The sequence below is a fragment of the Shewanella sp. BF02_Schw genome, from assembly GCF_014596695.2.
GTDB lineage: Bacteria > Pseudomonadota > Gammaproteobacteria > Enterobacterales > Shewanellaceae > Shewanella.
The window spans coordinates 403,699-461,369 of record NZ_JABKAW020000004.1 but is presented as its reverse complement, the minus strand read 5'-3'; the positions used below and the strand labels follow the sequence as shown (position 1 = coordinate 461,369).

Annotated in this window: 51 protein-coding genes (1 of these 51 running past the window's edge); 24 read left to right on the top strand and 27 right to left on the bottom strand. The window is 42.0% G+C overall.

The genetic code is table 11. From position 1 onward, the window contains the following. On the top strand, positions 1–172 hold the 3' portion of the coding sequence (locus tag HNW13_RS17350; RefSeq protein ID WP_192114169.1) for a LysR family transcriptional regulator. It extends 707 nt beyond the left edge of the window; 172 of the gene's 879 nt are visible here — the last part of the coding sequence; its start codon lies beyond the left edge, outside the window; its stop codon occupies positions 170–172. A gap of 197 nt (positions 173–369) precedes the next feature. On the opposite strand, the gene HNW13_RS17345 is transcribed toward HNW13_RS17350, so the two are convergent. From HNW13_RS17345 to HNW13_RS17335, 3 genes are all read right to left on the bottom strand, one after another. Further along, a complete protein-coding gene (locus HNW13_RS17345) occupies positions 370–1,305 on the bottom strand; it encodes a stomatin-like protein (RefSeq protein ID WP_162024400.1) in 936 nt (311 codons plus the stop codon). A gap of 2 nt (positions 1,306–1,307) precedes the next feature. Then, positions 1,308–2,237: a slipin family protein gene (locus HNW13_RS17340; protein ID WP_101085166.1), complete on the bottom strand. Its 930-nt coding sequence runs from the start codon at positions 2,235–2,237 to the stop codon at positions 1,308–1,310. Positions 2,238–2,482: 245 nt separating this feature from the next. After that, entirely contained in the window at positions 2,483–2,944 is a 462-nt protein-coding gene (locus HNW13_RS17335) for an NfeD family protein (protein WP_101085165.1), read from the bottom strand. 509 nt (positions 2,945–3,453) lie between these two features. On the opposite strand from HNW13_RS17335, the gene HNW13_RS17330 reads away from it, so the two are divergent. Then, positions 3,454–4,206, top strand: coding sequence for an outer membrane protein OmpK (locus HNW13_RS17330; RefSeq protein WP_192114168.1), 753 nt, complete (start codon positions 3,454–3,456; stop codon positions 4,204–4,206). Positions 4,207–4,392: 186 nt separating this feature from the next. On the opposite strand, the gene udp is transcribed toward HNW13_RS17330, so the two are convergent. After that, positions 4,393–5,151 carry a uridine phosphorylase gene (gene udp / locus HNW13_RS17325; protein ID WP_011638840.1) on the bottom strand — a complete coding sequence of 253 codons (759 nt, stop codon included), beginning with the start codon at positions 5,149–5,151 and terminating at the stop codon, positions 4,393–4,395. 439 nt (positions 5,152–5,590) lie between these two features. On the opposite strand from udp, the gene HNW13_RS17320 reads away from it, so the two are divergent. After that, positions 5,591–5,812, top strand: coding sequence for a DUF465 domain-containing protein (locus tag HNW13_RS17320; RefSeq protein WP_192114167.1), 222 nt, complete (start codon positions 5,591–5,593; stop codon positions 5,810–5,812). A 62-nt stretch (positions 5,813–5,874) separates the two neighbouring features. Here HNW13_RS17320 and HNW13_RS17315 read toward each other — a convergent pair whose 3' ends face one another. Next, on the bottom strand, positions 5,875–7,050 hold the full coding sequence (locus HNW13_RS17315; RefSeq protein ID WP_011638842.1) for a type III PLP-dependent enzyme: 1,176 nt from the start codon (positions 7,048–7,050) through the stop codon (positions 5,875–5,877). Between the two features lie 358 nt (positions 7,051–7,408). On the opposite strand from HNW13_RS17315, the gene HNW13_RS17310 reads away from it, so the two are divergent. Continuing rightward, positions 7,409–8,242: a mechanosensitive ion channel family protein gene (locus HNW13_RS17310; RefSeq protein ID WP_101085162.1), complete on the top strand. Its 834-nt coding sequence runs from the start codon at positions 7,409–7,411 to the stop codon at positions 8,240–8,242. Positions 8,243–8,855: 613 nt separating this feature from the next. Continuing rightward, entirely contained in the window at positions 8,856–10,073 is a 1,218-nt protein-coding gene (gene rbsK, locus HNW13_RS17305; protein WP_192114166.1) for a ribokinase, read from the top strand. Positions 10,074–10,201: 128 nt separating this feature from the next. Here rbsK and HNW13_RS17300 read toward each other — a convergent pair whose 3' ends face one another. Then, a complete protein-coding gene (locus HNW13_RS17300; protein ID WP_192114165.1) occupies positions 10,202–11,176 on the bottom strand; it encodes a nucleoside hydrolase in 975 nt (324 codons plus the stop codon). Positions 11,177–11,639: 463 nt separating this feature from the next. On the opposite strand from HNW13_RS17300, the gene HNW13_RS17295 reads away from it, so the two are divergent. Next, a complete protein-coding gene (locus tag HNW13_RS17295) occupies positions 11,640–12,056 on the top strand; it encodes a hypothetical protein (RefSeq protein WP_101085159.1) in 417 nt (138 codons plus the stop codon). After that, positions 12,053–12,247, top strand: a complete 195-nt coding sequence (locus HNW13_RS17290; protein ID WP_162023905.1) for a helix-turn-helix transcriptional regulator — start codon at positions 12,053–12,055, stop codon at positions 12,245–12,247. The genes HNW13_RS17295 and HNW13_RS17290 overlap by 4 nt, the downstream gene beginning before the upstream one ends. A gap of 142 nt (positions 12,248–12,389) precedes the next feature. On the opposite strand, the gene nhaC is transcribed toward HNW13_RS17290, so the two are convergent. Further along, complete coding sequence (gene nhaC, locus HNW13_RS17285; RefSeq protein WP_192114164.1) at positions 12,390–13,802, bottom strand: Na+/H+ antiporter NhaC; 1,413 nt, start codon at positions 13,800–13,802, stop codon at positions 12,390–12,392. A gap of 506 nt (positions 13,803–14,308) precedes the next feature. Between nhaC and HNW13_RS17280 the strand changes: the two genes are divergently transcribed. Further along, positions 14,309–15,442, top strand: coding sequence for an ADP-ribosylglycohydrolase family protein (locus HNW13_RS17280; protein WP_192114187.1), 1,134 nt, complete (start codon positions 14,309–14,311; stop codon positions 15,440–15,442). Here HNW13_RS17280 and ovoA read toward each other — a convergent pair. From ovoA to HNW13_RS17260, 4 genes are all read right to left on the bottom strand, one after another. Then, positions 15,414–17,576: a 5-histidylcysteine sulfoxide synthase gene (gene ovoA / locus HNW13_RS17275; RefSeq protein ID WP_192114163.1), complete on the bottom strand. Its 2,163-nt coding sequence runs from the start codon at positions 17,574–17,576 to the stop codon at positions 15,414–15,416. The two genes, HNW13_RS17280 and ovoA, sit on opposite strands and share 29 nt — an antisense overlap. Before the next feature lie 114 nt (positions 17,577–17,690). Then, positions 17,691–18,824, bottom strand: coding sequence for a PatB family C-S lyase (locus HNW13_RS17270; RefSeq protein WP_192114162.1), 1,134 nt, complete (start codon positions 18,822–18,824; stop codon positions 17,691–17,693). 101 nt (positions 18,825–18,925) lie between these two features. Further along, entirely contained in the window at positions 18,926–19,585 is a 660-nt protein-coding gene (locus tag HNW13_RS17265; protein WP_162023909.1) for a thiopurine S-methyltransferase, read from the bottom strand. Between the two features lie 98 nt (positions 19,586–19,683). Continuing rightward, entirely contained in the window at positions 19,684–20,031 is a 348-nt protein-coding gene (locus HNW13_RS17260; protein ID WP_101085154.1) for a hypothetical protein, read from the bottom strand. Between the two features lie 292 nt (positions 20,032–20,323). Between HNW13_RS17260 and HNW13_RS17255 the strand changes: the two genes are divergently transcribed. Beyond that, the gene (locus HNW13_RS17255) at positions 20,324–22,156 is read left to right on the top strand and encodes a protein kinase (protein WP_192114161.1); all 1,833 of its coding nucleotides are present in this window, start codon (positions 20,324–20,326) and stop codon (positions 22,154–22,156) included. 137 nt (positions 22,157–22,293) lie between these two features. Here HNW13_RS17255 and HNW13_RS17250 read toward each other — a convergent pair whose 3' ends face one another. The 3 genes from HNW13_RS17250 to HNW13_RS17240 all read right to left on the bottom strand — a co-directional run bounded on the left by HNW13_RS17250 (position 22,294) and on the right by HNW13_RS17240 (position 30,117). Next, entirely contained in the window at positions 22,294–24,690 is a 2,397-nt protein-coding gene (locus tag HNW13_RS17250; protein WP_192114160.1) for a zinc-dependent metalloprotease, read from the bottom strand. Between the two features lie 40 nt (positions 24,691–24,730). After that, positions 24,731–28,441 (bottom strand): response regulator, encoded by a 3,711-nt coding sequence (locus tag HNW13_RS17245; RefSeq protein ID WP_192114159.1) that lies wholly within the window; start codon positions 28,439–28,441, stop codon positions 24,731–24,733. 281 nt (positions 28,442–28,722) lie between these two features. Beyond that, complete coding sequence (locus HNW13_RS17240) at positions 28,723–30,117, bottom strand: PhoH family protein (protein WP_192114158.1); 1,395 nt, start codon at positions 30,115–30,117, stop codon at positions 28,723–28,725. A 331-nt stretch (positions 30,118–30,448) separates the two neighbouring features. Here HNW13_RS17240 and rapA point away from each other — a divergent pair, with 331 nt between their 5' ends. Further along, positions 30,449–33,355, top strand: coding sequence for an RNA polymerase-associated protein RapA (gene rapA / locus HNW13_RS17235; RefSeq protein WP_192114157.1), 2,907 nt, complete (start codon positions 30,449–30,451; stop codon positions 33,353–33,355). Between the two features lie 129 nt (positions 33,356–33,484). After that, entirely contained in the window at positions 33,485–34,360 is an 876-nt protein-coding gene (locus HNW13_RS17230) for an alpha/beta hydrolase family protein (protein WP_243756324.1), read from the top strand. Between the two features lie 51 nt (positions 34,361–34,411). Here HNW13_RS17230 and HNW13_RS17225 read toward each other — a convergent pair whose 3' ends face one another. After that, entirely contained in the window at positions 34,412–35,218 is an 807-nt protein-coding gene (locus tag HNW13_RS17225) for a crotonase/enoyl-CoA hydratase family protein (protein ID WP_182743089.1), read from the bottom strand. A gap of 434 nt (positions 35,219–35,652) precedes the next feature. Here HNW13_RS17225 and HNW13_RS17220 point away from each other — a divergent pair, with 434 nt between their 5' ends. Then, on the top strand, positions 35,653–36,648 hold the full coding sequence (locus HNW13_RS17220) for a response regulator (RefSeq protein ID WP_101085144.1): 996 nt from the start codon (positions 35,653–35,655) through the stop codon (positions 36,646–36,648). Positions 36,649–36,663: 15 nt separating this feature from the next. Next, a complete protein-coding gene (locus tag HNW13_RS17215; protein WP_162023916.1) occupies positions 36,664–37,620 on the top strand; it encodes a sensor domain-containing diguanylate cyclase in 957 nt (318 codons plus the stop codon). Between the two features lie 83 nt (positions 37,621–37,703). On the opposite strand, the gene rraB is transcribed toward HNW13_RS17215, so the two are convergent. The 6 genes from rraB to HNW13_RS17185 form a co-directional block, all read right to left on the bottom strand. Next, positions 37,704–38,129, bottom strand: coding sequence for a ribonuclease E inhibitor RraB (gene rraB / locus HNW13_RS17210; protein WP_162023917.1), 426 nt, complete (start codon positions 38,127–38,129; stop codon positions 37,704–37,706). A gap of 101 nt (positions 38,130–38,230) precedes the next feature. Then, complete coding sequence (locus tag HNW13_RS17205) at positions 38,231–38,965, bottom strand: 1-acylglycerol-3-phosphate O-acyltransferase (RefSeq protein WP_101085141.1); 735 nt, start codon at positions 38,963–38,965, stop codon at positions 38,231–38,233. Positions 38,966–39,127: 162 nt separating this feature from the next. Then, positions 39,128–39,913: a metal ABC transporter permease gene (locus tag HNW13_RS17200; RefSeq protein WP_162023918.1), complete on the bottom strand. Its 786-nt coding sequence runs from the start codon at positions 39,911–39,913 to the stop codon at positions 39,128–39,130. A gap of 4 nt (positions 39,914–39,917) precedes the next feature. Continuing rightward, positions 39,918–40,823 carry a zinc ABC transporter substrate-binding protein gene (locus HNW13_RS17195; RefSeq protein WP_192114156.1) on the bottom strand — a complete coding sequence of 302 codons (906 nt, stop codon included), beginning with the start codon at positions 40,821–40,823 and terminating at the stop codon, positions 39,918–39,920. Next, entirely contained in the window at positions 40,807–42,003 is a 1,197-nt protein-coding gene (locus tag HNW13_RS17190; RefSeq protein WP_182745172.1) for a hypothetical protein, read from the bottom strand. Before HNW13_RS17190 ends, HNW13_RS17195 begins: the two co-directional genes overlap by 17 nt. 87 nt (positions 42,004–42,090) lie before the next feature. Further along, on the bottom strand, positions 42,091–42,381 hold the full coding sequence (locus tag HNW13_RS17185) for an ABC-type zinc uptake system zinc chaperone (RefSeq protein ID WP_101085138.1): 291 nt from the start codon (positions 42,379–42,381) through the stop codon (positions 42,091–42,093). Between the two features lie 253 nt (positions 42,382–42,634). On the opposite strand from HNW13_RS17185, the gene HNW13_RS23660 reads away from it, so the two are divergent. Continuing rightward, positions 42,635–42,760 carry a hypothetical protein gene (locus HNW13_RS23660; RefSeq protein WP_259395501.1) on the top strand — a complete coding sequence of 42 codons (126 nt, stop codon included), beginning with the start codon at positions 42,635–42,637 and terminating at the stop codon, positions 42,758–42,760. 5 nt (positions 42,761–42,765) lie between these two features. On the opposite strand, the gene HNW13_RS17180 is transcribed toward HNW13_RS23660, so the two are convergent. Next, on the bottom strand, positions 42,766–43,095 hold the full coding sequence (locus tag HNW13_RS17180) for a hypothetical protein (protein ID WP_101085137.1): 330 nt from the start codon (positions 43,093–43,095) through the stop codon (positions 42,766–42,768). 123 nt (positions 43,096–43,218) lie between these two features. Here HNW13_RS17180 and HNW13_RS17175 point away from each other — a divergent pair, with 123 nt between their 5' ends. Beyond that, the gene (locus HNW13_RS17175; protein ID WP_192114155.1) at positions 43,219–44,862 is read left to right on the top strand and encodes a mechanosensitive ion channel family protein; all 1,644 of its coding nucleotides are present in this window, start codon (positions 43,219–43,221) and stop codon (positions 44,860–44,862) included. Positions 44,863–44,943: 81 nt separating this feature from the next. Here the strand turns inward: HNW13_RS17175 and HNW13_RS17170 are convergent, their stop codons facing one another. Further along, positions 44,944–45,810, bottom strand: a complete 867-nt coding sequence (locus HNW13_RS17170; RefSeq protein WP_101085361.1) for a MaoC/PaaZ C-terminal domain-containing protein — start codon at positions 45,808–45,810, stop codon at positions 44,944–44,946. Between the two features lie 268 nt (positions 45,811–46,078). On the opposite strand from HNW13_RS17170, the gene HNW13_RS17165 reads away from it, so the two are divergent. Then, positions 46,079–46,852, top strand: coding sequence for a methyltransferase domain-containing protein (locus HNW13_RS17165; protein WP_162023923.1), 774 nt, complete (start codon positions 46,079–46,081; stop codon positions 46,850–46,852). Between the two features lie 91 nt (positions 46,853–46,943). Here HNW13_RS17165 and HNW13_RS17160 read toward each other — a convergent pair whose 3' ends face one another. Beyond that, positions 46,944–47,852, bottom strand: coding sequence for a TraB/GumN family protein (locus tag HNW13_RS17160; protein WP_182745175.1), 909 nt, complete (start codon positions 47,850–47,852; stop codon positions 46,944–46,946). Between the two features lie 52 nt (positions 47,853–47,904). Between HNW13_RS17160 and HNW13_RS17155 the strand changes: the two genes are divergently transcribed. Both HNW13_RS17155 and HNW13_RS17150 read left to right on the top strand, forming a co-directional pair. Further along, entirely contained in the window at positions 47,905–48,213 is a 309-nt protein-coding gene (locus HNW13_RS17155; RefSeq protein WP_101085133.1) for a prephenate dehydrogenase, read from the top strand. A 280-nt stretch (positions 48,214–48,493) separates the two neighbouring features. After that, complete coding sequence (locus HNW13_RS17150; RefSeq protein WP_192114154.1) at positions 48,494–50,239, top strand: GGDEF domain-containing protein; 1,746 nt, start codon at positions 48,494–48,496, stop codon at positions 50,237–50,239. Here HNW13_RS17150 and HNW13_RS17145 read toward each other — a convergent pair. Both HNW13_RS17145 and HNW13_RS17140 read right to left on the bottom strand, forming a co-directional pair. Beyond that, positions 50,234–50,758, bottom strand: a complete 525-nt coding sequence (locus HNW13_RS17145; protein ID WP_192114153.1) for a DUF3016 domain-containing protein — start codon at positions 50,756–50,758, stop codon at positions 50,234–50,236. The genes HNW13_RS17150 and HNW13_RS17145 overlap by 6 nt on opposite strands. 221 nt (positions 50,759–50,979) lie before the next feature. Then, positions 50,980–51,489 (bottom strand): DUF4240 domain-containing protein, encoded by a 510-nt coding sequence (locus HNW13_RS17140; protein ID WP_101085130.1) that lies wholly within the window; start codon positions 51,487–51,489, stop codon positions 50,980–50,982. Between the two features lie 66 nt (positions 51,490–51,555). On the opposite strand from HNW13_RS17140, the gene HNW13_RS17135 reads away from it, so the two are divergent. The 5 genes from HNW13_RS17135 (at position 51,556) to HNW13_RS17115 (ending at position 54,937) form a co-directional block, all read left to right on the top strand. Next, complete coding sequence (locus HNW13_RS17135) at positions 51,556–51,954, top strand: hypothetical protein (protein ID WP_242445080.1); 399 nt, start codon at positions 51,556–51,558, stop codon at positions 51,952–51,954. A 122-nt stretch (positions 51,955–52,076) separates the two neighbouring features. Further along, positions 52,077–52,874, top strand: coding sequence for a response regulator (locus HNW13_RS17130; RefSeq protein ID WP_011638949.1), 798 nt, complete (start codon positions 52,077–52,079; stop codon positions 52,872–52,874). A gap of 155 nt (positions 52,875–53,029) precedes the next feature. Beyond that, positions 53,030–53,302: an HU family DNA-binding protein gene (locus HNW13_RS17125; RefSeq protein WP_011638950.1), complete on the top strand. Its 273-nt coding sequence runs from the start codon at positions 53,030–53,032 to the stop codon at positions 53,300–53,302. A 395-nt stretch (positions 53,303–53,697) separates the two neighbouring features. Beyond that, complete coding sequence (locus HNW13_RS17120; protein WP_059745699.1) at positions 53,698–54,384, top strand: TorF family putative porin; 687 nt, start codon at positions 53,698–53,700, stop codon at positions 54,382–54,384. Positions 54,385–54,760: 376 nt separating this feature from the next. Continuing rightward, entirely contained in the window at positions 54,761–54,937 is a 177-nt protein-coding gene (locus HNW13_RS17115; RefSeq protein WP_011638952.1) for a hypothetical protein, read from the top strand. Between the two features lie 84 nt (positions 54,938–55,021). Here HNW13_RS17115 and HNW13_RS17110 read toward each other — a convergent pair whose 3' ends face one another. After that, positions 55,022–55,999, bottom strand: coding sequence for a PDC sensor domain-containing protein (locus HNW13_RS17110; protein ID WP_101085127.1), 978 nt, complete (start codon positions 55,997–55,999; stop codon positions 55,022–55,024). 234 nt (positions 56,000–56,233) lie between these two features. On the opposite strand from HNW13_RS17110, the gene HNW13_RS17105 reads away from it, so the two are divergent. Further along, a complete protein-coding gene (locus HNW13_RS17105) occupies positions 56,234–57,586 on the top strand; it encodes a flavohemoglobin expression-modulating QEGLA motif protein (RefSeq protein ID WP_192114152.1) in 1,353 nt (450 codons plus the stop codon). Positions 57,587–57,671 lie beyond the last annotated feature (85 nt).

The following is a 57,671-nucleotide window of genomic DNA, read 5'->3' as shown; positions in this document are numbered from 1 at the left end:
ACCTCATGTTATTGCTCACGAGGCGGTAAATCAGGGACGATTAATCAATGTTCTGCCGCAACACAGCATTGGCTTTGCCGATATCAGCTTGGCCTATTCGATCAAAAGTCCTCAATCGCCTGTGGCAAAAGCCTTTTGCGAACATTTACTTCGAGAGATGGTTCCCAGTTAAAGCGGTAAAAGCGGTAAAAGCGGTAAAAGCGGTAAAAGCGGTAAAAGCGGTAAAAGCATAATTAAAACAGACTGCAGCGGTAAAGGTATAATTTAAATAGACTGCGGCGGTAAAAACAATAAAAAAGGTTAGCGAAATCGCTAACCTTTTTTATGTAATGTTCGTCACGCGGTGGCGTGACATAGCAGTATTAACGATTATTTTTTATCGTCTTTTAAGCCAATACTTTGCATCCAGTATTCAAAATTAACTAGATTACCCGGTAACACAATACGGCTATCAGGTTTGCTTAAACCATCTAGCTGCTTCATATACTGTTCACCAAGTTGCATACGCAATGCACTTTGTCCGCCTTCAGATGAAATAACCACCGCTAATCGTTCTATCGACTCAGCAGTTGCTTTCGCTAAAGTGAGAATTTCTTGCGCTTTACCTTCGGCCTCATTAATGCGGCGTTGCATCTCACCTTCAGAACGGTTAATGGTTTCTGCCATCACACCTTCTGAACGATTAATCTTACTTTGCTTGTCACCTTCACTTTTAGCTAATAATGCCCGACGTTCACGCTCGGCATTCACCTGCATTTCCATGGCGTTTTTAACTGTTTCTGGTGGGGTGATATTTTTAATCTCGTAACGATGCACTCGAATGCCCCACATAGAGCCAGCTTCATCGAGAACTTCAACCACTTTGGCTGATATCACATCACGCTCTTCAAAAGTACGATCTAAATCTAAGGTACCAATCACAGAACGCGTAGTTGTTTGAGCAAGTTGAATGGCGGCATAACGGTAGTCGGTAATACCATAACTGGCTTTAACGGGATCGGTAACCGAAATATAAATCACTCCATCCACTTCAACATTAACTTCATCACTGGAGAAACATTCTTGTGGCGGTACATCAATCGTTTCTTCCTTTAAGTCGTGGATATAAGCCACTTTATCAACGAAAGGGATCAGTGCATGGAAGCCTGCATCTAAGGTATTGTGATATTTACCTAAACGTTCAACAATATAAGCCGACTTGGTCGGTACAAGACAGATAGACTGGAATAGTTTTAGCACAAAAATAGCAAAAATTACGCCCCAGATAGCCATCACAATAAAATCAGTATCAATTCCGTTAATCAACATTAGCGAGCTCCTTTTGCTGATGAATTTGATACGGCATGAGTTACTTGCTCCATACCTTCAAAAAAGCCTTCTAGCTTGGCCATTTCAGCAGGCACAACAGAGACTTGAGCTTCAGATAAAATCTTGCCCACTTGACCAATAAACTGCTCTTTAAGCAACATATTCATGGCGTCATTGCCGCCATTTACCGTTAAGGCTTTGCAGATCATTTCCATGCCTTCTGCCTTTGCAGTGGCAATAATAGAAATTTCTTGCCCTGTACCTAAAGCCTCATTAATGCGCTTTTGTTTTTGACCTTCGGACAAATTAATCGCCTCTTGACGTTCACCTTGCGACATATTGATCATTGCTGCTTTTTCAGCATTAGCCAAAGTGATCTCGGCACGCTTGCGACGCTCTGCTTCCATTTGTTTTTCAAGGGTGTGAATAACTTTCATTGAAGGGGAGATATTTTTAATCTCGTAACGTAATACTTTGATCCCCCAAGGATCTGAAGCCTTATCAATTTCGCGCACAATGGATTCATTCAAACTGTCACGTTCAGAAAACGTTTGCGACAAGGTCAGCTTACCTATTTCTGAACGCATGGTTGTTTGCGCTAAGTTAACCGCTGCACGGCGATAGTTTTCAATACCATAGCTGGCCAGCTTGCCGTCCATCACTTTAAGGTAGACTAAACCGTCAACTTCCAACTGGGTGTTGTCTTTTGAAATACAACTCTGCGGCGGCACATCTAATACTTCTTCACGAGTGTCGTGGCGATAAGCAACCCGATCGACAAAAGGAACAAGAAAATGAAACCCTGGCTCGAGCACGGTACGAAACTTACCCAAACGCTCAATAACATGCACTTCACGCATTGGCACAATTAACATGAGTTTGAACAAAATGAACATTACAAATAAAAAAACGATTGTTAACACAAACATATCTACTCCCTTTTAATCTGACTTTCCTAGATAACACTTAACGGCAATCACAACACGACGATTTCGAAACAATACTTAATTTACGAAACAATATTCATGACACTAAATTTACGAAACAATAATGACAAAACAATATTCATATCACAATAATCTGAATTTTTTACAGTTAAGTACTCAATAACCTCAACTCACGGTAACAATTCGCAGTAATAACTCGCAGCAACAAAAGGTTATCAACTAAATCGCTATACAGAATCGATGATAGGTTCAACAACAAAAGCAATATTATCCCGACAAATGATCCTGACTTTGGTACCTTTTTTTATCACGGTACCATCACCTAAAGCAGTCCAATCAGTACCCAAACAGCTAATTCGACCGGTCTTTTGACCAGGGCCGATGGCTTGCTTAACGATAGCGACTTGATTATAAAGATCCGCCTCTTCATCGGTATTATCGACATGTGAATCGCCGCCCACTAAACGCTGGGTCACATGACGAAAACTCAGTAATAACACCATTGAAGCCATAAACCATAATGTCAGACTTTGTACCAAGCCATCGATAATGCCAACAGCTTGTGCTGCTGCGACGATAACGCAAGCCGCACCTAATAAAATAACGATACCACCCGGAATGATAATCTCCGAGATCATCAATAACAGCCCAAGCACTAGCCAGACTGCGATCGGATTTGCAAGCTCCATATTCTCCCCCATAAATGAGAATGTCCGTAAATTCACTATAACAGCTTTATTTATTAATGCGACATATTATGTCAAAGCGTTATTGCGAACAGTAAACGGGACAAACGATTCATCAACTTACCATTACCACACGAATACGTATCGCTAGTAATGAGTAACTGTAATAATAAGTCCCCCTATACAAATCAGTATTACTGCAAAGTGACATTTTATTTGTCACCATGGTGGTATTCGTTTTAAGTAAGATAACAGCGCCAATCAAACACCTTTATGCGTTACATCGCATTGACAGTGCTAATACCTGTCATAAGATTATATTGATGATGAAAACAATGAAATCTGTACATTCTGGTCGGTTTTAATTGTGCTCTTTCAAAATATTGAATATATTGCGCCCCATTGTGCACGATTGGGAATAATAGGTCACAAATTTAACCTCGATCGCTATAAAACTTACCTTTAAACTGTCAAAATTGACGTCTCTGATCATTTTACTAACCGGAAGAAAAATGAAAAAAATCTACCTTTTAGCCACATTAGTACTCTCACAAAATGTTTTTGCTGACGATTTAGTTCAATGGTGGGATGTTAGCGCTACTGTCTTGCATGGCGAAAACTATGACTTAGCGCCATCAGAAAGACAAACAACCATTACCCTAGAAACAGCCGGTGCTTGGAAGTATGGCGATTGGTTTGCATTCCAAGATTTTATTAATTTTAATGGTAATAATAACGGTGTTGATAGTTCGACTTATGGCGAAATATCTCCGCGCTTCAGTGCTAGCAAAATATTGGGTCAGCCAGTGAGCTTTGGTGCGATAAAAGATGTCTCTTTAGCATTAACTTACGAAGAAGGTGAAGGCCCAGTTCACAGCATGCTTTATGGTATTGGTGTAGACCTTGACGTGCCATTTTTTAGCTATTTACAACTGAACACTTACCGCCGAGATGCAATAAGCAGTGGTAATATCAGTGATGGTTGGCAGTTTACGCCGGTATTTAGAATCGACATGCCAGTGGGCAATGCCAACATTATTATAGATGGCTTCATTGATTGGGTATTTTCTGCCGACAACAACGGCTACGACGAAAACCTGCACATCAACCCACAAATAAAGTATGACTTAGGTAAAACACTGTTCGGTGATCACAAGCAAGACAAACTGTTGGTAGGTTTTGAATATGATTACTGGCAAAGCAAATACGGTGTTGCGGGTATCGACCAAAATACCTACTCAATTATTGCGCAATATCATTTCTAATTGATGCCGCTATTGATATAAATTAGATAACAAAAAAGGTGCCTAGGCACCTTTTTTAATGATTACATTTCAACACTCATTGATTTGAGGCAATTTTTTTTGCGTAATCCGTTTTAACGCCATCAGCCTTAACACAATCTGTTTTTACACAATATCTTGTTATAACGTGATGGTTAAAACGTTAGCTTAAGCTAATAATTTTTTCGCTGCTGCTACAACAATAGACACGGCACTTACTTCAGTCTTCTTCATTGTCGCTTCGTCAGGGATCTCTTGCTGTGTGCGGTTTACAATAACACCGGCAACACATGCTGCACGCCAACCTTGAGTTGCACACATTGTAAATAGCGTAGCTGATTCCATTTCATAGTTCAACACACCCATTGACTGCCACTCTTTCATAGAGCCAACATAACGCTGCGTAATGCGACCAGAAACAGTATCGTAACGCTCTTGACCTGGATAGAAAGTATCAGAAGAAGCAGTAATACCAATGTGTGGCTCTAGACCAGCGTCACGACATGCTGCAACCATAGCAGTTGTACATTCAAAGTCTGCTGCTGCTGGGAACTCAAGCGGTGCAAAGTGTAAGCTTGCGCCATCTAAACGCACAGAAGCTTGAGTCACAATCACATCACCCACGTTTACGTGCGGCTGAATTGCGCCAGTTGTACCTACGCGTAAGAAAGTTCTCACACCTAATTGTGCTAATTCTTCAACCGCAATAGAAGTTGATGGTCCACCGATACCGGTTGAACACACAACCACGGCTTTGCCATCGATATAAGCTAAGTAGCTTGTGTATTCACGATGGCTCGCTAAGAACGTTGCGTTGTCCATTAACTCAGCAATACGCTTAACACGTTCTGGATCACCAGGAACGATTGCTAAGGTAGCGCCATCTAACATTTTTTTAGTTAATCCTAAGTGAAATACATCGGACATTGTGAAAACCCCTTTCAGTTTTGAATATTAAATTCTTATAACCCAGACTTTAACCTAGTCTTTAGGGGGATAAGGTTAACTTGATCACATATAAATTCATAATAGTTAATATTCATTCGTTAAATTATTACTAATATATGTCCAAATCCCACCAAATACACCCGTTTCAGCATAGTTGAAGGTCGATAGAAACAACAAATATCTTATCTCGCTTAACAATCATTAACGTGATTTACATCAAGTTAACCTCGCTAAAATGGTTTTAGGCTGAAGGTAAGCATAACCACTGAGCATAAAGTTAATCAATATTAGATTCAACACATCTCATTTCCAAATTGTGTTGCTGCTAAAGCAAGCATCATGGTTATTGGCATAACATCTGATGAATGCAAATTGAAATGAACCCGAAATCCGCTGACTCAGCTTAAAGGAGTAACTTATGTTTCCAGAGTACCGAGACTTAATATCTAAACTTAAAGTCACAGATAAGCACTTTATCAAAAAGTTTAATGACCACAATCAACTCGATGAGCAAATTACCGCACTAGAAAAGCACAGTAGTAGTGATGCACCAGCTGAATTAAAACTAATGAAAAGCACGAGATTACACCTTAAAGAACAAATATTAGATATTTTAAAAAATCATCAACAAGAGGTTTAGGCGCGCATAAAAATAAAGGACGCTAATGCGTCCTTTAAGATGTCGTCAAACTACACCATCAATTAAAGATAATAATCTTTAAGTGGTGGGAAGCCGTTAAAACATACTGCTGAATAGGTCGTAGTGTAAGCACCAGCGGTTAACCAGTACATACGGTCACCAATGGCTAAATCAACCGGTAAACCATAGCTATAGTGCTCATACATAATATCGGCACTGTCACAGGTTGGGCCGGCAATAACGCACTTATCTAACTCGCCTTTACGCTCAGTATAGATTGGGAATTTAATCGCTTCGTCCATGGTTTCAATTAAACCAGAGAACTTACCCACATCTGTAAATACCCAGCGCTCTAATGCAGTGTTTGATTTACGCGAAATCAATACCACTTCAGATACCAATACACCAGCATTTGAAAGCAATGAACGGCCAGGCTCTAGAATAATCTCAGGTAATTCGTCACCAAAATCTTCTTCTAGGAAATGCTTAATCTGCTGAGCATAAACACCTAGTTCATTCGTTTTATCCATATAGTTGGCAGGAAAACCACCCCCTAAATTGATCATCTTTAACACAATGCCATGTTCTTCTTTTAAACGGTCGTAAATGCTTTTCACTTTACCGATAGCAGAATCCCACGCACCGATATCACGTTGTTGTGAACCGACGTGGAAAGAAATGCCATGCGGTTGTAAGCCTAACTCTTTTGCCAATACTAATAAGTCGTACGCCATTTCATTTTGGCAACCAAACTTACGTGATAAAGGCCAGTCGGCTGTGTGTGTACCTTCAGTTAAAATACGCAAGTACACTTTTGAACCAGGAGCTTCTTCCGCAATCATGCGTAAATCGGCTTCAGAATCTGAAGCAAACATACGTACGCCTTGTTCAAAGAATGATCGTACATCAACGCGTTTCTTAATGGTGTTACCGTAGCTAATACGATCAGCAGAAACACCTATCGACGTGACCATTTCAAGTTCATAAATGGACGCGATATCAAAGTTTGAACCTTTGTCTCGTAACAAGGTTAAAATTTCTTTGGCCGGATTTGCCTTAACCGCATAATAGATATTAGCGAAAGGAAAATTATTAACCATATCATCATATTGTTTCGCAACGATTTGGGTGTCAATAACTACAAATGGCGTTGGCTTATCTTTAGCAAATGCCTCTATGCGGTCAAACGTGTCCTTGTCATAATAATCTGCAACATCAATCGATTGAAATTGGCTCATTAGGCCAGTGCCTCCTGTAAGTAGGGCGATAAAAGTGTCATTACGAATCTGTAAAAACATGCGCAGTAAACGATATTTTTAATCAATACGCAACGAATTTTTATGCAAAAAGTATACTTTTTTATTCTTCGAGAAATATCAATAACACGCAACGCCTTACTAGCTTAATACACTGCGTTATTGATTAGTTTCTGCGTCTAGAAAGTATAGACATTTGTCAGAAAAATGCCCATAAAGTCGTTGGAAATATTTTCGCCGTGATGGCATTTAACACTCATCACAGACTTACACCTTAGAGTAAAAAGTTGTTATCATCCAATTTGATAACAACTTAACGTGCTTCAATAAGGAACATAGAATGAACGAACCCAGTTTAGATCAGGAGCTCCAACAACTGCAAAATGTCTATAGCGTCATCACTGAGTTTGTTGTTGCGTACAGCTTTCAAATTGCGGGTGCGATTATTATTTTCTTATTGGGGCTTTGGGTGGCAAACAAAGCCGCCAACGTTGTCGCCGCTCAACTGAAAAAACATAACATTGATATCACCCTCAGTAACTTTGCTTCCAACTTAGTTAAAATCATTATTATTGTGATGGTTGCTGTTATCTGTTTAGGCAAACTAGGGATTAGCGTAACGCCAATGGTGGCTGCTATTGGTGCCGCTTCACTCGGAGCAGGCTTGGCATTACAAGGAATGTTATCTAATTATGCTGCCGGCATTACCATTATTGTCACCCGCCCTTTTGTGGTTGGCAATACCATTGAAATTAAAGGTGTCAGCGGTGTGGTTGAAATCATTAAACTAGGCCAAACCATATTAACCAACGAAGAAGGCGAACAAATCAGTATTCCCAACAAGCACATTGTCGGTGAAATTTTACATAATTCATTCGCTTATAAATTGGTTGAAAACAAAATTAACATTGATTACCAAGCTGATGCGGATCATGTTATCCAATTAATTAATGGCGTGCTTGCCGCTGCTCCGGCAATTTATCAAGACAAGAAACCATTAGTCGGCATCAATGGATTTAATACTGTGGGGATAGAAGTTGGTGTACGTTATTGGGTACCGACAACACGCTATTTCGAAGAGAAGTACCACACTAACCTAGCCATAATCAAAGCACTCAATCAAGCCAAAATTAAGATACCTTGCCCGGTAAAGGAAATACATTTACAGCACTAGTTTTAATAGCACTCGTATTCACAGTTCTGTATTCACAAGGCTAAAAGTTCTCTTCACCGCATAAAGTCTCACGATTGAAAGGGTTGCATATAAGGCTGAGTGGAAGCAGTTGCACTTTTTAGTCCATTCAATCTAACTGGCCCTAACAAACTGAATTGGGGCCACAGACTATTGCCACCAATGGAGATTCCCGCGAGACTATATTGAATAAAGCAATTCATCACGTAGTCGTGGGCTGATCCGCAAAGAATGCAATGAGAATAGCTGTACAGACGCTACAAGCCATAATTAATAATCAATCACTTACGACAACAAAGTAAACTCGCTCACCATATATTTACTCTCAAAAAACACTGTGAATAGAATGAATAATATAATATATGCAGTAAACCCCGTCTTCCTTACTAAGTACATTTAATGAAACTCACTTCACTAAGCGCAATAAATTAAGCTGATTTGACTAAACTCATTTAAGCAGACTCATTGAAATAAATGCGACCAAATCATTCTCCCCCCCAAACAACCAATAGCAAACGAACCAACTGGTTCACTTTGCATGTTAAGCTCTGGTCTTTATCACAATTTATTTTCTGCTGAAGCACTATATTCCATTATGAAAAAACTAAGTCGAAATGAAAGACTGGCTGTTATTCTCAAGTTACTCAGTATGCATAAAAAACTGTCTAACCAAAAAATATCCACATTACTGGCAGTAACCGCTAAAACGGTTCGTTGTGATCTCGTGCAGCTGGAAAAAGACGGTCTAGTAAAACGAATTCATGGCGGAGTCTGTCAGTCTGAAGGCGCGAATATCAAAAAGTATAGCTTGGACGCTATGTTGGCAGAATTACTCGACCGCAGCATACTGAATGACAGCAAAGAACTCGACTCAAACCAAGGTAGATTAATCAAAATGAAACATAATGTATTTGTACTTGGCTCATTCAATGTCGATATTGTGGCAAAATTAGCACGCTTTCCCCAACCGGGAGAAACCTTGCATTCAAGTAGCAGTAGTATTGGCGCTGGCGGCAAAGGGGCAAATCAGGCTTATGCTGCGGCTAAAAATGGTGCCCATATTACCTTTATGACTAAAATTGGTACTGATCAATTTAGTCAATTTGCGCGCCAACACCTCAACAGTACCGGCATAGACAACACGATTATCCTCGAGTCATCAACTAGCCCGACAGGTACCGCGATGATTTACGTTAGTGAACAAGCTGGCGAGAATATGATTGCGGTCAACGAAGGCGCAAACATGACGCTGACCGATGATGAAATACACTCAGCCAAACACCATATTGTTAGTGCACAATTATTTTTAACCCAGCTTGAAACCAATTTTGATGCTATCAAGCTCGCGATGAGCATTGCCAAAGACAATGGCGCAAAAGTGATCCTCAATCCGGCGCCGTATCATCAGAGAACTCTCGAGTTATTACCTTTAGTTGATATGATCACTCCTAATGAAACAGAAGCTTCGTTAATGACTGGGATCGCAGTAACCGATCTAGACAGTGCTAAGCAGGCCGCTATTGCAATACATGCCTTAGGCGTAACATCGGTGGTGATTACTCGCGGATCTGATGGGGTATTACTTTATGAAAACGATCAATTTACCCTAATCGAGGTGTTAAAAAGCGCGGTTGTTGATACCACTGGTGCAGGCGATGCTTTTAATGGCGCTTTGGTCGCCGAGCTTGCTAGAGGCAGTACACTGCATCAGGCCGCTAAATATGCCAACGCTTATGCGTCACTCGCCGTTGAGCGCCTAGGCGCAGCAAACATGCCAGATGGCTCACTTGTCGCAGCTAGACTTAATGCTTAATAGCGAGTGCTGATTTCTAATGTAAAGCGCTAATGTAAAACACTAGAGTCGAACTCCCATGAAAAAAGCGCAGTGATTACTGCGCTAGTGTTAGGTAAGCGGTATTAGTCCGCCAGATGCCGACAGTGTTATTTCAATCTTGCGGCATAATTGATAATACTGTCGCGATATAGCTCCAATAGTTCGGCATCTTTGACCGCGACTGCAACCTGTTGCGGCGCCTGATTCATCCATTCATCATGCGGGTAAACACGGTCATCAATCTTCTGAATGGTCATTCCTTCGGCAACACCATCGACAACGACTCGTATTGGCCCTTCTCTAAGCGTGAACAACTCTGGATTAATCACATAGGCAATTGCAGATGGGTCATGCACATGGCAAGCTTCTAAGCCCACTTTTTCACTATAAAACCTCAAATAGAACCGGCTAACATCCCAAATAAATTGGCCAACGTCGCCTGCATTGTCGCGCAATTGATCAAGAAAATCACGAGTAAAAAAGCTTTGTTCAGTCACATCTAAGCCAATCACAACCACAGGCCATGAGGCCGTCAACACCATATCAGCAGCATGAGGATCATCGTGTACATTAGCTTCGGCAAAAGGGGTCACATTACCGCGATGGCCGTTCTCACCAAAAGCGCCACCCATAATGACCACCTTGTTAACTAAGTCGACAATGCTTGGGTCAGCCTGAAGCGCTAGCGCAAGGTTAGTTAACGGACCGATGGCCACTAAAGTAATCTCACCAGGCTCCGCCTTTACAGCGTCAATGATGTATTGATACGCAGGCCGCGGATCAGCTTGACCTTCTACTTCGGCTGGGACATTCACATCTCCAAAGCCACCTTCACCGTGAACAACGACCGTTGGGCCAACAGGAGGACGTACGATAGGCTTACTCGCGCCAGTGACAATATCGGCCTGCAGCTGAAATTTTTGTTTAAGATAAAGCGCATTACGGGTCGCATTTTCAATGGTCACATTGCCATAAACCGTGGTGATGGCCTTAAGATCAATATCTGGATGTGCTTCGGCAAAGAGAATAGCAAATACATCATCAATACCGGGATCTGTGTCTAATATTATTTTAGTTTTCATGGGGATCACTGTCCTACTTTATTAAGTGAATCGATACACTATAAGGTTTTACTGAATATCCTGCGATGATACTCACAGGCCCTTCAATCCATATCAACAAGATATTCGAAGATGATTAGCGACTGCGACAAACAAACTGTTACAGGGTCCTGAGGCTCATTAAATCCCTTGGCACTATACAAAAATAGTGCCGACAGAAGTGTGATTGTTCGTCAAACTTTAATCTGTAAGTGAACATAATGGTTCACTTACACGTGTGCAACTGGCTATAACAAGTTTGATATGAAATAGGCCGAATATTATATTTTGCCTTACATATCCCACCTTTTAACCCGAGTTGAGGTTAATTTACAACACCTCAAAAAAGTAAAGCTTACTTGACAAGCATTAATAGATTGCGATAACTTAAAGTCAAGCTTAGTTGACATAATGACAACTAAACACGACCAAGGGAATGTTGATAATGTCGCCACTAACACACAATCAAGACTGGAAAAATACCAACAAACATAATACAGCTCGTTTAGCAAAATGGACTTTAGCGTGGGTGATAAGTATGGCCGTCGCCAACTTTGGTCCACAATTTATTTGGCAACAAGATGTCATCACCATAATGGCCATTGGCATTAATTTCATGATGGGTATCGGGATGATTTTAGCCAATAGACGCCAACTACTTGGCTTAGATGAATTGCAGCAAAAAATTCAATTAAATGCGATGGGCCTCAGTCTGGGGGTGGGGCTAATTGTTGGCTTGAGCTACTCAAATTTAGACACAACAAACTTAATAGCTGGTCACGCGGAAATTTCTCACTTGGTGATCATTATGGGACTCACCTATTTAGTCGGTATTATTTTAGGCCATAGGAAGTACCAATGAAAAATCGCCTAAAAGTACTCAGGGCAGAGCAAGACCTGACACAAGCACAACTAGCAGACTTACTTAATGTTTCCAGGCAGACGATCAATGCGATCGAAACAGGTAAGTTTGATCCTAGTTTGCCATTAGCCTTTAAAGCGGCACGTTTATTCAAGCTACCTATTGAAAGTATCTTTGAAGACGAAGTGTAGCTAATAGTATTTATAATCAATGCTATAAAAACAATGCTATAAAAAATGTTAAACGCTATGGCGGTCGATTCAGCTCAAGCATTGGCTAAATTTACAGTCTTAACGCTAACAGCCCTATGGATTGATAAGAGATTAATATCCTTTACGCCAAAGCTGGTTTAGTTTTCGGCTTGAGAAGCCCAATACCAAAGTCGGCCATTGCCACTGCGATGATGGCATTAAGGTAGTTGAAAAAAGCATAGGGCGCGTAGTCAAGTACGTCTACCCCTAGAGTGGCGGTATAAAAGGCACCTGCTGTGGTCCACGGAATAAGGCCTGTAGTCATAGTGGCACCTTCTTCAACTGAGCGCGAAAGAATGGCGGCCTCTAAATTTTGTTGCTCATATTTGGGCTTAAACAGTTGGCAACTGAGAATAATCGAAATATAAGCCTCTCCCATAGCAATGTTACCTAAAAAACCGGACATAATCGTCGTCGCAATAAGGGTGGCGGTGCGCTGCACTCTTTTTATGATGCCGGCTAATAGTGCGCTGAGAAATCCCGCGCCGTGTAAAATGCCGCCTAGTGCGATAGCCATTAACGCCAGCAGCAAGGTCCAGCTCATACTGCTAATGCCGCCGCGACCAAGCAAAGCATCTAAACTGGCGATACCCGTTGATTCGGGCGTATTTTCCCACAGTGCATTAAGCACGGAGATAGCACTTTGTTGCTGATAAAAAATCGCGATTAGCACGGCGAGAATTATGCTGCATGACATCGTCACTTCAGCGGGCACCTTTCTAATGCTCAGTACCGCGAGTAAAATCAGTGGTAATAACGTAATCAGCGGCGTAAGGCTGTAATTGTTGGCAAGTGCGGTTTGAATTGAGGTAACTTCTGCCAAGTCTAGATTTTGTTCACTATAGTTCAATCCGATCACTAAAAATATTAAGAAAGTGAGGATAAAGGTCGGCGTTGTGGTGAACAGCATGGAGTAAATGTGTCGATAGAGATCCGTGCCAGCACTCATAGCGGCGAGGTTTGTGGTATCTGAAATCGGCGACATTTTATCACCGAAAGTTGCACCGCAGACAATCATACCTGCGACTAAAGGTAGGGGGATATTCATGGCAGAGCCGATGCCAATAAAAACCACGCCTAAGGTGCCGACAGTACCCCAAGATGTTCCAGTTGCTAGCGACATCAAGGCGCACAGTAATAAACCAACCGCCAAAAACAAACTCGGACTCAGCCAACTAAGACCATAATAAATAAGCGTGGCGATGGTGCCACTGTGCATAAAACTAGCAATCACCATGCCGATCAATATAAATATATAGATGGCAGGCATGGCTCTGGTAAGGGCGCTAGTCATCAACTCACGTATATGTATATAGCCGTAACCAAGACTAAAAGCGTTGAGTCCTATCCATAACAAGCACAGAAACATCAGTGTATGCAGGCTGATCCCTAGACCAAAAAGTCCACCCGCTATGGTGATGATAATCACGCTAAAACAGATAAGAGACTGCAAAAAACTAGGGCTACGGGGTAAGTTGGGAGTGATTACAGACATTGGCACACATTATGGTAACAATTGGGATGAAGCTGAGTATATCAGTACAAGTAATTGGGTAAACTATAAACAAGCAGGATATTAAAAATAAACATTTTATCTATTATAACCAGTAGGTTAGCTACCAAGTAAAAGCCAACTCAAAAGATATATCATCACAGAGCGCTGCACATGATTATTTATACATTCATTTACAAGCTCATTTACAGGCACATTTATAAACTCAATGGGTTACATCCTCTACGTCCTCCCCATACTCAAAAAAGCTGTTGCGCTTGTCGGGTTGAAGATTTTGGTTGCGAAATAAATTTAGCCTATTGCCTTAAAAAAACGTCTAGTTTTGTATAAATAACGTATCTAGTATGACCACATACATTTTTAATCAATATTCACATGGTAAAAATTATCCATTCGTTATCGATTCACAACCTATTGTTGCGGAGTCTATTGTTGCTGTATCTAATGCAGATACGTATTCTTTTTTACCATGTGAAAGAGGCATTATCATGAATCACAACCCTTCTCAGCCACTTCGCGTTACCTGGGCACTTAAAACAAGCTTTATTGCTGATGCTTTGGCCATGCCAGTGCATTGGTATTATCAACCGATGGAAATCGAGCGTGCCTTTACTGGTGGTATTCAGCGCTTTGAGGCCGCACCTGAGTTTCACCCTTCATCTATTATGTCCTTGCACTCCAAACATAAAGGGGGGCGACAGTCCAATGATCGGTCGTCTAAGGGGCATTCAGCTAACGATCAGTCGCCGCAAGTGGTAGGCGATATTATTTTAAAAGATAAGGCGCAGTTTTGGGACAAACCGAATGTGCATTATCATCAAGGCATGCAGGCGGGTGAAAACACCCTCAACGCCCATTGCGCTCGAGTAGTGATGCGCACCCTGGCGAGTTCGCCACAACCCTATGACCGACAAGCATTTGTTAATGCCTACATTGACTTTATGACAATAACTCCCGCCGCTCATCCCGATACTTATGCAGAGTCCTACCATAGAGGATTTTTTGCTAACTTGGCGCAGGGACGCAAGCTTGAAAACTGTGGCATGATAACTCACGACACTGCATCTATTGGTGCATTGGTGACCATAGCACCTTTGGTTTTTTCAGAACGACTTAAGGGCATAAGCGAAGCCGAAATAAAGATTACCTGCCGAGCGCATCTGGCCTTAACCCATCCTGATGAATCTTTAATGCAGGTATGTGATAGCTACGTGCAACTGTTGTGCGCTCTGATGGATGGGCCGGATGAAGCAGGCGTTAAGGCTCTTTTACTTGAAGCAAGCATAGGCCTAACCAGTACTAATTTAGCCGGTCTGTTAAAACGTAATGTGCCCGACAATCAGGTCGTCGGCCAAATATTTTCAAGGGCATGTTATATTTCAGATTCTTGGCCTGTCGTCTTGTACCTGGCCTGTAAATACCAACATGATCCTTGGCAAGCACTGCGAGTGAATACTAACTTAGGCGGTGACAACGTACATCGAGGAATAGTGCTGGGAACCTTACTTGGATTGCAAAGCGATGTTGTGGCCACCAGCTGGTTTGAACAACTGGCAGACCACAAATTGATTGCTCAAGAAATTGAGGCACTTATCAGCGTGGCAAGCGCTCCCAAACCGTAAGTTCAGACAAAGTATGCTGAAACTTGTGCTGAGTTTCGCGGATCACAAACGGGACTTTGCGCGGCTCACCAACCAACTTAAAATGGCTTGATAGTTGATCTTTCAAGCCATCTAACGTGCTGTAGTTTTCACCATCTTTTTTGAAACCACCTATCCACTCTTCCTTAGGTGTATGTTCTTCCAACCACGTGTAAGGCGATGCAATAATAAGCAAGCCGCCATCATTGATGCGCTGTGCCATATCCGCCAGAAAACGACTCGGCTGGTAGAGTCGGTCAATCAAATTAGCTGCTAAAACTAAATCATAAGCCGTGAATTGGGGTTTGAGGTTACAGGCGTCGCCTTGATGAAATGCGACACGGTTTGCATAAGTGTCCAACCCTAATTCTTGCAGGGTACGAGTATGATAGCTCACTAATTCGCCTTCTTCGGCACGGGCGTAACGCACTGCGCCTTGCTGCGCCATTTTAGCTGCTAGGCGAGTAAAGTTTGCTGAAAAATCAATACCGTCTACTTCATCGAACTGGCGGGCCAACTCAAAACTTGCTCGGCCACAGGCACAACCTAAGTCAAGTGCTTTACCGGTGGGTTTACCCTTCATTGCCTCAAGTGCAATATCAGCTAAAGCTTTAGGAAAATTCTCTACGCCATACCAGGTGTCACCAAAGTGAAACTCTGCATATTCTGACAATAACTGGTCACTTTCGTAGTAAGCCTTAGGAGACGTTGCCTCAACTTCAGAGGCAATATAACGAAATCCGGCGTGCTGCGTAAAGTGACGCCTAAATGCATAACGTGCACTAAGACGCGCTTCGTTTCCACTTGAAATCCATGAACCACCTTTGATCAAGTTGTGTTTACCATCAAAAGTTGGCGTGGTGAAGTCGTCATACAGTGGGTGTACTTTAAAGTTATCGAAGGGGTAAATAGGCGTTTCAGTCCATTGCCATACGTTGCCCACCACATCAAACCAATTGCCATGTTGATAGCGTGTTACTGGGCAGCATGATGCAAAATGGTCGAGATGCAAGTTTGCATTGGCCGCGCCGTTACCCAGCTCTTCTACGCCCGCTTGTGCACACAATCGATACCATTCGTCTTCAGTTGGCATGCGAATTTTCTGTCCAGTTTCTTCAGTCTTCCATTCACAAAACGCTTTCGCTTCATGATAGTTAACTTCGGCAGGCCAGTCCCAAGCCATATCAATTTCTTCCGTCATTAAGCGCAAGCGCCAGCCATTGTGCCAACGCCAAAATGCTGGGTGTTTTGCCTCAGTAAATTGTCGCCAAGCCAGACCTTCATCACTCCAAAAACGATTATGCTCATAACCACCGTCCTCAACAAACTCGAGGAACTCCTGATTGCTGACTAAATATTGGCTGGCTTTAAACTCAGCTACCTCAGCCTGATGTTGGCCATATTCATTGTCCCAGCCATAAAATGCACTATCAAATGATTGTCCAAGATTAACTGAGCCAGCGGCGACGCTTATTAGTTTATTTTTTGGCGCCTGGCCAGCATCTTTACAAGCTGGCCATTGAGGTAATGGCTGGACTTTAGCCAACTCATGTTGGCGAATGAGTACCGACGATGTCTCAAGGTGAATACGCTCGTGCTCAATACCCATGACGATGGGCCACCAGGTATTTTCCCAATCAATGGGTAGGGCAAGGTCCAAGGTATCAATTAATGTTAATACTGTGGCGCGCACTTTTGCACGGTAGTCTTTTACCGCAGCAACACTGGGCCAGTCATAACTGTCTTCAGACAAATCATCCCAGCTCATTTCATCAACGCCCACAGCAAAAATAGATTCCATATGAGGATTAATCCGATCGGATATCAGTTTTGCCAATAGTAGCTTGTTGATGAAAAAAGTGGCCGTATGCCCAAGATAAAAAATAAGCGGGTGGCGCAAAGGTATAGGTTTTTGATAGAAACCAGTATCGTCGCGCAAACAATCAAACAGTTGCGTATAGGTATCAAAGGTGTTGGTGAAGTAAAGCGCTATTTCTTGGCGCTTATCATCCACGGTGCCACTGTCCAGTGTAGGGGTTCGGCGCAATGATCCAGAGTCAACAAATGTTGCGGATCGTTTAGCCATTCCTTGAGCGTTTTGTATAGGTAATGTCATCGTGAAACACGTTCCTTTAATTCTTATTCTACATTCATACGATTAACTACTGGATAAAGGGTCAATTTTTTTACTTTATATTGATATTACCCGTAAAAAAAGTTTTGCCGGTGGTTAAACGTCTCTGCCCTGCAGTTTTTTAATTGCTTCGACTAAGTAATCTCGTGAACAACCGAAGTTCAAGCGAAAACAGTCTTTATCACCAAAGTCTCTGCCCGCTGATGGGCCGACACCTTTGGCTTCACACCATGCTTGCGTATCGGGGACTTGTAAACCGCTGGCATCAACCCACAGTAAAAAAGTCGCCGCGGGTGAGATAGCTTTTAAACCGTCGATTTTGTTGATTTCAGTCACTAGATAATCACGATTTTCAGTTAAATACGCCACTTGTTGTTGATGCCACTCATCGCAATGCCTGAAGGCTGCATTAGTGGCGGTAAGACCTGTGACGGTTACCGATGGTAACCTGCCGCGGGCTGCATGGTTGAATGCTACTCTTAATTTTTCGTTTGGAATAATAGCGAAAGACGTACCTAATCCCGCGATATTGAAGGTTTTACTGGCGGCCATTAATGTCACTGAATGCTCAGCCAATTCTGGGTGCGCACTGGCGGGTAAATGTGGCACCTCATCTAAAATTAAATCACAGTGTATTTCATCCGAGCACAGCATGACGCCATGTTTTCTGCATATTGCTGCAATGGTGTCGAGTTCTGCTTGGTTTAAGACTGTTCCAAGCGGATTCATTGGATTACACATAATAAATAAGCTGGCTTTAGGATCCGCAGCAGCCTCTTCCAAGGCATCAAAATCGAGTGTCCAGCGACCATCCACTTCTATCGAGCCGATACAAGTTCGCTTGAGATGATTAATTGCCGGTGCAGCCAATATAGGAGGATAATTGGGTGTTTGTACGATAACCGTATCACCTGCTTGGCAATAAGCTTGAATAGCCACATTAAATGCAGGCACCACACCCGGAGTCCACACTAGCCAACTAGGATCAATCTTCCAGTTATATTGACGTTGACACCACGCCACAACGGCCTCACTGGCATCTGTATCGTGAGCTGGAAGGGTATAACCGAACAGGCCATCATCAATGCGCTGATGTAAGGCAGACAAAATAGGCTCAGCACAGCGAAACTCAGTATCAGCAATCCACATAGGCAATATATCTGTACCTTTGTATTTTTCCCATTTATGGGCTTTTGACGATGTGCGGTCAGGTTTATCACTGAAGTTCATTGCGGATCCTTTGATTATTCATTTGCTAGTCTACAGAAAACAGCCGACTTAGCCTGTTATAAAAAAACCTACCGATGTTATAGGTAGGTTTTAGGGTCTGTTTATGATTTTCGGGTCAACTTATAAACGGCTTCATTAAGCCAAGGCACGTGTTTATTCATAAACCTCGGATTGTCAGCCAGTACATCAACACACTCCAATAATTCAACATCAAAATATGGTGTTAAATAGCTTTTAACCCAATCTGGACTGACTGCAAATGGCGGCCCTTTCAGAGTATCTTGTAGGTAATCTAGGGTAATTAATAAGCCACTTACATTCGCCGGTATAAGCGCAGCGAGTGCTTTAACATACTGTTGGCGCATTTCTTCTGGCCACGCAATCAGGGCAGCACGATCGTAAAAACCACTAATCGACGCTGTTGCACTTTTGGGTAGAGTAAAAATATCCCCTTGATATAAGGTGACTTGATCGGCAGAAAAGACTACATGTTCGTCGGTATGATTAACTTGATAAGTAAGATCATTGTCGGTAAAAAATTGTTCAACTGCGAGGGTATTGAGTTCACATCCCAGCACAGTATGGCGCTGCTCGGCCAAATAAAACATATCCAATGATTTACCACATAGAGGAACGAATACCTCAGTGTTTTCATTCAAACCAATATGCGACCAATATTTTACTAAAAAAGGGTTCACTTGGTTTTGGTGAAAACCAATTTGTTGTAACTGCCATTTTTCATGCCAAAAGCTGGGTTCCATGATGCTATTCTTCAGTCAAGTTGCTAATGAGATGCTGGCTACTTTAAAGACTAAAAAAAAAGGATGCAACCTCCCTTAATGATTTGGCATTCAACTGCCTAAGCTTTACCGTCTAGTGTCATTTGTACTTGCCTTAACCAACGACAGTTTTCACATTGGCACTTTCTGCGCGACATGTGGTGTGGGCTTAAATTTGAGTCAATGTAATCGACCGCTATTAATAATTGTTGCTTTAATTGGTCAACCGACTTCATCTCAAGCGCAACCATTTCATCGTTATGATTAATCCATAAACACTCCTCCCCCTGATGACAGGTTATGCATTGCTCATCACTTTGATTAAAAAACACTGCATGGGGACAATGGGTGACTTCCATTGATTGTAAAATTCGCTGCCGAGGAAAATTAAATAGCTGAATTAAATCAGCTTTATTTATATTATGCATATAACCTCTCACAAAAACGTTGATTAACTAGTACAGCCATAGTACCGAGTGTTGATTGATTTTGATTTGATATAGGTCAAGGTTTACTTATCATAATTTTTTAGATAGGAAGCGACCATTTACAAATCAAAAAGCTTGCTCACAAAACAATACTGGGCGGTTTTTAATAAAAGAACAGCCATGTTTAAATAGACTGCGCTGATGTGTGGATGGAATCTGTTGTTTTATATAAGAAGCACTTGCCGCAGTAAGGTTAATCAAGGTTTAATGGGCTTAAAAAGGAGGCTTACCTTTGCAAACACCGCAACTGCAACACTTTTATATCAATGAAGAGCAGTCCATCTATCTGCTCAGCGCCAATGATGCACGCAAGCATAAGGCCTGGATCCGCTTGTGTAAGCAACAGCTGAGTAAATTGGGATATCAGCAAATTGAATTTATTGGTAAGGGAGCCTATGGCTTTGTATTTGCGGGTATCAATGAGTTTAGCCAATCACATGTATTTAAATTCTCAAGGGTAAATTTACCCCAAAGCGTCCAAGATAGGCTTGAAGAAGAAGCCTATATGCTTAGCCAAGTAAAACACCCAAATATACCTGGGGCGATAAAATTCGAGCGGGTTGGTAAGCAAGGCATTTTAGTAATGGAGCGAGCTCAAGGCGAAGACCTCGACAAAATTTGCCAGCGATTAGGGGCTTTACCGCCGGTAATTATCGTCAGTATTGCGAGACAATTAGCCAATATTTTATATTATCTGCGTAAGGGTAAGCCTTTAGTGCATGGCGATATTAAGCCATCTAACTTGGTTTATGATATTGAAACCGACAAATTGTCGTTAATCGATTGGGGATCTGCGGTATTTGCTCAGCGAGATGAACACGGCCGCGCGGTCGATGACAATGTCATGTCCTTACTATCAAGCGACCAACAGCACACTAACGCGCGCATGGGCGATGTGTATTTTATTGGTGACGAACAACTGAGCGGTGCGTTATCTACGCCTCGATTCGACGAGCAAGGCGCTGCTGCAACCTTATATGCGCTCGCATCAGGACAAATTAGCCGTTTCGGCACAAAAATCATTCCAGCCACCAGCATAGGATTACCTATCGAACTGGCAAAAACACTCGATGCAATGCTCAGTGATGATGTTGAACGGCGCAATCTTGCGGGTGACTACTTTCTCAAAAGCCTGCGCCACAGCCATCGAATGCATTTGCCGATATTATCGACACCTCCGCTAGCACCCGACATTCCGGTGTGGGCTCAACCGCGATCTAAAGCCGTCGAAACCGTAAGTTACAGCTCGCGTAAATCGTTTTTGAAAGAGCACAATACTCTAGATCCCATTGCCAAAATGGATGATGTGCAATTAGAAAAATACTATCGCAATTTTATGGTGGGTATGGCCGATACCGAAAAAGGCTTTATTGCCGCAGTAGGCCGTTTAGCACAGTATCCAATTGTCGGCGGTTTGGTGATCCATTGGCAAGAGTCTGGGGTGTTTATCGACTCCAATTTAGCTATTTACGATCCCGACAGTAAAGCGCCGTTAGTGTTAGCAGTAAATAATATGGTCACCATGGCGCGAGGAATTAAGCGGATTGGGGTGTTCAAGGCTTGCTTCTTTAATGCCAAAGACACCTTACACCTTGAGCGAAAAAGTACCGAGCACCAATATAAAATAACCGGTGAACTGCAAATGCCTTTTGAGGTCGGTGATGTGCCCACCTTAGAAGATAAATCTCGGCTGCACTCATACTTTGAAGACGGTAAAGACCCGGAAGAAAACTTGGAACTGCCAGCAGAAATCATGACCGAACTGGGGTGGTTAAATCAAATCCACCATACTGGCTGTATTATTTTTGAAGCGCTACCAAACCATTTAAAAATCCACAGTTACTTACGTTTATTAAATCCACGAAAACAGGCGGCATTTCGAGCCTGTTTGGATCGAATTATGACTCACGCAAATAAAATTCAAGGTCATGGCATTTCAGGTTTTATGAAACTGCCCTATAAAAACACTCGCCAATTTAGCCATATCGATCGTAAAGCAGATGATTTCTACCCTAGAAACCCTAAAGTCATCGTTGCAGAAGCCGCTTTACCGCAAACAAAATAGCCATACTCCAAACACTATCATCATGCTGTTGCGTTGATACAAAGCAATACGCGACCCCAATAGAGGTCGCGTATTATCCGCTATACATCACTCAACACTATCACTCAACACTCTCACCAAACACTATCAGCCAACACTTAAATTGGCGAGCCAGGAGGCAGGTCCACCGGCTTGGTGATTAATCGATAAGTAGGATCTGTCATGCCTTTCGTTATACCTTGAAACAGCCAATCGTAATGCGCCGATTGATAATCGCTGCCACGGTTACTGCGGCGTTTAAGTTGCTTAATAATATAGTCCACTCTTGCGGCTAACTGTGCTTTGACTTCGGGCGCTGTTTTAGGGCTATGGTACGTTGCTAACAAACTATCAATCACCACTGTATTGACGCGCATTTGCATCGCTAGGCCCTGTCCACTCGGTAAGTCTTGATACAAACTGGCACCCGCAAGCTTATCGATTAATTGAACCACCGACAGTTGCTGACTGTCTTCCATATAGGCCTGACTGACACGGTTTAAACGTTCAGGGGTTAATAATTGCGCCACAATATGACGGCTCAACACTTCTGCCATCGCCACAGGATCAGTTATCACGCCTAAGTTTGATCCAAAGCTTTCACGAGTTTTTCGATAATTACCGGCTTTTGGCACTAACGCTTGCAACACATTACTTGGTACTAACAAGCTCTCTGTTTGCAAACTCGCCAATAATGCATCGAGCGCAGCAAGTTGCATTTTAGGCCGAATATAATTCCAACGTACGCCAGAACCTACTTGCTGATAACTGTAATCCGTCCCGCCAATCCACTTTGCTGCGGCTTCTATTTGATAACGCGTGAGCAAATATATGGGCACAAATACATCGGCTAATTCGCCATGAGGTTCACCGGCTAATAAAGCATCTGAGTTAAAGTCATCCATCGCTTTACGACGCACTGTTTCTAAACGTACTAACTCTGCTACCGCATCGTTACCACGATCCCATAAACTGGCGTATGCATTACTGGCGCTGGCACTACGAGAGTCTGCTTCCCCAATATATCGAAAGCCTTTAGTTAGGGTCGACGTTAACAAAGACTCGGTCTGCGTAAGGCCTCCATAACCATAAGCGATGGTGTATTTGTCCCACTCACCAATTCCTTCGGTGTAAGGCGTGGCAATATTAATTTTATCGCCTTGAATACTCACGTACGGATGCGGATAATCCATTACCGAAGCATTATCGTTTGTTGATGCAGCAAAGTTATGGTCAAGCCCTAAGGTATGGCCCACTTCATGCGCTGCTAACTGGCGAATACGGGCAAGCGACAATGCCATGGCGGCATCAGCAGCGGCTTTACGATCAGGCCAACCAGCCGTTAACCCTCGAGCAATAAGATGATCTTGGCGTACTCTTAAGCTGCCAAGCGTGACATTACCTTTAATGATTTCACCGCTACGAGGGTCGGTTACTGCTGCCCCATATGACCAACCTCTTGTGGCGCGATGCACCCATTGAATCATGTTATAGCGCACGTCTTGAGGGTCTGCACCTTCTGGCAACAATTCAACTTTAAAGCCGTCAATGAAACCGGCATCAGTAAATGCACTTTCCCACCAACGTGCACCTTCCAATAACGCACTGCGAATAGGCTCAGGTACACCTGGGTCGAGGTAATAAATAATAGGTTTAACCACTTTACTGGGAGCATCACCCGGAGTAACTTTTTCTAATCTGTGGCGCAGTAAATGGCGTTGAGTCAGTGGTTGATCAACTGCGGTAGAATAATCGGCATATTCATCAGATAAATAACCGCTCATGGGATGATAACGACGAGGTTGATAACCCACATCAGGGAGTTGCACAAAGGAATAGCGCACTTGAACAGACAACAATTTACCGTCTGGAGTAACTTGCTCAACTTGCTTGCCTGCTTTGCTGGCTTTAAAGGTTAAATTAACATCAATATCAGCATTACGTTCAAACGATTTAATCTTTTGCGGCAATATCACTGAGCGGCTGCTGTCTAAGCTGTACAAACCTTGCTTAGTTGCCGTTAATACATCCGACACCCCATGCAAATCATTAATCACTAGGTCATTAATCGCGACTAATGCCGTTTTACCTTCAACTAATTTACCGCGCCATAAAATCGATTCAGCAAAAGCTTGTGTGACCGCTTGACGCTCAGCAACGTTATCACTGGAGGCGCGAAAATAGGTATTCAGCTGCTTGAGCACAACATAAGGACCATGCTGTTCAAATTGTACCATTCGGGTTTGGCCGAGCTGGCCACGGTCTAAACCGATATCATTTGAACCAACACCATGAGGTAAACTGGTCAGCAATAGAAAGGGTTGATTGAGCTTATTCGCTTGTAAATAAAGCTGTGCGGATTTGGCATCATAAAATAGATTGATAAAGCCTTTTGCCACTTCAGCATTATTAATTATTTTTTGGGCTGAGTCGCTGGCAGCCATTGCTGCGTTAGAAAGTAATGTTGCTGGAGTGATTGCCAGCAACAGCGCCAATGAAATACTTCGGCGGACCATAATTAATCTCCCTGTCGTTTATATCCTATCTTCAAAAATACTAATCGTCTTTATGATTATGTTTATATGTAATCCAATGAGATAAGGTTTCAAATAATTCAGTAAGCACAATCGGCTTAGTGATATGCGCATTCATGCCTGCTGCTAAACTTTTTTCTTTATCACCCGACATTGCGTGCGCAGTCATGGCAATAATGGGCATTTGTTGTTTGCTATAACGTTTGCGTAATTCGGCGGTGGCAGTTAATCCATCCATTACCGGCATTTGAATATCCATTAACACTGCATCAAATGGTTTAGAATCAATCACATCTAATGCCACTTGGCCATTGTCAGCTATCACAACTTCATAACCAGCACTTTTGAGTAATTCAGATGCCACTTGTTGGTTAATAAAGTTATCCTCAACCAACAATACTAAGCCAGATGCTTTAGCGGGTTCAGCTTCAATAATAACCGGCATTGCATTTAGCTTGGGTTCTTTGGCAAAGGCATTAATAATTTCATCAAATAACGCCGAGGCCTTAAACGGTTTTTGTAACACTGCATAAACAGAATTTTTTTGCAGCTCATGGTCTAACGGTTCAGCAGCATAAGCGGTCATTAAGATAATAATAGGACGCTTTGCTAAGCTACCATCTGCGACCATTTCATCTATCGCCTTAATAACATCACAGCCGTTCATTTCAGGCATCATCCAATCCAACAACAATAAATCGACTGGTTTTTTACGCAATATATCCAGTGCTTTTTGACCACTGTCAGCCGTGTTTACACCAAAGCTAAAGTCGGTCATCAATGTCGAATAAATTTGTAATGCACTTGGGTTGTCGTCAACCACCAGCGTTGTCAGGTTATTTAACTGTTCTGGCACCACCAGCGGCTCGATCACTTGTTCTTCGGCAATTTCAAAGCTAATGGTAAAACTAAAAGTACTGCCTGCGCCCAGCTCGGACTCAACTTGCATGGTACCACCCATCATCGACACTAAATGTTTACTGATAGATAACCCTAAGCCTGTGCCACCATATTTACGTGTGGTTGAACCATCGGCTTGTGAGAATGCATCAAACAGCATTGCTTGTTGATCTTTACTGATCCCAATACCGCTATCGCGTACCCAGAACTTCATGGTAATACGGTCGTCACGCTCACCCACATCTTCACAACCCAGCTCAACTTCACCGGTTTGGGTAAATTTGACCGCATTAGACAATAAATTAACGATGACCTGGCCTAAACGCAGTGGATCGCCATACAAAATAAGCCCTGCGGTAACAGGCGCATATAGCAGTAATTCAACGCCTTTTTCTTGCGCTTTAAGCGCATTAATATCAATAACATGATCAAGCACTTTATCCAGCGGAAACGCGACTCTTTCTAATTCTAATTTGCCTGCTTCAATTTTAGAAAAATCTAAAATGTCATTAATAATTCGCAGTAACGATTGGGCAGAAAAACCGGCTTTATTAAGATAATCTTGTTGCTGCACGGTCAAGCTAGTGCGTTGTGCTAACTGCAACATCCCAATAATCGCGTTCATAGGTGTCCGAATTTCGTGACTCATGTTGGCCAAAAATTCGCTCTTGTACATGTTGGCTAACTCGGCGTCTTGTTTTGCTTCAAGCAAGGCGACTTCGTTACTCTTCTGGCGGGTAATGTCTTTATGAGTACCTAGCATCCGCTTACTACAACCATCCTCAGAAAACTCAACCGCTCGACCACGGGATAACACCCAGTAGTACTGGTCATTTTTACCGCGCATTCTAAATTCGATTTCATAAGTGCCAACCGGATCGCGCACATATTGAGAGCGGTACTCTTGGACCCGTTCTCGATCGTCAGGATGATACAACTCATCGATTGATTCGAGTAACGGTGGAAACTCATTAGCTTGATAACCCAACATAGAATAAAAAGCCGGATTACAAATAATCTGTTCAGAATCAATGTACCAATCCCACAGGCCATCTTCTACCGCATCCATAGCAAGATGATAACGTTGCTCAGACATACGTAACTGTTCAGCAGCTTCATATTCACGGGTAATATCGCGCCAAACAGAGATCAAACCTAATAGATCGCCACGGCGATTGTAAAACGGCAATTTAAAGGTATCGAGTAATACCGGTTTACCTTCAATATTGACTCGTTCTTGGTAACGCAAGGAATGTTGCTGGGTCAGCACTTTGTTGTCTTCTTCCCCAATGCGCAAGCCTTGCTCTGGGCTCACCACTTCTGATGACGTTAAGCCTATAATCTCATTTTCGGTATAACCCAGCATTCTTTCAGCTGACTTATTACAGCCTAAGTATTTGCCTTCTTTGTCTTTAAACACGATCGCTTCAGGGATCGAATCGATCAATGATCGTAACAGTGCAAACTCTCGCTCACGGCGCTCTGTTGTTTCACGTAAACGCTGAGTGCGCCTAGCAACTAAGTTATCAAGACGTTTGTTTTGTTCGGCAAGATGATGAGTATACTGACGGTTTTCTTCAAAAATACGACTCACTAGCGCAAACCATGGCTCCCAACCACGGGTAATTTTCTCTGGCGGACGGATAGGCGTTTGTGAACATGCTTCTAGATGGGTTAATAAGCGTGAAGCAGGGCTAACGAATGCTCGGCGAGTTTGCCAATGCACTATGGTAACCAGCAGCGACAAAGCCAATACCACTAACAGAAAACTCAGTTGCAGCTTGTCCCAAGAATCTTTAAATAAATCATCTTCATCTTGCAAATACAGTAATCGCCATGGCGCGTTATGCAGTGCCACACTATGAATATAATAACCGTTTCGCAATATGCCTTCGTGGGCATCAAATAGCTCAGATTCCGATAATGAATGTAACTCTGCCGGAATTCGCTGGCTTATGTGATAAACCTTATTCATTTCACTGGAGTCAAAATCACTGTGAGATAAAATATTATTTTGCTGGTCAAGCAGAATCACCGTGCCTGGCATTTTAAAATAGGTGCGAATTTGTTTATCTAACGATGATAACGTCATGTCGAGGTTAATCGAACCAATAAACTCATCTTCAAGGTACACGGGTAACCCAAGCGTAGTTATTAAGCCCTGATTCGTCGAGTCGATGTATGCCTCACTCCAAAACACACTCCGTTGTGGGTTCATTGAAGGTGTCGCTAATTGAAATTGTTTCTTATTGAGCAGCTCATCCCTAAAGCGTAAGTCATTATTTTCCCATGGATAAAATGACATCATCCGACGCTTAGAAATATAATAAATCGACGAAGCTTTAGGCGCTGCTTCTTTCGCGACTGGGAAGGATAATGACAGTTCAAACAGCATTTCAAGCTCTTGATAAAAGCTCTCGCTACGGTCATTTAATGAACCCGCACCCGTAATGCGTCCCATATTGGTAAACGGCACGCCGCTGTTGGCATAATTAGGTTCTAAGGTGAAATACTGGCCATCTTCGTTAAATTTTTCATACTCTGGTAAGCGCTCTTTACGAACAAACTCCCCCAAACGTAAATGGTCCACCGCCACATCACGCAAACTTTTCACCGCACGAATGCTCGACTCAAGCAATAAGTCGATTTGCATAACATGACGGGCAACTTGTTCTTCTCGCTGTTGAATTTGCTGCTCTTTTTGACGCTCAAACATAATGCCAGCGGTCAGCAAAGCCATCACAATCACCCCGATATAGGTGTAGAACACCGCTCGGTTATAATTACGTTGAATAGGAGATTTTAGTTGTAAATCTGGCTCAGTCGGTTTCATTAACCACCCTTGATACAGCGTAAAAAAAAGACCCGCTGTCGAACGAATAACACCAAAAACGGCAGTTATAACAGTAATGATTATGATATCAGGAAGATAAGCTCAAGCACATGTATTAATGGCTCCAGAGATACTTGTCCAACCTGCAAGTAATACAGACTACAAATATTAAGGCATATTGTAGGCGATTGAAAATACATAAGGTTATCTTGTGTAACCTTATGTATATAGACAGGATATAACCATGATTAATAAAGTGATTTCCTTAGCAAGTTAAGCCGTTACAAATGCTCCTCTGCAAACTCCGCTAAACGAGACCGTACGACACCATTAAGATAAATATTGGCGCTGCCTTCAAAGTCTTTAAAACGTTCGACTATGTAAGTTAATCCTGATGTAACCGGTGTTAAATACGTCGAGTCAATTTGGGCTAAATTACCACTACAAATCAGTTTAGTGCCTTCGCCCATACGAGTGATCATGGTTTTAATTTGTGACGCGGTTAGGTTTTGACATTCATCTAAAATAACCACCGAGTTTTGAATAGAGCGGCCACGCATAAAGTTAATCGACTTAAACTGAATATTGGCTTTTTCCATTACGTAATTAACACTACCTGCTGGGTTTACATCATTTTTATGTAGCACTTCTAGCGTATCGGTTATCGCAGCCAACCAAGGGGTCATTTTCTCTTCTTCGCTACCCGGAAGAAAACCTATCGACTCAGCAATTTCGGGGGTATTACGGGTGACAATAATTTTGTCATATAACTTACGTTCGACGACCAATTCTAATGCCGCCGCCATTGCCAATAGCGTCTTACCGCAACCCGCTGGCCCCGTCAGAATAATCAGTTCAATATCAGGATCTAGCAAAGCATCTAGCGCCATACCTTGGTAAATATTTTTAGGATTAATTCCCCATGCTTCATGATGTAATAAGCGATCACGGCCGCGATCGATCATCTGTAAATGTTTATCGGTTTTACTGATTACTCGACCACAAAAATCCGAGCTTTCATCGATTAAATACTGGTTAAGATAAAAGTTTTCATTACCAAGATGTTCCAATGGTACTTGGTGAACCGTATGCAACCCTCTACGTTCGGTGGAGACTTTATCGACATTTTGCCAAAAATCCCCAGAGAATTGATAAAAGCCTTTGGCGAGAAAGCGCACATCATCAATCAACTGATCGCTGCGGTAATCTTCTACGCGCTCAATACCTGCACCTTTGGCTTTTAAGCGCATGTTAATGTCTTTAGTGACTAACACGACAGTGCGGGGAAAATGGATTTTTTGTAAATGCAGGGCGGTGTTGATAATGCGGTTATCGTTATTGTCTCCAGGCAGCGAGCCGATAATAAACTCGACTTGATGATCTGGGAAAATCGATAAATGACCAGAAACTTGAGAATGTTCTTCGCGAGTAGACAATGCAACGCCTTTTAAAATTTGCTCTGGGGTCGTGGGACCACCCAAAATATCTTCTAATGCACGTATAGCCACTCGTGCATCACGACTCACATCTCGTTTGCGGTCCTTTATACTGTCGAGCTCTTCTAACACTGTCATGGGAATAACTACGTCATGTTCCTTAAACGAATATATCGCTAAAGGTTCATGCAGTAACACGTTGGTATCCAGTACAAACAACTTTTTGTCGTTTCGTTGCATGGTGCCTCCAGAGTGCTCTCAATGAATAGATATCAGTATCACTTAACTTAACTAAACGTATAACATTAAAGGGATAATTAAAGTCTCTATTGAAAACAGGTCATTGCCATGAGCAATGCTGCCTTAATAAAATATGTCACTTGTCGGGAAAAAACTCAATGTCATCATCATCGCCTTTGCTTCACACTATGACGTCAATGTGACGCTAACATGTCAAGATGGTGTAAAAATGAACATCTAAACGATAAATCAATGCTAAAATTTCAATCTGGATGGGTTTGGTTTAACATACGCCCCCTTTTTTGTTTCACGCAATAAATGAGAGTAAAAGATGCCGTTTGCCTTAGGTCAACGCTGGATAAGTGATACCGAGTCAGAACTCGGATTAGGAACAGTCGTTCAAGTTGAAGGCCGCATGGTTACGCTGCTATTCCCTGCCACTGGAGAAAACCGGATGTTTTCTCGCAGTGAAGCTCCCTTAACCCGAGTTATTTTTAACCCAGGTGACACTGTCGAAAGCGGTGAAGGTTGGAGTATCACCATTGAAGAGCTTGAAGAAAAAAACCAATTGGTGATTTATCATGGTATTCATAGCGAGACTCAAGAAAAAGTCAGTCTTCGTGAGACCATGCTAAGCCATAATATTCGCTTTAATAAACCACAAGATCGTTTATTCGCCGGACAAATTGACCGCCTAGAACGTTTTGGGGTGCGTTATCAATGTCAGTTATTGCGCCACAAATTAGCCAGCTCAGATTTACTCGGTCAACAAGGCCCACGCGTAGGCTTAATTGCACATCAGCAGTGGATTGCTCATGAAGTGGGTAGCCGTTACGCTCCACGCGTATTACTGGCCGATGAAGTCGGTTTAGGTAAAACCATTGAAGCTGGCTTAATTATTCATCAGCAATTACTCACTGGTCGTGCTGAACGTATTTTAGTCATAGTCCCGGACACACTTCGTCACCAGTGGTTAGTTGAAATGCTGCGCCGCTTTAATTTACGCTTTTCAGTATTTGATGAAGATCGATGCGTAGAAGCTTATGCCGATAATGACAATCCGTTTTATACCGAGCAGTTAATTATTTGTTCACTTGATTTACTGCGCAAGAAAAAGCGTCTTGAACAAGCTGTAGACGCTGATTGGGACTTAATGGTTGTCGATGAAGCTCACCATTTAGAATGGTCAGAAGATGCCCCTAGTCGCGCTTATAAAATCGTCGAAGCGTTAAGTGAAGTGGTCCCTGGTGTATTACTCCTTACCGCGACCCCTGATCAACTCGGTCATCAAAGCCACTTTGCTCGTTTACGTTTGCTCGATCCAGATCGTTTTTATGATTACGATGCTTTCTTAGCTGAAGAAGCAAGCTACAAAGATGTGGCAGAAGCAGCTGAAGCATTAAGTCAGGATAAAAAATTACCCGACAGTGCCATTAACAGCTTAACTGAGTTGCTTAGCGAGAAAGACATCGAGCCAAGCATTCGTTTGATCCAGTCAAAAGATGTTGATGCAGAATCACAGCAAGCAGCACGTCAAGAATTGCTCCAAGAATTGCTCGACCGCCATGGCACTGGCCGCGTACTTTATCGTAACAGTCGCGCATCAGTAAAAGGCTTTCCAAAGCGTATATTTAATGCTTATCCATATGAGATGCCTGCGCAGTACGTGACCGCTGAACGCGTTAACGCCATGATGGGCAGTGCCAAGCAGCCACTGGCTAAAGCAGCACAAGCATTAAGCCCTGAGAAGCTTTACCAGGCCTTTGAAAATGACAGTGCCAGCTGGTGGAAGTTTGATCCACGGGTAGATTGGTTAATTGAGTTCCTAAAATCGCATCGCAGTAAAAAAGTACTGATTATTGCTAGCCAGGCTGAAACTGCATTAAGCCTTGAAGAAGCGCTGCGAACCCGCGAAGGTATTCAAGCTACGGTATTCCATGAAGATATGTCGATTATCGAACGCGATAAAGCCGGCGCTTACTTTGCTCAAGAAGACGGCGGCGCCCAAGCATTAATTTGTTCTGAAATTGGTTCCGAAGGCCGTAACTTCCAGTTTGCTAGCCATTTGATTTTGTTTGATTTGCCGCTCAATCCTGATTTGTTAGAGCAACGTATTGGCCGCTTAGATCGTATTGGGCAACAAAACGATATCCAAATTCATTTGCCTTACTTGCGCGATACCGCTCAAGAAAGATTGATGCGTTGGTATCATCAAGGATTAAATGCATTCGAACTCACCTGCCCGAGCGGTCATGTGTTGTTTAACGAATTTGCCGATGAACTCATTAACGTACTTTGCGACGATGATGAAGATCAGATGACTCAATTGCTGAATCACACCCAGCATCGTTATAAAGAGCTTAAACAGGCAATGGAGCAAGGCCGCGATAAATTGCTAGAGATAAACTCTCACGGTGGCGAGCGTGCCAATGCATTAATTAAGCGTTTATCAGACAGCGATAACGATACTCATCTCATCGGTTCGGTCATTCGTTTATGGGATATTATTGGTGTCGATCAAGAAGATCGCGGTGAAAACTCAATCATTTTACGCCCGAGTGAGCACATGATGTTCCCTACTTATCCTGGGCTGAATGAAGACGGTATTACGGTGACGTTTGATCGTGAAACCGCTTTGTCTCGTGATGACATTGCATTTATCACCCAAGAGCATCCTTTAGTACAAACCGGCTTAGATTTAATCACCGGCTCAGAAACGGGCACCACCAGTGTGGCAATTCTAAAGAATAAAGCGCTTCCCGCGGGGACGCTGTTTTTAGAATTAATTTACATGGCTGATGCCTCTGCCCCAAAATCGACTCAGTTATACCGTTATTTACCACCGACACCTATCCGGGTGTTATTGGATAAAAATGGTCTTAATATGGCAGATAAAGTGGACTATGCCAGTTTTGACAAACAGCTAAGTGCGGTAAACCGTCACATCGCTAGCAAGCTTGTTAATGCCTCACAGCCTATTTTACATCCGTTATTGGCCAAAGGTGAAGAGTATGCAAAAGAGTCGCTTAAGCAGCTAGTAGTGAATGCTCGCGCTAAAATGACTCAACAACTCACAGGCGAGCTGGAAAGACTTGAAGCCCTAAAAGCCGTAAATCCGAACATTCGTGAAGACGAGCTAGAATATATTCGTAATCAAATGACCGAGATAACGGGCTACATGGATAACAGTCAATTACAGCTTGATGCAATACGTATGGTACTTGTCAGCCACGTATAACGGCTAACTAGCATTAAATAATGTTGTATAAATCATGTCGTGTAACCAATGCCCTGTATATCAGGGCATTGTTTTTATTCGCGGTTATACATTAAGCTAACCGCATTATGGTGTTATTCGCTCGAGGTTATGGTGCAACTAGGACAATTTAGTCGGTTATTAATCGTAACGATAAGCATATTACTGGCAGCGCCTGGCGCAAAGGCACAGCAACCTTACGGCTACTTACCTACCGATGAAATCAAATTTATCACTATTGACGGTAAACAAACTGAAGTGCTTGTAAGGTCTTGGCAGAGTAAAAAACACTTTGGTTCAGCGATGATTATTGCTGCGTCGGACACCGATGCTGATGCTGCCGGCTTAGCCAGCTACTTACGAACCAATATTAATGCCCGCGGTTGGGCAAGTATTAGCTTAACCCCAGCAAAAGGGCTATATCGGCCTAACTATGCAACAAAACCAGAAGAAATCACTAAAGCAGGCACCGAACAACTGCAATTAACCAGCAATAAAAGTATCCCAAAGTATGAGTCGTCTCAATTGCTTGAATTACGTAACTTTCAGCAAAGTAATCTCAATGAAGCCCTGAACCAATTAACCTCAACCACCAGTTTATTTCCTGGCGGCAAGATTCTAATTGTTATTGATGACACGGCCGGCATGGTCACGAATCTGCTTTATGACAAAAAAATTCCCATCCCTGATGTGCTAGTCATCGTCAACGCTTATCGCGAATTTGAGTATTTAATTGATCCGCAAAGTCAGCGTAAATCGATCGCCGAACAATTAGTCACCATGTCGATCCCGATCCTTGATATTCAATCCGCCGATGCACATCCGAATTCAATTGAACAAGCACCTACCCGCCTCAACTACAATCAAGTGAAACCTGCTAAGTATTATCGCCAATACCAAATGAGCTTGGACTTAAGCAGCCCGAGTGGCTGGGAAGAAGCCCTCGATCAAATAGAAGGCTTTTCCAGAACCGTTATCGGAAGATAGTAAATTCAGCGTAGCCATGACTAAAAATAGAGCATTAGCGAAAACAGATTATTACCACCAAGATTGACGAGAACGATAGGCTTTATCAGGATTTTTAGTTTGTCTAATCGCAGCAATCACGCGGTTTTTACCCAGCAACAACCTTATTTGGCTTAGTGATTCTCGAGCTAATAGGCTGCGCACTGAAGCGGTCCAACTTTGATTGATGCTGCGTTTAATCGCAGCATTAGCATCCGGGGAAGTGCGGATGATTTTTTGGGCTAATAACGTGGCACACTCATAAGCGTTATCACTTATTTGAGTCACCAAGCCTAGCTCAAGCGCTTGCTCGGCAGTTAAAATATCCGCGGTATAGGTCAACATCAACGCTTTGTCTTTGGGCATAATTTGCCTTAATGCCACCAAACCAGCCATATCTGGCACAAGTCCCCACTTTGCTTCCATTATCGACAACTTACAACTTGGCGTCGCAATACGAATGTCAGCACCCAATGCAATTTGAGTCCCACCGCCGTAGCAACAACCTTCTAGAACCGCAATAACAGGAACAGGCAAACGCTGCCATCCCAACGACACACGTTGGGCTAAATTTGCATTACCAGGCAACCACTTGAATAAAAGCTTTAATGCACTTGTAGGTGAACTCGCGACACTTTTCACATCCAAGCCTGAACAAAAGTTACCTTCAGCACCCGATAAAATCACCGCATTAACTCGTTTATCGCCACGGAGTTGTTTAATTACGTTATCAATCGCAGTAAACATTTCAACATTAAGCGCATTAATTTTACTGGGTCTATTTAAGCAAACATGGGCAATGCCATTATCTACCGTCAACTTAATCAACTCTCTTTCCATGAAACACCCTGTTACTGGTCAGTCCAGTTTTTAGACTAACATATCTGGACTATCTGGCGAATAGTAATAACATGACAAATAATCGGCACTGGTCAAAATATTGCCACACGTTATTTTGAACAAAATTTCATTGAGTGTTAGCCTTATATATTATCAATATAAGCATAACCATCTAATCTTCATGTTTTTACATAACATGTAACACCTGATTGATATGACATTGATGACTTTGTGGCAACGGCCACATAAATGTTACAAACTTAATTAAATGTTAAAACTAAGTTATCAATATTGTAAGCAAATAAGTATAATGATCTAACGAACAAAAAATCGCTGTAAATAGTCTTATAATAATAACTATCCGCCTCGCACCACTCGCAGTTGCATTAACGAGTTTTTTTCCCCTAAAGGCGAAATAAGGAAGACCAGCAACAATGACCATTCCAATATTAATATGCGACGATTCTGCGCTCGCCAGAAAACAAATGGCAAGAACTCTCCCCAAAGATTGGGACGTTGAAATTAGCTACGCCACCAATGGCGCTGAAGGCCTTGAAGTTATTCGCGCAGGTAAAGGTGAGATTGTGTTTCTCGATCTCAACATGCCAGTCATGGATGGTTACGAAGTACTTCAAGCGGTACAACAACAAGATTTACCGGCACTGATTATTGTGGTGTCAGGTGATATTCAAATTAAGGCTCATGAACGAGTCAAAGCATTAGGTGCCCTCGACTTTATTCAAAAACCCGTTAGTGCAGAGGCTATTAGCCATATTCTGCAAGAGTACGGTATTTTGACTCTTACCCAGGGTAATAAAGCTGAAGAAACGCCAATGATGAAAGTTGACATGCGTGATGCATGTCAAGAAATAGCCAACGTCGCCATGGGCAGAGCCGCTGACTTGCTCGCTAAGCTTCTGGATGTATTTGTACTACTGCCTATTCCTAACGTTAATGTGCTTGAAGTCAGCGAATTAACGATGGCCTTAAAAGCCACCGAACGAAACTCAACAGTCTCTGGGCTTTGCCAAGGATTTATTGGTGCAGGTATCGCAGGTGAAGCGTTATTACTGTTCCATGATTCTAGTTTTGAAGATATGGCCAAGTTAATGGGATTAGAAAATCCAAATGATATTGGTACTGAAATAGAAGTAATGATGGACACTGGTAATGTGCTCATTGGCGCTTTTTTAAATGGTATTTCTGAACAACTCGACATGAAATTCAGTCAGACCCATCCAGTAGTGCTTGGCAGACACTGCAGTGTCAACGAGCTCATTCACGACAACTCTGACAAATGGCAGCGCACTCTCGCGATGGAAATTAACTATCGAATAGAAGATTACAATATTGAATGTGATCTTCTGCTGCTATTTACTGAAGACTCTATTCCTACGCTGAACTACAAACTTGGCTATTTACTCGACTAATGTTGGATACTTTTTATGTCAAATGATCAAAGTGCGATGAACGAACTCCACTGGCTAATCGATATGGTGCAAACCATTGAGGTTGGTTTAGTTGTGCTCGATCGCGACTATAACATCCAACTTTGGAACGGTTTTATGGAAAACCACAGCGGTGTCTCACCCAATTCCATTAAAGGTAGTAATCTATTTGAAAAGTTTCCCGACTTACCCGCCACGTGGCTAAAACATAAAATGGAGTCGGTTTTTTTACTTAAAAATCGCACCTTTATTAGTTGGGAACAGCGTCCATACGTATTTCAGTTTAAAAACTATCGTCCAGTGACTGGCCGAGCCGATTTTATGTACCAAAATATTACCTTACTGCCATTAGCTTCGTTAACAGGGCAAATCACTCATATCAGCATTATTATCTATGATGTGACCGATATTGCGGTTAATAAACTGCAACTTAAAGCCGCTAATGAGCAACTTGAACAACTCAGTCAAACCGATGGTTTAACCCTTTTGCATAACCGTCGCCATTGGCAAAGTTGCATGGAAAAAGAATTCGATCGTTATTCACGCTATGGCGATGCGGCATCATTGGTGATGATTGATATTGATAATTTCAAGCGCATTAACGATGAATATGGTCACCCTGCCGGTGATAAAGTGATCCAACATATTGCCTATTTGTTAAAGCAAGCATTGCGTGACACTGACTGTGCTGGCCGATATGGCGGAGAAGAGTTTGGAGTGGTGCTATCTAAGACAACCGCAGAAGAAGCTCTCAACTTTACCGAACGATTAAGAAAGCGCATTGAAGCATCGGAAGTCGCATTCGAAAACCGCCTCATTAGAGTCACGGTGAGTCTGGGCATTAACGATTTAGATTCTGAAATAGATAATAGCTCAACCTGGTTATCGGGTGCAGATAAAGCCTTATATGTCGCTAAGCAAGAAGGCCGTAACAAAAGCATCATCCATAAATAAGCGCCTAGCAAACTTTTTGGTTATCCATAAAAAAACGCCCATCTTTGATGAGCGTTTTTTTATGGAATTAGACCATCGATTTATTAGTGAAATGTACCATCTTCATCTTCATAGTCTTCTTCGTCATCTTCGTCTTCTTCATCGCCTTCAACTTCATCACCGACAAAAAAAGTACCCCAACCGTCGTAGTCTACTTTTTGCTTGCCCGCAACGAGAATCAACTGTTCACATGCTTTATCCAGCAAAGGCACTTCTAGCTTATGCTTGGCAATAGCGTCAAAACAGAAAATAATCGAGCCATCTTCAAGTTCCATTTCTTCGGCATCATTCACTTCAAAACCAAGCTTAAATGCATCAACAGCGGCTTTTTCTAAACGATCAAAATTAGTCGCCGAAAAATGATGTTCAATTGTATATTCCGCATCAGGCTCTGAACCATCAGCAAGTAAGGCATCAACAATTTCAAGATTCTCAGCAAATTGCTCTTTTAACTGACGCTCAACAGACATGGATTACTCCGTAAATAGGACTCGTAAAAATGTTAATCAATTATACCCAAACTGACACAAGTTGCGAGCTTATGACGGATGTTTGACGACCAATAACATGGTTAAGCTTTGGCTTGCTGCATTAATGCTTCTGCTTCTTTGTTTAATTCAACTAAACGCGCCGACATAACTTGATGCACCTTAGCGTTTAACGCTTTAACATCATTCTTATCTAAGCCCGCAGTTGCTATCGGCTCCTGCATTTCTACAATCACCACACCGTTGTTCCAACGATTAAGGTTAATATGATTCTGACAAGAAGCTAATACTGGCACTATTGGCGCTTGAGCAGCGACTGCAGTATGGAATGCACCCACTTTAAAAGGTAATAATCCACGACCGCGTGAACGAGTCCCTTCAGGGAATATCCACACTGATAATAGTTTATTTTTCATTTTATCTACCGTTTTAGCCATAGTATCGAATGCACTATGACGATTGTTACGATCGATAAGGATATTGCCTGATAGCCAATATATTTGCCCAAATAAGGGTACCCACACCAAGCTCTTTTTACCTAAGCTGACAGTCCCTTTAGGCACAACTGACGTATGAGTAAATAAATCAAAATTATTTTGATGATTGGCTAAATAAATACACGGTTGCGATGTTGCACTGACTGGATGAGCACGTCTAATGACCTTAATGCCTAATACCGGTGCAACCGAACCAAAAAAACGGGCAACCAAATGTACATTGTCGCGATGCATTGGCCGCACAAGGCAAATAACAACTGAAAATATAAAGGCTAAAAATAACAGCACAACGAGAATGATTGAACGAGCGATAAGCAGCACAGCATACTCCTGCAATAAAATTGGCGTCAGTATAACGATGCTAGTCTAGGGACTCAACGTTTTGTTTACATATGTACGCTGAAATACTCTGCCCCTGTGATCTGGGGCAGAGTAACTTAGCTTATATGACAGAAGCTTATATGGCAGCTAGATGGCAGATAATTATTTAGCAGGTTGATGCACTGATGTTGGTGAACGTAGTTTAAGTAACATTCTAAACAACAATGCACTTAATGCTAATGTCGCAACAATAGCGGCACCACTGGGTAAGTCATAGCGAGCAGACAACAGTAGCCCAGCAATATAACCCACTATGCCTACGCCATAAGCCCACACTAACTTGGTTTTACCTTGATACTTATTTAATGCCAAAGCCGGTAAAATAAGCGTGCTAAACACTAAATACACGCCTACTAACTCCACCGACAAAGTAATCACTAATGCAAATAAAAAGTAAAAACCTGCACCATCTAATATCCGTGGTTTAGCGATGATCACCCCAAGAATACCTGCAGAGACCACTGCAGGTAATGCTAACTGAGACCAACTCACCCACAATATTTGACCCGACATTAACTGTTTTAATAATTCAGCACCGTGAGGGTCATTGGCTAACAATAACATTGCCGCCACCGCACTGAGCACATAAAAACAACCAATAAAAGCCTCGAGTTCACCGACTAAGTGTTTTGCCATCCAAGCGATAACTCCAGCACCGGCTAATGCAAACAACGCTGGCATCCAAACATGAGCAAACGGTAACGCTTCTACTCGATGATCTATGTGCGATACGATTGCCCCCAATGCAGCGACCTGAGCGATAGCCAAATCAATGAAGATAATGCCACGCTTAAGCACTTGTTGACCTAACAACACATGAGTTGATAACACTAATAGCCCTGCCACTAACGCAGGCAACAAAATAGACAGTAGCTCGACATCAAACATAGTGTTATTTCACTCCATTTAATAACGTCAGCAAACTATCATATAGACTGATTAAGTCTTTGCTTTCATCGTTACCACCTACCGACATCGGTAACACCAATACCGGCAGATTTGCGCGTTCACCTAACCATTTAGCACCTCGTTCATCTTGATATGAAGCGACGATTACCGCCATTACATCGCCTTTTTCAGCACGAGTAAGTAATGAGGCTAAATGGCTGCTGGTGGGTGCTAAGCCGGGTTTAGGCTCAAGATCTGCCACTTGCTCTATTCCAGTCCAATTAAATAAATAACGGAAGCTCGAATGATAAGCGATGACCTTTTTGCCGGCTAAGTTTTTAGCTTGCTCTTGCCACTGCGGTATTTTAGCCTGCCAACGTTGGCTAAAGTCGCTCAACGACTGGGCATACTGACTGGCATTTTCTGGATCAACTTCAGTAAGCTTAGCGCTCAAGGTTTGCGCAACGGTCAACATCCGCAAGGGATCTAAATGCAAATGAGGATTTCCCTTTGCATGCACATCACCCATTGAACGATCTACTTGAGTTAACTTATCCAAGGTATCAATTTGGTCTGCTGCAAAAAACAAGCCTTTATCTGTTGAGTTAACCTGAGGATTAGCAGACTTCATTTGTAACATTGGCAACCAACCAATTTCTAAATCGGCCCCTGCACACACTACCAAATCAGCTTGGCGCATTTTAGCAATCAAGCTTGGTCTTGCTTGTACTTGATGTGGATCTTGCATCGCTGTGGTGGCCGAATACACCCTCGCATCGGGCGCTAAAGTTTGCGCTAATGCGGCATATTCAGGTTCACATGCAAACACGTTCAGTTCCGCTTTAGCTGTCGCGGTAAACAGCAGCGACATTGAAGCCACTGCTAAAAGCAATTTAGAATTGATGCGCACCGTGAGCTCCTAATGACATGACATATTGTAAAGTAAAGATATTATCATCTTCGAAACCATCGAAATTAGTTCCAGTCTGATGAGTGTATTGCAAACGCACGGTCGAAAAATGACTGCTATGCCAAGCAAGACTGACTTCAGACTCTTTTAATTTCTGTGGGTCGAGGTGATCTTCATGGATTTCATTAGTATCAATTTGACCGTAACGAATCCCAGCAGACCAACTTGGTGAAAATTGATACACACTACTCACGTACCAACCTTGATGATAGTCATCAGTACTAACGTCCTCATGATCTGCCTCAAGAATATGTCCAGGCTCCATACCAAAAATGTCAGTGACTCTAAAATATTCGCCACTCACGGTTAAGTTTTGATATTTGTAATTACCATTAGGTGCCCACTTATAAACAAAGTCAGCTATGTAGGTATTTTCACCAGTATAAGATGCACTATGGCTGTGTTCAGTGTGTCCTTCCTCATCAACCACTTCATCTTCATGCTCCTCTTCGGCATAAGCTTGACCATTCTGATTGCGCAAATAGCTCAACCCTAGTTGCCAAGAACTCTCGATACCAATGTCACCACCAATCTTGGTTAATGCGGTATACACGCCAACATCATCAAAATCACGCTCTCCGTGCTCATCTGTCGCACGTAAACTTTCACCTTTAAACGCTTCAACGCCCATGGTCCAGTAGAGATCTGTTGGGGCCACATAATTTAAACGAATACCATCATCAAAATAATGACCACCTAAAAATGCACGATAGGCCGCTGGACGTTCTGAAAATGCATCGGTATGTAAATGTTGATTATTTAAATAACCAATATCCGATAAAAATCGACCCGCACGAACCGATAAACCGTAAGGCATCGCTAATGTTTGGATAAAGGCTTCTTCTAAATTAAGCTCTGTTTCACCGTCATGAGACTCAACAACTGCGGTCACTTTACCGTAAAACATTTCATCAATATTGGCACTTAATGCCAACTCAGTTTCGCCTAAACCAAAACCTTCAGCACGCTCAGCTAATGGCCGGTCGCCCGTTTGGTAATAACCATCGAGCACCGCACTAATACTAGGATTAGTTAAACTAGAATCTTCTGCCATTGCAGAATACGAACTCACAGCACAAGCCAGTGCCAATAACGAAACACGTGTGTTTAACGCAGACATAATATCTCCAAAATACAACAAGTAGCCGCCTATCTGGGTTTAGAATAAACCGACAGATAACGGAAAATAAATCATTACAATGTTGGACTAACGAGATACAGGTGGGGCACGACTTTGATAGTAGGCTTGGAATACGCTAAGTAAAAAAGGCAGCGTATAGTGTTGGCGTTCGAACGTTTGCTTAGAAACAGCAAAAACTAAATTGGAAGAGTGAAGCGTTTTATTAAGCTGATGCTGATGGAAACACAAGGTACAATGATTTTGTACGCCGTCATCAAGATGTTTAACTGAGTGTGCAGACGCAGCAACAGACAACACAATCAAAATGGCACTGAGCCAGATTGCGATAGTTTGTCTTATTTTGATGCGGGAACTCACCAGCACAACTCCATCAGGTTAATAAAAGTGAGCGTTAGTGTAAAAGACCGTAGCTGAAAAGCAACCCTTAGATTGTGACAATTCATGACAACCCATTCACAACGACGCTCATTAGCAACTAATATTAACCACTACCAATAACAACTACCAATAACAACTAATAGGTGACTAAGTCGTTATTTTTAAGATAGCCTTAAGCTATGACCCATACCATAACGAATGTGTAAAACATCATCATTACAGGACAAACACCATGGCACAATTTATTAAAGAAAACATTGGCATCATTTTAGTCATGATCATTGTTGGGGTTGTCGTGTTAGGCGGGATTTACTATGTTGAAGCATCACTAGAAAGCCAAGTTATTGAAGTTAATTAACAAGCTTATTTCGCACTAGTCTCTGCACTAGGATCATTTTCAGGTGCTTCAATCAGCTGTAAATGGTCCATAATATGCGACAAACCAACCATAATAACGGCCAAAATAATCAATGGAGTAGTGATAACGGTTACACCCTCAACAAAATAACCTACTGCAGCAGCAACAACCCCACCATAGAAACCTACTATTTTAACAACTGACAAATATTTATTATGCCCAAGCCATGCAGCACAATGAGGGCATTGAACTTCTACGGACAAACCTTTCCCGCGACTGTCTTTCACCTTCGCAATTGAAAAAGATTTATAGCAATGAGCACATTGCAGCGACATGATAATTTCCTCAGTTCAATAATGGCGGCAGTGTAACAAATTAACCAACCAATTACTGTACTTGGCTCCTATAGGATTTTTCCACTATCATAGCCGCAACTCAGAGCCAAAGGACCACTTTCCATGCTACGGATTTTACTTACGTTATTATTATTCACCTCGGCAGTGTTTATGACGCCATCTCTTCGTGCAGAACAAGATGCAGTGGTACCGATTGTTGCCACTAGCCAGCTAACCGATACCCAGACTCAAATAAGTCGCTTACAACAAACGATCGAGCAAGATACCAAATTACTATTTAAAGCAAAAGGTGAACTACGTGCATTTACTGAATATCGCATTAAAAACAAATCGTCTGAATTACGCGACATAATTGGTCAACTCATTGCAACACCCGACGCTGACCAGCAATATCTAGTCACTTTAGTGCAAAGCCAAATGGCCTTTTTAGAGAATGTCAGTGCATACTTAAACGACCACATTATGACCATGCGTCTTGGATTAAGCCAAGATGATGACAATAAGAGCATCTTAGCCATTTCACAACGCGAATTTGAACGCGACCATTATCTCAAGGCACAATTAACCACTCTGCAGTGGGCAGAAACACTGAATATAGATGTGAGTGTCCAAAAGCAAAAATTGACCGAGTTTATGCTCAATAGAGCCGATCAGTTCGATAGTTTAGTGCATTACACTCAAGATGAATTACAAAAAGCCGTTGCAGAAGCCGCAGATGCTGGAGCTGATATTACCAGCGAACAAAAAGCTGACGTGGTGGCACTAAAAGAACGCTTGGAGCAAAGTAGCGCTAGCTTAGCGGTTTCAGCGGGCATACTCGAAACATTGGGCCAGAACGTGGCACCATTTAAACAAACATTGTTTAGTGTGTCTGGTGATATCACCCAAGATGTGCTGAACTTTAGCGTTGCATCTAACCTGCTACAGGGTTGGGGTAAAGTCATTAAAGATCAGACGATTAATAATGGGCCCAGTTTAACCTTTAAGATTTTAGTGTTTCTATTCATATTATTTGCCGCAAGTTTAGTCGCCAAAATTGTCACTCAAATTATCTCTAAAACGGTACGAGCATCAAAATTACAATTTAGCCAATTACTGCAAGACTTCTTTATATCTTTGTCCAGTAAACTAGTGTTTGCCCTAGGATTATTGATAGCCTTATCACAGCTCGGATTTGAGCTTGGGCCGTTACTCGCAGGTTTTGGTATTGCGGGAGTCATTATTGGTTTCGCACTGCAAGATACCCTGTCTAACTTCGCCTCAGGCATGATGATCTTAATCTACCGCCCATTTGATGTCGGCGACTTAATTAATGCTGCTAATGTCACTGGTCGCGTCAGCCACATGAGCCTAGTCTCGACAACGATCAAAACATTAGATAACCAACGCCTTATTGTGCCAAACAATAAAATTTGGGGCGATACCATTAACAACATCACCGCAGAACATCAGCGCCGAGTAGACATGACCTTTGGCATTAGCTACAGCGACAATGTTGAACATGCAGAGACCATTTTAAAAAGTATTGTCGAACAACATCCTAAGGTGCAAACGCATCCAGAACCGATAGTCAAACTCCACACACTCGGCGAATCGTCAGTCGACTTTATTGTAAGGCCTTGGGTTAAACCCGATGATTACTGGGAAGTGTACTGGGACATTACTCGCGCAGTGAAAATACGCTTTGATGCGGAAGGCATTAGTATTCCGTTCCCACAACGCGATGTACATATTTATCAAAAGTAAGCTTTGCGCTTAACAATAAAAAGGCTCAAGTCATCGACTTGAGCCTTTTTATTGCAGGATAACATTAGCTAACCTAAGGGCTTATAAATAAGTGATGCTGCCCTGTAAATGCGGTCGGCGGCCTTTAACATCTCGCATTTCAAAACGTTTACCATTTTCAATACTTTCAAACGCAAACGTCACTTCAGACGGCATAAATACTGGCAGTTTAAATTCAACATCAACTTGAAACGGTCGATCGCCAACAAACGTCATTAACTGAGATAACACCCGCGCTTTAGACCACATCCCATGCGCTAACACTCGCTCAAAACCAAAGCGTTTTGACAACAAAGGATGTAAATGGATCAAGTTATAATCGCCAGAAGCTTTAGCATAGCGACGGCCTAAATCATCGGTTAAGCGCCATTGCTGAACGTTTTCCCATACCATACCTGATGCTTTAGGTGGACGAGCACGACGACCTGCAGACTCTATACGATATAAGTAAGTTGATAGCGCTTGCCAAACTAACTCTTCACCGACAAACACTTTAGACACCAAATCAAACTCAAGCCCAGCATCGGTCGTGCGACTTGTGGCTAACTCACACTGTACGATTAAGGTTTCATCTGCTCGCACTGGGCGTAATACACTAATACTATTTTTTAAATGGAGCATGCCAAGTAACGGAAATGTCACCGCTTTATGGGTAAAAATCATCGCATGTAAACGAAACGCCCAAACATACAAATACGTTGGCGGTAAAGTCATACCGTCATATTCAAAACTGCACACAGCAGCATATTGGCTAATTTTATCTTGCGACAACACCACATTCGACGCTTGTACATAAATATTCGGAAGCGGTTGTTGGTTCCATCCCGGTTTACGTCCAAACAGGATTTTGCGATACAAAGACAAAAGCGAAGGCATCGCTTTTAATTCGATAGCGTAGTCGTGACTCAAAATGTTGTACCCTAGGTAGGCAGCAAAAAGCATGTGCTGCAAAACGGTTAATAGATGATTATACCTTAGACTCCTGCCGTTGCTAAACCGCTAATTACTTTTTGCGTTTAAAACAGTATGTCGCGACAACATATATTGATGCCATCAACTCACAAACTCTCGACACAATGGTTGTGACTACTCGCTTACTACAACTAATTTACCTTTACCTTTTTCAATCCAAAATGAGATAATTATCCGACTTAACTGACCTAACGCAGCCGATACAGTGCAAGACAAAAACTTTGATAAACTCAGCCAAAAATTTGCCCAAAATATTTACGGTACCACTAAAGGTGAAATCCGTGCTGCAGTATTATGGCGCGACTTAGTTCCGGCTTTAGCCAGCCTTGGCAAACCAAGATTACGTATTTTAGATGCCGGTGGCGGTTTTGGTTATTTGAGTCAAAAACTGGCAGCTTTAGGCCATGATGTCGTGCTATGTGATATTTCTGAGCAAATGCTTGCCCTAGCACAGCAACAGATTGAAGCGGCAAATACTGCATTATCGATACAGTTAATCCACAGCCCAATACAAGCATTAACCGTTGAAGAGTATGGTCAATTTGATGTCATTCTCTGCCATGCGGTAGCAGAATGGTTAATTGATGCCCGCAGCACCTTGCAAGGTTTACTGGCATTATTAAAGCCTAATGGTTTATTTTCTCTGATGTTTTTTAATAAAGAAGCTTTACGGTTTCATAGCTTAATATCAGGTAATTTTGACTATGTTAACCGTGATTTCAACGTCAAAAAGAAGGTCGGATTAACCCCGACCCACCCGCTGTATATTGAAGATGTCCGCACTTGGTTTAGCCAATGGCAACTGTCGATGGTGAGTCAATCGGGCGTAAGAGTTATCAATGATTACTTGAAACACAATCTGCCACCTGGCTTTGATAAACATCAACTGATTGAGATGGAGTTGGCTTATTCTCAACAAGAACCTTATTTATCGCTTGGGCGCTACATTCACTTTGTAGGCCAATCGACTTCACAATAAACTCAGGCTTTAGTATCTTATTTTCAACAACTTATTTTCAATAACTTACTTTCAATAACTTACCTTTCGAATAGCTGGCACCACATCGACATTAACACTGTAAAAAGCTACAGCGAGTAATCGTTGCTCCTTGCTGTTTCAGTAGGTCAGGAATAGCTTGCTGTCCGACAATATGGCCAGCGCCCACCACAATAAATAATTGTTTGTGGGTTTTACTTTGCAACAACTGGATGATTTTTTGCGTCATCGTGTGATTACGTTGCCACAACAGTTTTTCGAGTAATTCATCAGCATCGCCCGCTTGCGATTCCATAATTTTTGCTAGAGCATTACTATCGCCTTGGCGCCAAGCGTAGATTAAATCAAGCATTTCAGCATCGCTAGCGTTAATCGAATCATCCAGCATTTGCAGCTGAGTCGCAGTTGAAAATGATGAAATTAATTCGAATTGAAACTGAATGCTTTCCAGCTCAACCAAAGCTTTACCACTGCGATTTGCCATAAAATAAGCGTCGACACCCTGTTCTGCGCTGTAACCTAATTGCCCAAAACGCCCCATGCTAATTTGCGCTGACTGCAACCAAGGTGCATACGGAGCCAGTGCTTGGCATAAGGTTTGATGACTTTGACAATACTCTTGCCGAGTCGCATTAACGTCTGCGGCAATATCTGCCGACAAACCACCATATTGTTGCAATAACGCCCCAGTATCGCCTTGGCTAATATCAGCTTCAACGACCAACGCATCCGATTGTTTAAATGCTGATTCAATATGTTGTGCTAATGGGTAAAAGTCTTGCCGACCAATATGAATGGAGCCCAATAAATACGCTTGCTGTTGCTGATACTCTATTTTATAGAATACCGGTGAATCCAACGCAGCTGCCGATGTCGATGTAAAACACAGCAGTAATGCAACTAAACCGTAGCAATTTCGTTGTAAGCGACCATAAATCAAATTGATATTGAAAATAAGCCGACTTTCTCTTGTTGCCTGCATACCAGCTCCTTATAATTAACGTTATTCTTTGCACATGCACTATGAGGCAATTATGCCGTACACCAATGTTTTTCTACAAATAAAAGAAAACCTGCAAGTCGCCTATAGACAAGCCATTGATTCAGATGCTCGCCTCGATGAGTTACGTAAAGAAGGCCACGGTAAGTTTGTGGCGATTTTTACGGAAGATCAAGGTTTTACAACTAGTAGTAATCGTTTCTTACCTTATGTACAAGAAATGGTTGCAGAATTTGATGCGATGCAGAACAGCACTCATGTTGCACCAGAGACACTTGAAGCCTTTGTCAAAAAGCTTGCGGCCTTACTACAAACACTACAAGTATTTAAACTCGCCAAGTAATCGCTATGCTCGCAGGGTCTGTTGATCTTTCTAAGTTGTTTTTGCAGCGAATTGTTAGTCATTCATATAAGACAGAGGCTTTGTAGTGTAGTTATGCTACACAAAGAGCCGATAACGCAGTAGAAATGACTAACAAAGATCAACAGACACTAATACTTTCTTATTAGGAGCTTTCCATCATATGACATAATCTTGTCATATTTTCGCAATAGACTTGTCTCTCATTGGTAACAATACCGAACGCGATGCCGTTAGGTAATTAATGGAATGAGACCTACAGATGACGGCTTTACAGCTCGTAAGTGAACTTGACAACATCATCGAACAGCAATCTATCGACGCTGTATTTCAGCCGATTTTCAATGTTTCAACAAATCAATTACACGGTTATGAAGCGCTCAGTCGTGGCCCTAAAAGTAGCCCGTTACACACCCCTTTCGCCTTATTTACTACCGCCGAAAAACAAAACTTATTAAGCGAACTTGAAACTTTATGTCGCAGTATTTCAATTAATGCATTTCACTCGCGCCAGCTTAATGGCAAGCTATTTATTAATATTTCACCAAAAGCATTACTCGATCCCAATCATCCAAAAGGCATGACATTACAGCTTATTAAACAATTGGGGATCAACCCGGCGGATGTGGTTATTGAATTGTCCGAACAATATCCTGCCGACGATATCGACTTGCTAAAGTCCTGTTTAAACCATTATCGCAATCAAGGGTTTTTAACCGCTATTGATGATTTAGGCGCCGGTTATTCTGGATTACGCTTGTGGTCTGAATTAGCACCAGATTATGTCAAAATTGACCGCCATTTTATTCATCAAATAGACACCACCGCAGTAAAACAAGAGTTTGTCCGCTCTATTGTCGATTTATGCCAAAACTTAACCTGTAAAGTGATAGCAGAAGGCATTGAAACCAATGAGGAACTCACCACCCTAAAACAATTAGGGGTAACCTATTGCCAAGGCTACTTTCTTGGACGACCAGCGCTCCATCCAAACCAGCAATTTAGCAGTGAACTGAGCACTCCCATGGCTCAACCCAATTCCCGTTATTGTGAAACGGCTGAAAGTTTATGCACCAACGCCATAAAAGCATCTCCTGGTACACAACTTAAAAAAATCAGTCAAACTTTTTCTGAACAACCAGCATTACAAGCCATTGTGGTAACCGAAAATAATAAGCCATTAGGTATCGTCAATCGCAGCACATTACTCGAGCTATTCAGCACACCTTATGGCCGTGCATTACACGAAAACCGGCCTGCGAAAATGGCAATGGACACCAAGGTATTACACATTGATGCCAACGAACCGCTTACCCATGTCAGCAAATTACTCACCTCTGACTCAGTCAACACGGTAGCGCAACAGTTCATTATTTTGCGTAATCAGCAGTTGATTGGCATTGGCCATACTAAAGATTTATTACAACGTATTACTGAACATAGAATAAAAATGGCTCGACACGCAAACCCTCTCACCAATTTGCCGGGGAACGTGCCAATACAAGAAGAGCTAAAACGCTTAAGGCTACAAAAAAAATCTTACTATCTTGCCTATTTAGATTTAAGTCACTTTAAGCCCTACAACGATATTTATGGTTTTTGGCGTGGGGATGAAGTCATTCAGTTAGTCGCAAACTTGTTGCAGCCTTATCAAAATGAACATTGTTTTGTTGGCCATATTGGGGGGGACGATTTTGTTATGATAAGCATGCAAGACGACACGCTAGCCAACTGCCAAACAATTATTGAACGGTTTGAGCAACAGAAAATGAGTTTTTATAATAGCGATCACTGGCAAGCACAATCAATGCAAGCCCAAGACAGACAGGGGCTGCAATTCCAATACCCTTTGGTTTCATTATCCATTGGGGTTTTACCACCATTGGTGACCCAACAAGCAACAGAGTATCAAATATCAACGTTAAGCGCCCAAGCCAAAAAGCAGGCAAAAATCGCTTCAAATGGATTTTACCTGCATGAAAAACAATCAACAATGCTTAACTTATAATTTGGGAGCTACCGTTTTTTGTAACCAATCATCAAATAAGTTGGTTTCATATTGAAACGGTTTGTTATTGAAATTACGCGTATTGTTCATAAAACTCATGTCGATAATTTTTTCATCTCCAGCAATAATGACTTTGTCACCTTCATTTACACTGTAGCTAAACGTCGCTCTGGGTGGATATAAATCTTTTACAATACGTAAATCACCTGGCGTAGCCCCAAATGTTGGTCGCATGTCTCCAGCTAAATCAAAGTTAGTCACTTGCATTTGCAAAGTCTGCCCTGGCTTAAGGATTTTTTCAGCCTGTTTATTGATGTTTTTGGTTAAGGTTTCAAATAAACGGTTTTCAAAGCGCGACTGAAGTTCATTTGAGGTTTTAATATCACGAAAATCTTTTGGATTTTGCCACTCAATTTTAACCAGCCCCACTTCGGTAACAGGGTTCGCTTCTGGCGCATCTTCGGCCATGGCAACTTGGCATACCAATACCGGAGCAAGTAGTAAATATTTTACGTTCATAATAGACCTCCAAAGGGGTTAAGACGCTTACAACACAACCGCTTCATACTGTAAGTTAAACAATCAATCCAGCACGTCATGTTTAACGTTTGTCTAAACTGTTGTGGTCATATTGCAATGCGGATAATCGTCATTAAATTGAATGTTAGCCATCTAGCCAGCATCATATGTAATAACTATAGACCTGTTAAGCTGAACCAACGCTTAACAGTTTCATCCCACTAAAAAGGAAATCGTGCGCTCAATAAAGGATAGGTTTGACGCATCACTTTTGGCTTGGTGCTGAATTTTTTACCCACTGGTGTATTCTGGCCTGATGGCATAAACGGTAACTCATCCCCATTACGGTCTTCGTAAATTTTACCTGCAATTAAATCGTAGTCTTCCACAAACGGGTAAGCATAATCATCCACTAACGGCCATTGTGCTAACTCACCCAAGCAGTCAGGATTAGCAATAACCTTGTCATACCATTGCTGACCTAACGACAGTAAAAAACATCTAAACTCAGCAAAGGCATAGTCAGAATCGCAACCGGTAATGATGTATGCAGCGCCCCAAACTGACCATAAATAACTACGGCGTAATTGCTGGCCTAACATTTTATCAAATGTCTTTAGCGCTTCATCATCCAAGAGTTGCAATTGTTCGCGTAAACGCAATTCAAGATCAGCAGAAGACTGCTCTGGTTGATCTCGTGTTACCAGCGCCCAAAAATGTGTTTCTGTCATCAAAATGTATCCATCGCTCTATTTTGTGAGATATTCTACCTCAAATTTTCCAGCTAGATGATCAATATGAACCAAAACACAGCCCCCCGAATGCCAATTAGAGTCATGCTTCTTATCTCACTGTATGTTGTACTCACTATTATTGCTATTTGGCGCGCAACAACATATCAAGCATATGATTTATTAACACTGGGAGTGATACCGGTATTCATTGGTTTAATCAGACGTGCTGCATGGACAAAAGTACTGCTGATCAGCTACGTAGGCTTACAAACTCTCGGACTTACAGCTATCACCACAACAGCAATCATTGCCTATCAAATCACCCCTGATGACGTAAAACTTGTGTTTCAAGGTTATGACATACCACTGATCCCACTGTGGTTGTTACTGTTGAGCGTGGTGGTATTTCAATGGTGGGTAGGACTGTCTAACGTGACGAGAGACTATCTCGTTAAAAAGTAAGCATAAGACACTATTACTCTGGTTTGACTGCCATCCTTAGGGCATTTTTAGTGTACAATTTGCTCATGCGCGCAACATTAAAACAACAAAATAATAATAAATATATCTGTGGAACGTGAATTATGACTAGTTTATCCCCAAGTGAATTATCCATCCTATTACTTGAGCCGTCAGAGACTCAACGTAAAATTATCATTACGCGTCTTCAGCAAGAAGGGGTGAGCAGCATTCAAACTGCCGCAACGATTGCGGAAGCCAAAACGATTATTCAACGCCATAAACCCGACTTAATCGCCAGTGCACTGCATTTTGTCGATGGTGAAGCCACAGAGCTACTGCAATACATCAAAAGTACCCCGGCATTAAATGATATTCAATTTATGCTGGTGTCCAGTGAGTGTCGCCGTGAACAGCTCGAAATCTTTAGGCAATCAGGTGTTGTCGCCATTTTGCCTAAGCCATTTAATGCTGAGCACTTAGCGACGGCACTTAATTCGACCATTGATTTACTCAGCCACGACGAGTTGGATTTAAGCCACTTTGACGTGCATAACATCAGGGTATTAGTGGTTGATGATAGCCGAATGGCGCGTAATGTGATTAAACGCACTATTGGTAACTTAGGGATGCAACTGATTACTGAAGCGGTTGACGGTGAGCAGGCTATCAACCTAATGAAAGAAAACATGTATGACTTAGTGATAACAGACTACAACATGCCTTCGGTGGATGGTCTTGCATTAACGCAATATATCCGTAATCACAGTCAACAATCACATATCCCCATTCTAATGGTATCGTCAGAAGCCAATGACACCCACCTAAGTAATGTATTTAGTGCTGGAGTTAACGCCTTATGTGATAAGCCTTTCGAACCACAGTTAGTAAAGAAAATTCTTTACCAACTGCTAGAAGAATAACCACAGAGCCAAAAAAGACATTATTTGTACTGATTTTGCTCTAAAACCATTACAGATACTGAATTTATGGGATAAAGTGCTTTTAAACCAGCATGGCTTGTGGCATGTTATTCATGTTTTAAAAAACACTTCTATGGAAAGCAGAGAATATCAATATGAACAAAAGTGAATTAATTGCAAAAATCGCTGAGAATGCGGAACTAACTAAAGCTGAAGCTGGCCGCGCACTAAAATCTTTCGAAGAAGCGGTAACTGAAGCCATGAAAAATGGTGATAAAATTTCTATTGTTGGTTTTGGTTCTTTTGAAACCACTCAACGTGCTGCTCGTACAGGCCGTAACCCACAAACTGGCAAAGAAATTCAAATCGCTGCAGCTACTGTGCCTAAGTTTAAAGCTGGTAAAACACTAAAAGATAGCGTTAATTAATTATTACGCTCAGTCTTTTTTTGATAGAAACCTCCTCTGTGGAGGTTTTTTATTGGTTATTTTTCAGCTTTGCTTAATCTGTTATCCAGATGCCTGAGTTACATGAACAATATAGATCACTTCAGAATCCCTTCTTTCGCACAGCAAAACGCTAATCGACTCAATATAAGCAAATACCTAAGCCCAAAGTATCATTGCACAATAAAAGTGCATTAGTGCATCATTTAGCGGCAACAAAGATGCAACAAAATGATCCAGTATTATATAACTCACTAATTTAAATAATAAAAAAATATTGGCATGCGATTCGCTAATTGATCTTCAGACAAACCAACATTGAGCTCATTTAATGACACATAAATGCCTCAGTGATAATAAAACTTTAAGGGATGAAGATGAAAAAATCACTATATCAAGCTATTGCATTATCAACAGGCTTATTACTAAGCGGCTCTGCCCTTGCTGAAGTCACTGGCAATATTGGCGCAACATCGAACTACTTATGGCGTGGCACCACGCAAACCAATAATGAAGCGGCCGTTCAAGGCGGCATTGACTATGCTCATGACTCTGGATTTTATGCTGGTACTTGGGTATCGAATGTCGATTTCGGTGATGAAACCAGCTACGAATTAGATCTTTATGGTGGTTATGGCGGTAACTTTACTGAAGACCTAACTTACGACATTAGCTATCTTTATTATGCTTACCCAGATGCTGGTGGCAGTATTGATTTTGGTGAAGTAGCCTTAGTACTTGGATGGAAATGGTTAGATGTGGGTTATTCTCAAGTGATCAACGCTGATTCTGATGTGTCAGGTGCAAGTGACGAAACAGATTGGAACTATATCCAAGCCAATGCCAGTTTCCCGTTAACAGAAAAGCTCAGCATTGCGTTCCACTACGGTTACTCACAAGGCGATGTCGTTGAAGATTTATTCGGCGACACCTATGCAGACTACAATGTCACATTAAGCGCTGAAACAGACCTAGGAACTGTCTCATTTATGGCCTCTGACACGGACTTACCAGACAATGATGCTAAAGTCGTTTTAGGCTACTCATATGGCTTTAGCCTATAACGAGTCAACCTATCGCATATGCGCTTTGCAGTATTGTTCATATCGACGCCACCTAGTTAAAGGTGGCGTTTTTTTATCTGTATTGAAAGCGGAGCATTATCTACGATCAGCACATCAGCACATCAGCACATCAGCACATCAGCACATCAGCACATCAGCACATCAGCACATCCAGAATAGTTGATCACAAGCATACTCTTCGCACAAGCTAGTTTGTTTTACTAGCAAGAAAAACATTTACTGCTAAGCTCAAAGAGAAAGGTAAAAATAGCTGTCCAACTGAGGAAAAATATTTTACTTCCCTATTTAGGTTTTTTTAGTTAGAAAATGCTCATTGAATTAATACCACGCTTTTATTCAACATGAGGGTTTTGTTATGGCTAATCTTAGTGAAAGAGTGCCTGATGACACAGAAATGGACGCGATGACAACGCCTAGAAACGTTAAATCCGCAGAAACATTACAACATAAACGCCAAGTAAAACGCAGGTTAGAAGATTTCCTCGAACAAGCACAATTACGTAAAGCGATTGGTGACGACGACTTTTTCTAAAAAATAGGGATAAACGCTAATGTCGTTTATCCCTGTCTATTTTAAGCGAGCGAACTTAAACACTATTAAGCGCTAATTAATCGCCTATTCACTCTTAGTTTGTACGCGCCTAGTGTGCTTACCGGCTTGTGTTTGTGTGAGTAGCAGCTCAGCTTTGGCACCTAAGTACACATATATCCCTAACCCAACCAATAGCCCAACGACCGCCAACATCATCAGAATGGCTGGTTCAATGTATTGCTTTTCTCCCAGCGACGCTTTAAACATGGTCAGCAAAGCTTCAATTGAAATCGCGATCAAAATGGTCGAAATAAACCGCGTAATCGTTCTTCGGGTCGAACTGTGGCGGAAGATATCTTTATGCATAAGCACTTCTTCTTCCAAAATGGTTTTACCCAAATCAAAAATAGCTAAAGCCAATGTAAGAAAAATGATAATACCAAAGGGCTGTAGCGGATCATGGGTCGCAGATATTTGGCTAAATAAGGTATAAATATCGCGGATCACGGTCCACATAAGTACACTCACCAACACAAACAGACACAGTACAATCGCAGCATAAATGCTTTTAAAAAACGGTGACATTTTACGCCGAGCACTGTCGCCCATCATAAACTCGATCAATCGTGTTAGGTTGACATCAATAACCACAATAACCACTTGCCCAGAGGCCGATTTAATCATTTGTGATGCCGACAAACACAGCCCACCACCGGAGTTAGATAAATAAGGTCGAGTGATATGAACGGTGTCGATGGCAGTCAATTGAGTAAAATAAGGTCGCTGACTTCGGTCAGCATGATGACCGCAAGCCATTAGCTTAACTTGCTGATTAATGACACTGATATTAGGGCAAATCTGCATCCCTTGCTGATCAAGTAAATAAATGAGTTCCACAAAGGGATAACTAATCGCCATATCTTCAAAAATTTTAGCTGAAATAGGCTGTTCGAATAGATTAATGTCTCCCACACCGATCAAAATCGATTCTAATAATTCGTGTACCAAGTGTTCATATTCATGGTAACGCTCAATCACACTTAAATAGCTCATCGCTGCCATAGGTTTTCCTTTTAATCAAGACTACTTTAGCTAAAGCAGTTTTAATGCCAAATAAATAATCTATAATTTTTATAGACTTAAATAATATGACTAAAGGGGGTTGCGATATAAACTGATTTGTCGCACCAAAACAGTGCTACATTTGAGGTATTTTTTCATTGCCGTTTTGCGATCAACATCTGCTAATATAAGTGCTAATACTGCTTACAACATTCTCAAGATTAGGAAAAGACAATGTCTGACTCTTTATTGCGTTATCAACAAGATATTCGTCGTTTTTCTGATGAATTAATTCGCATCCAAGCACCGATTAAAATTTTGGATTCGATAAAATGGCCAAGACAAGTTGAAGATGACTTTTTAGCCAAACAAAGCAAAGAATTACCCAACGTCAGTAATGATTTCTATCAATCGATTCCTTTATCATTTAACGCAGATCAGACCCAGACCGACCTTCAAGGGTTAAAAAATGCCGTTGAGCGAGGTTTAGGCAAACGCGATAAGCTAGGTAAAATTTTACTGGCTAACATTGACCAATATCGAATAGTAATAGACATGCTGCATAACCGCGGCAAGCCAATGTTTGGTAAACTCAGCCAAGAGCTATACGGCAGTGCGAGCGACAAATTACATGGCGATCGTCATACGGTACGCCAACTGGGCGATCGCTTAAGCCATATATTTTCGCTGCCAGCAGCGCGTCACATGAGTAGCCGTCATCCTAAAATAGTGACCGCCCCAGAAGCGGTAACTATTCTTAGCGAACGCTTAGTGAAGTATTTTCATAACGATGAAATTCACGTTAAATTGAGCGATGGTATTGTCTCTGATGCGGCAGTAGGTGGCGATACCGTTAAGCTCAATACCCGCGCCATGTTCAGCGAATCGGATCTCAATGTATATGAAGTGCACGAAGGCTGGGTGCATGTGGGCACCACACTTAATGGTCGGGCGCAACCACATGCAACTTGGCTCAGTGTTGGTTCACCACGAGTGACAGCGTCGCAGGAAGGCTTAGCAGTGTTGATGGAAATGCTGACATTAAGCTCAAATCCAGGCCGTGCTCGTCGAATTAGCGATCGAGTATCTGCTGTCGACATGGCAGAACAAGGTGCCGACTTTATTGAAGTCTATCGATACTTTAGAAACCTCAACCTGAGTTCAAAAGACAGTTATCGTGTTACTCAACGGGTGTTTCGTGGTGGCATGGTTGGTGGTGGCAGCTTTTTCACTAAAGATATCTCCTACGTACGCGGTTATGTTGAAAACATTAACTTTATTCGTAGCGCCATCAGCACAGGTTTACCAGAACTAATCCCAATGCTGTTTTTGGGTAAATTAGCCATCGAAGACATTCCTGTTCTGTATCAAGCTTACCAAGAAGGCATTATTGCTCACCCTAAATATTTACCCCCAATGTTTGAAGACATTAGCGGTCTGTATGCTTGGTTTGGTTTTGCGTCTGGTATCGGCAATATCGACTTAAAAGGGGTGCAACGTCATTTTGCACGCCAATTCAAAAATGTTGTCCCGACTTCTGCTGTCGACTTATTTGAAGATTCAGAATTTGATAACAACTTCGAATAAAGAGTAAACAAAGGAAACTCGCTAAGTGTGGCATAGGTCACACTTAGCTGGCTTTACAAGTGCAATCATCAAATAAGCTAATGCA

What these genes read in the sequence shown, in the direction of transcription:
- HNW13_RS17340 (WP_101085166.1), bottom strand. Translation starts at nt 2,237, where the DNA reads ATGTTTGTGTTAACAATCGTTTTTTTATTTGTAATGTTCATTTTGTTC.
- HNW13_RS17335 (WP_101085165.1), bottom strand. Translation starts at nt 2,944, where the DNA reads ATGGAGCTTGCAAATCCGATCGCAGTCTGGCTAGTGCTTGGGCTGTTA.
- HNW13_RS17330 (WP_192114168.1), top strand. Translation starts at nt 3,454, where the DNA reads ATGAAAAAAATCTACCTTTTAGCCACATTAGTACTCTCACAAAATGTT.
- udp (WP_011638840.1), bottom strand. Translation starts at nt 5,151, where the DNA reads ATGTCCGATGTATTTCACTTAGGATTAACTAAAAAAATGTTAGATGGC.
- HNW13_RS17320 (WP_192114167.1), top strand. Translation starts at nt 5,591, where the DNA reads ATGTTTCCAGAGTACCGAGACTTAATATCTAAACTTAAAGTCACAGAT.
- HNW13_RS17315 (WP_011638842.1), bottom strand. Translation starts at nt 7,050, where the DNA reads ATGAGCCAATTTCAATCGATTGATGTTGCAGATTATTATGACAAGGAC.
- HNW13_RS17310 (WP_101085162.1), top strand. Translation starts at nt 7,409, where the DNA reads ATGAACGAACCCAGTTTAGATCAGGAGCTCCAACAACTGCAAAATGTC.
- rbsK (WP_192114166.1), top strand. Translation starts at nt 8,856, where the DNA reads ATGAAAAAACTAAGTCGAAATGAAAGACTGGCTGTTATTCTCAAGTTA.
- HNW13_RS17300 (WP_192114165.1), bottom strand. Translation starts at nt 11,176, where the DNA reads ATGAAAACTAAAATAATATTAGACACAGATCCCGGTATTGATGATGTA.
- HNW13_RS17295 (WP_101085159.1), top strand. Translation starts at nt 11,640, where the DNA reads ATGTCGCCACTAACACACAATCAAGACTGGAAAAATACCAACAAACAT.
- HNW13_RS17290 (WP_162023905.1), top strand. Translation starts at nt 12,053, where the DNA reads ATGAAAAATCGCCTAAAAGTACTCAGGGCAGAGCAAGACCTGACACAA.
- nhaC (WP_192114164.1), bottom strand. Translation starts at nt 13,802, where the DNA reads ATGTCTGTAATCACTCCCAACTTACCCCGTAGCCCTAGTTTTTTGCAG.
- HNW13_RS17280 (WP_192114187.1), top strand. Translation starts at nt 14,309, where the DNA reads ATGAATCACAACCCTTCTCAGCCACTTCGCGTTACCTGGGCACTTAAA.
- ovoA (WP_192114163.1), bottom strand. Translation starts at nt 17,576, where the DNA reads ATGACATTACCTATACAAAACGCTCAAGGAATGGCTAAACGATCCGCA.
- HNW13_RS17270 (WP_192114162.1), bottom strand. Translation starts at nt 18,824, where the DNA reads ATGAACTTCAGTGATAAACCTGACCGCACATCGTCAAAAGCCCATAAA.
- HNW13_RS17265 (WP_162023909.1), bottom strand. Translation starts at nt 19,585, where the DNA reads ATGGAACCCAGCTTTTGGCATGAAAAATGGCAGTTACAACAAATTGGT.
- HNW13_RS17260 (WP_101085154.1), bottom strand. Translation starts at nt 20,031, where the DNA reads ATGCATAATATAAATAAAGCTGATTTAATTCAGCTATTTAATTTTCCT.
- HNW13_RS17250 (WP_192114160.1), bottom strand. Translation starts at nt 24,690, where the DNA reads ATGGTCCGCCGAAGTATTTCATTGGCGCTGTTGCTGGCAATCACTCCA.
- HNW13_RS17245 (WP_192114159.1), bottom strand. Translation starts at nt 28,441, where the DNA reads ATGAAACCGACTGAGCCAGATTTACAACTAAAATCTCCTATTCAACGT.
- HNW13_RS17240 (WP_192114158.1), bottom strand. Translation starts at nt 30,117, where the DNA reads ATGCAACGAAACGACAAAAAGTTGTTTGTACTGGATACCAACGTGTTA.
- rapA (WP_192114157.1), top strand. Translation starts at nt 30,449, where the DNA reads ATGCCGTTTGCCTTAGGTCAACGCTGGATAAGTGATACCGAGTCAGAA.
- HNW13_RS17230 (WP_243756324.1), top strand. Translation starts at nt 33,485, where the DNA reads ATGGTGCAACTAGGACAATTTAGTCGGTTATTAATCGTAACGATAAGC.
- HNW13_RS17225 (WP_182743089.1), bottom strand. Translation starts at nt 35,218, where the DNA reads ATGGAAAGAGAGTTGATTAAGTTGACGGTAGATAATGGCATTGCCCAT.
- HNW13_RS17220 (WP_101085144.1), top strand. Translation starts at nt 35,653, where the DNA reads ATGACCATTCCAATATTAATATGCGACGATTCTGCGCTCGCCAGAAAA.
- HNW13_RS17215 (WP_162023916.1), top strand. Translation starts at nt 36,664, where the DNA reads ATGTCAAATGATCAAAGTGCGATGAACGAACTCCACTGGCTAATCGAT.
- rraB (WP_162023917.1), bottom strand. Translation starts at nt 38,129, where the DNA reads ATGTCTGTTGAGCGTCAGTTAAAAGAGCAATTTGCTGAGAATCTTGAA.
- HNW13_RS17200 (WP_162023918.1), bottom strand. Translation starts at nt 39,913, where the DNA reads ATGTTTGATGTCGAGCTACTGTCTATTTTGTTGCCTGCGTTAGTGGCA.
- HNW13_RS17190 (WP_182745172.1), bottom strand. Translation starts at nt 42,003, where the DNA reads ATGTCTGCGTTAAACACACGTGTTTCGTTATTGGCACTGGCTTGTGCT.
- HNW13_RS23660 (WP_259395501.1), top strand. Translation starts at nt 42,635, where the DNA reads ATGGCACAATTTATTAAAGAAAACATTGGCATCATTTTAGTCATGATC.
- HNW13_RS17180 (WP_101085137.1), bottom strand. Translation starts at nt 43,095, where the DNA reads ATGTCGCTGCAATGTGCTCATTGCTATAAATCTTTTTCAATTGCGAAG.
- HNW13_RS17175 (WP_192114155.1), top strand. Translation starts at nt 43,219, where the DNA reads ATGCTACGGATTTTACTTACGTTATTATTATTCACCTCGGCAGTGTTT.
- HNW13_RS17160 (WP_182745175.1), bottom strand. Translation starts at nt 47,852, where the DNA reads ATGCAGGCAACAAGAGAAAGTCGGCTTATTTTCAATATCAATTTGATT.
- HNW13_RS17155 (WP_101085133.1), top strand. Translation starts at nt 47,905, where the DNA reads ATGCCGTACACCAATGTTTTTCTACAAATAAAAGAAAACCTGCAAGTC.
- HNW13_RS17150 (WP_192114154.1), top strand. Translation starts at nt 48,494, where the DNA reads ATGACGGCTTTACAGCTCGTAAGTGAACTTGACAACATCATCGAACAG.
- HNW13_RS17145 (WP_192114153.1), bottom strand. Translation starts at nt 50,758, where the DNA reads ATGAACGTAAAATATTTACTACTTGCTCCGGTATTGGTATGCCAAGTT.
- HNW13_RS17140 (WP_101085130.1), bottom strand. Translation starts at nt 51,489, where the DNA reads ATGACAGAAACACATTTTTGGGCGCTGGTAACACGAGATCAACCAGAG.
- HNW13_RS17135 (WP_242445080.1), top strand. Translation starts at nt 51,556, where the DNA reads ATGAACCAAAACACAGCCCCCCGAATGCCAATTAGAGTCATGCTTCTT.
- HNW13_RS17130 (WP_011638949.1), top strand. Translation starts at nt 52,077, where the DNA reads ATGACTAGTTTATCCCCAAGTGAATTATCCATCCTATTACTTGAGCCG.
- HNW13_RS17125 (WP_011638950.1), top strand. Translation starts at nt 53,030, where the DNA reads ATGAACAAAAGTGAATTAATTGCAAAAATCGCTGAGAATGCGGAACTA.
- HNW13_RS17120 (WP_059745699.1), top strand. Translation starts at nt 53,698, where the DNA reads ATGAAAAAATCACTATATCAAGCTATTGCATTATCAACAGGCTTATTA.
- HNW13_RS17115 (WP_011638952.1), top strand. Translation starts at nt 54,761, where the DNA reads ATGGCTAATCTTAGTGAAAGAGTGCCTGATGACACAGAAATGGACGCG.
- HNW13_RS17110 (WP_101085127.1), bottom strand. Translation starts at nt 55,999, where the DNA reads ATGGCAGCGATGAGCTATTTAAGTGTGATTGAGCGTTACCATGAATAT.
- HNW13_RS17105 (WP_192114152.1), top strand. Translation starts at nt 56,234, where the DNA reads ATGTCTGACTCTTTATTGCGTTATCAACAAGATATTCGTCGTTTTTCT.